Consider the following 54,363-nt stretch of genomic DNA (forward strand, 5'->3'; position numbering starts at 1 on the left):
CTCGGCCCACTGGTGCATGGCGCGACCCTGGCACTGCGGGCAGTGGCGATCGCGGCAGCCGAAGTAATGCGGCTGAGTGTGGTCGCAGGCCGTGCACTGCAAGACCGTCCCCCCCATCGCCTCGGTGCGACAGGCAAGCAGATGGCGGCACACGCGTTGGCGCTGGCGATCGAGCCCGGCCGGGTTGAGAAAGCGGCTCAGGGCCTGATGGAGGGTGGCGGACTCAGTCATGGCCCATCTCCAGGCCGGCCACCAGATCGATAGGCCCTTGACTCGCTCCCTGCTGGCCCGGCAGCCAGTGCAGGTAACGCATCGTCGACTGAATGCTGCGGTGGCCCAGCAGCCGTTGGAGCTGATGGACAGGCATGCCCTGTTCCAGGACATGCGTGGCATAGGCATGGCGCAGGCTGTGGATGCCACCGACCCGCTCGACCCCCGCCTGGCGCTTGGCCTGGGTAAAGGCCTTCTGCGGCGCGCTCGGGTGCAGCGCGCGATCCGGAAACAGGGCGCTCGGGAATAGCCAGGTCGCCGGCCGGTAGGCCCGCCAGTAATCGCGCAAGCGATCAAGCAGGGTCGCCGATAGCAGGACCATGCGATCCTTCGCCCCCTTGCCCTGGGCGACACGCAGCTGGCCACGCTGGCTATCGATATCACTGACCCGCAGATGGCAGACCTCGCTGACGCGCAGTCCGCAGCCGTAGCACAGTTCGAGCATCATGCGATGCTTGGCGTTGTGGCAGGCGGCCAGGATCCGCCGGACGTCGTCGCGGGTCAGCAGTTCTGGAATTCGCTGCGGTGTCTTCGGCACCACCGGTGAGACGTCAACCGATGGCCAGTACAACACCTGCAAGTAGAGGAACCGCACGCCGTGCAAGTAGACGCGGCAGCTGGCGGCGGACAAGCCGCGCTCCTGGACCAGATGATGGAAGAAGCGTTGCAGGTCATCGCTGCTCAAGGTGTCGGGCGGACGGTGGAAATAGCGCGCCAGGTCCGTGATCACCATCAGGTAGGTAGTATGGGTGCGTTGCGCGAAGCCACGCTGACGCATGGCCTCGATCATCGTCTGTCGCAAGGCAGTCATCGTCGTCACTCCTGTTCGTTGACCCACGTGGGTCAACGAACAGTGTGGTTCGATGAGGCGAGGGACAGGATTCGACGACAGCTACCGCGAAGCGGTTTAGTTCAACAGGTATTAGATAGCCGGCTCGTTTATTGACTTGAACGCGCCGGCGCGTTCAAGTCAATAAACGAGCGCAACAGATTGCATGTAACCTTATGAAAAACGAAGATATTAAGTATAGCTTGGCAACATAACACCGATAAACGTGCCGGCTTTATTTCCTGGGCATCGGGCTCGAGCCAGAAGCCACTGCCCCATCGCGCAGCAAGCTGCGCTCCAACGAAAACCGTCATAGACCACTCGTGGCGCGTCATTCCACAATCTCCGCCACCTTGTCCGTATCAAAGGCCAGCCGCCCGGCAATCGCCTGCATGTCATCGATCGGCCGTTCATAGCTCCAGGCCACATCGGCGATATCGGGCAGGGAGTAATAAGTGCTATCGCCCTTGAACGGGCAGTGGGTGACGGTGGAGGAAATCGAAAGCTTCGCCATATCCACATCCTCTTTCGGGATGTAATGGCGGTGTGGATAGCCTTTCTCTTGCAGCTCAATGGCATTGCGGGAATCGGCGATCAGGGTGTCGCCAGCAAGGATGCGCACCCGCCGGGTATGCGGATGCAGGGTAATGCGGGGCTCAGTGGTGTGATCGGCCATGGCAGTCCCTTGCTGGTTGGCTGATCTTTCAGCCTAGAACGAGGGACTCAGAATGTCATCGCCTGGTGACAATTTTGCTTAGGCTTTTGATCCAGGTCGGTCTTACGGGGACGTTAGCTGGGCAGCCACCGTGCCAGTTCGCTTGGCGCCGCTGATGAAACTGGCGGTGTCGCAAGGCTCGGCTGGTAGCCGCGCTTCACGGCGTGCTCACCAGCTCCATATGCAGCAGCGGGTAGGGCTTGCCCAGCCCGTCGAGCGGTGTACGGTCCCTGACGGCAAACCCCTTGTGCTGGTAGAAGCCCAGCGCCTGTGGGTTCTGTTCGTTGACGTCCACCCTGGTGGCGCCCTGGGCGGTCACCGCGTCATCCAGCAGCAAGGAGCCGATGCCTTCGCCGCGCGCCTGCGGCGCGATGAACAGCATCTCGATGTTCCCGTCGTGCACGCCGCAGAAGCCGAGGATGTCACCGCTTTCGCCCCTGACACAGGTCAGGTCTACCGCGCCGAAATACTGCTCGTAGATAAGGGGCTTCAGCTCCAGGAGATCCTGTTCGCGCAGGAAGTCATGCGTCTCCCTGACCGATGCCTCCCAGACGTCCAGCAGCTCCCGATAGTCTTGTTTCCCTACACTCTCGACGTTCATCGAACACTCCCTTGTAGCGTCATGTGCCGCCATTGATTGCCTGACCGCCCCAGCAGGCGACCGTGCGAAGTCGCATCGGCCACCGCGCTGAATAAAAGACGCCATACCGCCTGCCGGTGTCAAATGAGGAACGCACCGGTGAGCGGCGTGTGCGCCGTCAGCCCGCCGGGCCGAAGGTCTCGAAGTCGATCCGCTCGGCGCCGATGCCCTCCGCCTCCAGGCCGGCGCTCAGTTCGGCGAGAAACCCCGCCGGGCCGCACAGCAGATAGCGCGCCTCGGGCCCTGCCCCGAGGGCGACGAGATCGCCGGCCGTGATCCGCCCCTGGGCCTGATAGTCGACGCCGGCCTGGTCCTCCGCACGCGGCGCGCTGTAGTAGGTGCGACACACGATAGCGTCGGACGCGGCCACCAGTGCTTCGACCTCGGCCCGGAAGGCATGCGTTTGGCCATGCTGCGTGCCGTGCACGAACCACACGGGGCGGTCGGCGTTCTCGGCCACGAGCCGGTGCAGCATCGCGAGCATCGGCGTGATGCCCACGCCGGCGCTGACCAGCACCAGCGGTTCCCGCGACGGCGGCACCACGAACGCCCCCGCGGGCGGGCGCGCCGAGATGCGGTCGCCGACCTCGAGCCGGTCGTGCAGAAAGCGCGACGCAACGCCCTTCTCCTCGCGCTTGATGCTGAGCCGGTAGCTGTCGGCATAAGGCGAGCCCGAGAGCGAGTAGCTGCGCCCGACCCGCCCCGGCAGATCCGGGATCGCCAGCTCGACCGCCAGGTGCTGGCCGGCCGCGAAGGTCGGCAGCCTGCCGCCGTAGACATCGGCCAGGTGGAAGGAGGTGATGCGGTCGCTTTCGGCCACCTTGTCGATGACCTCGAGCCGCAGCGGCGCCTCGTCTTGCCGATGCCACCTCAGCGCCAGCGCCGCCGGGCGGTCCACGACGCGCTCCACCGTCACTTCGATCAGGCGCTGCGCGTGGGGATCGTGGCTGGCCCGTGGCGCCCAGTCGATCCTGGCGCGGCCGGTGAGCTGCAGCATGCCGCCCGTCTCGAAGTCGACGAACAGCAGCCCCACGCGCGGGTCGCGGAGCAGGTTGCCGAGGGTGTTGAAGAAGTTGTTGCCGGCGTAGTCCGGGATCTGCAGGGTGCGCTCATCGAGCACGCGGACGAAGCCGGGCTCGCCGCCGCGATGCGATGCGTCGTACCCGTGGGCCGGGCTATCGCCACCGGCAGCCGCATCCGCGTCGGCACTGACACCGGTTCCGATGAAGAAGGTGTCGGCCGAGGCGATGCGCGCGCGCTGCGACGCCTCGAGCCGGTGCGATATCCGCGCGCCGGCGGGCGATGGCTCGACCCGCCGCCATTCGCGTTCGCGGATGTATTGCGGGCAGTTGCCGAAGCTCTGGCTCACCTCGACGACGAGGGCATCGCCCGCGGGGCGCATCCTGCCGTTGGCCCGGTTGCGCCGCCGCGTGGCCAGTTCGATCCCGAGCATGCCGATCTCGGTGCCGGCGCCGATGGCCTCGGCCAGCGGATCGTGTTCGGCGAGCGCGGCGGCGATCGTCAGCGTGCGCGGGTCGGGCGAGGCGATGAAGCCGTCCTCCCCTTCCAGCATCGTCACCCACGGGCGCCCCTGTGCATCGCCGGCGGCGACGACCATGAAGGGCAAGGCGCTGAAGAACTCCCGGTGCTGCTCGGGCATGCGGTCGCGAATGAAGCTGCCGGCCGAGCGGGCGATGTGTTCCACGCCGGCGCGCCGCTGGGCCTCGAGCTCTCCCGCATGGAAAGGCGTGTCGTGACGAGACCTCGTATCGGATGTCATGTCGGCTCCCTCTCGAATGTCGTGGGCTCGGCACGCCTCGGCTCAGGCGAGTGACGGCGAGCGCGCCATGCCGATGAAGCGAGGCAGCGCCTCGATGCGCGCGAGCCAGACGCGAATGTTCGGGTAGGGCGCGAGACTCACGCCGCCCTCGGGGGCGTGGGCGATGTAGCTGTAACCCGCAATGTCGGCCAGCGTCGGCCTGTCGGCCGCCAGCCATTCGCGGCCGTCGAGGTGGGTGTCGATCATCGCCAGCAGCTCGTGCGCCTTGGCCTTGGCGGCCTCGTGATCGAGCGGCGCATCGAACACGGTGACCAGGCGTGCAGCGCAGGGGCCGGCGGCGATCTCACCGGCGGCGATGGAGAGCCAGCGCTGCACCCGCGCCTTCTCGAGCGGATCGGTGCCGATCCAGGTGGCGGGCTCGCCGTAGCGCTCGACCAGGTAGGTGATGATGGCGTTGGAGTCCGCCAGGGTGATGCCGTTGTCATCGATCGCCGGCACCTGCCCCAGCGGGCTGATCGCCAGATAGCCGGGCTCGCGGTGGGCGCCGTTGGCCATGTCGAGTTCGAGGTTCTCGTAGGGCACCTCCAGCAGCGCGAGCATCAGCTCGACACGGTGGCAATGGCCCGACTTGGGGTTGCGATAGAGCTTCACAGGGGCGTCGTTGAGGGCATTGGCGTGCATCATGACAGGGCTCCTTCCAGTGACGAGACGGGTCCCGCGGGACCTCAGCACCGAACCGCGAGCGCCCTGCCTCCGCCATGAAGGGCGGGCGCCAGCGATGCGGCGAGTGCGTGGCGCCCACTTTACTCACCGGAAATTCATGAAAGAATATGCCTAGAATGAAAGGCACTATTTTTAATACTAAAACTATCTAAACCCCGAAACGCTGCGTTTCCCCGACATCATCGAGCGCCCATGGATCGTCTACAGGCCCTGAAAGTGTTCGTCGCCGTGGCCGAGGCGGAGAGCTTTGCCCAGGGCGCCCGCGCCACCGGGCTCAGCGCGCCCTCGGCCACCCGCGCCATCAACACGCTGGAGGCCGCGCTCGGCGCGCGGCTGTTCACCCGTTCGACCCGGCGCGTACGGCTGACCGACGTCGGCCGATCGTACCTCGCGGAAGTGCGCGACATTCTCGCCCAGCTACAGGCGGCCGACGACGCCGCCTCGGGGGCCGCCAACACGCCGGTCGGGCAGCTGCGCATCACCTGCCCCCAGGAATTCGGGCGCATCTATGTCACGCCGCTGATCACCGATTTCCTGGACCGCCATCCCCAGGTGCGCGCCGAGGTGCTGATGCTCGACCGCATCGTCAATCTGGTCGAGGAAGGCTTCGATCTCGCCGTGCGCATCGGCCACCTGCCCTCCTCCGAGCTCACCGCGGTGCGCATCGGGCAGGTCCGGCGCGTGATCTGCGGCTCACCGGACTATTTCGCCGCCTGGGGGCGCCCGCAGCGGCCGAGCGATCTCGCCTCGCATCGCGTCGTCTCGCTGGCCACGGCCGCGCCGTCGCGAGAGTGGCGCTTCGGCGCGGATGGCGCCGAGACGGCCAGGGTGAATCCCCAGCTCTCGGTGAGCAGCGTGGCGGCGGCCATCGGCATCGCCAAGCGGGGCTGGGGGCTTTGCCGGGTGCTGTCCTATCAGGTCGGCCCCGACCTCGCGTCCGACGAGCTCGAGACGGTGCTGGAGGCTCACGAACCCGCCCCGCTTCCGATCCACCTCGTGCACGTGGAGGGGCGACGGGCGGCGGCCAAGGTGAGGGCCTTCATCGACTTCGCGGCGCCGCAGCTGCGTCGCATCGAGATACTGCGGTAATGGCCTGGGGGCCAGCCGTCAGCGCATAGGCAAGCGGGTCTACCATGGCGGCGGCGATATGAGCCATTAGACGAGCCCTAGAGGCGTTGCCTGCACATCCTTGAAACCTTGGCGCCAACGCCCCCGCCCGCCATGATGGTGGACATCATGGGCCAAGGGAGACGCTCGGAATGAACCAGACACCACGCACACTGGCGCCGCTGACGGAGCTCGGCGGCCGCTGCGTGCTCTTCGTGATGGCGGCGGACGCCGAATACGGCCCGCATCTGAAGGCGCGTTTCACGCCCTTCATGACCGGCGTGGGGCCGGTGGAGGCGGCGGTGGAGCTCACCGCGGCGCTGGCCGAACTGGAGGCTCGCGGGCGGCGACCGGACCTGGTGGTGTCGCTGGGCTCGGCGGGCAGCCGGACGCTGGAGCAGACCGAGGTCTATCAGGCGACGTCTGTCGCCTACCGCGACATGGACGCCTCGCCGCTCGGCTTCGAGAAGGGCGTCACCCCCTTTCTCGACCTGCCGGCCATCCTGCCCCTGCCACTGCGCATTCCCGGGATTGCCGAGGCGACGCTATCGACCGGCGCCAACATCGTCTCGGGCGCGGCCTATGCCGCCATCGCCGCCGACATGGTGGACATGGAGAGCTACGCCTGCCTGCGCGCCTGCACGCGCTTCGACATACCACTCGTCGTGCTGCGCGGGATCTCGGACGGCAAGGCGGAGCTCAACCACGTCGACGACTGGACCGAGTATCTCCACGTCATCGACGAGAAGCTGGCCGCCGCGGTGGATAGGCTGGGCGAAGCCATCGGCGAAAGCTTGTTGCCGCGCTGAGGCGCCACCTTTCCACGCTCGGGTCGCGGCATCTCGATGCCTCAGCCCCGCGGTAACACCTCAGCCAAGGCCGCCAGGCAAGCGTCGACTTCCTCCACGCTGTTGTAGTGCGCCAGGGAGATGCGAGTAACCGCCTTGAGCCCCAGCGGGCGCAGAATGTTGCCCGAGAAGACGTCGTCACTTCGTGCGTGGACGCGTATGCCGCGCGCCCCGAGCTCGGCGACGACATGCTTGGCATCGAGGTCGTCGACGGCAAACGATACCACCCCTTCGCGGTAGGGAGAGTCACCCGGACCGATGAGATGCACGCCGGGATAACCGGCCAGCCCCGGCAGGCCGTCTCCACCTTCCAGCAACCGATGCACCAGGGCGCGTTCGTGAGCGCGCATCGCCTGGCCAGCGGCAACCAGGCGGTCTCTGCGCGTAGGCGCCTCGGTGAAGCTGCTGCCAAGCCAGACGAGGTAGTCGACCATCTCGCTGACGCCCGCCAAGGCCGAGGGGTCGCGGCTACCCAGCTCCCAGGCATCCGCGGGCTTGCCGGACAACCGCTCGTGATCGATCACGCTCAGGCGATCGGACAGCCAGGCATAGCCGTTGTTGAAACGGCAATACGCCTTGTAGGGCGAGATGACGTAGGCATCGACATCGTAGTCATCGACGCTCAGGAAGCCATGCGGCGCATGCTGGATGCCGTCGACAACGATCATGCACTCAGGCGCGATTGCACGGATGGCCTGCGCGATGTCGGCAACGTCCATGCTCATGCCCGTCACCGGGCTGGTATGCAGTATGGTCGCGATGCGGGTATCCGGACGCACGCAGTCCGCATAGTGCGATGCTGTCACCCGCCCGGTCTCCGGGTCGAAGGGAACCTCGATCCAGTCGCGGCCGGTACGGCGCGCCCAGTGGGCCGTCGCATCATACGTGGCGGGATGCTCCAACGAGCTGGCCACGATGCTGCCACCCGCCTCGACGGCAAGTGCCGCCGCACGGATGACGCGGAACAGGCATTCGGTGCCCGTTTCACCGCCCAGAATGACACCACTGCTGGCGCCCATGAAGCTGGCCAGGTCGCTGCGCCCGTCCGCCACGATCTTCGACACTGCCTTGGAGGCGAGATTGTCGCGATGTTCGTTATCGGGAATGCCGGCCACCTCGGCGCTGCGCTCGACGACCGACTTGAGCGTCAACGACCCGCCGGCGTTCTCGAAGAAAACCCGCTTGCCCGTAAAGGGGCAGGCTTCGACGTGCATGAAAGCATTTCGCACCTGATTCAGCAGCGCGTCAGGGAGAAGAATCTCTTCCGCAGGGATGTTCTTTGGAATGGACATGATGGGGGCCGAAGTCGTTGTCATGGGTAATATCTCCGTCGCCCGGGCAGACGAATGCCCGGGTCGTATTGCAAGCACGATGGGAAAACGGTCAGTGAGCGGCGCTGCGCCGGCGGCGCCACTGGTTCCAGAGCGGATACGCCAATGCCAGCACCACCAGCAAACACAGCGTCAGTGACAGGGGGCGGGTAAAGAACGTGCTCAGGTCCCAGTGGGAGATCTGCATCGAGCGACGGAAGTTGACCTCGAGGATGGGCCCCAGGATCAAGGCAATCACCAGGGGCGCGGCAGGGTAACGCCAGCGCTCCATGAAAAATCCCGCCACGCCGAAGGCGACGGCTAGCCAGACATCGAAGATCTCATTACGCAGCGCGTAGGTGCCGATTATGCTGAAGACCAGAATCATCGGCCCCAGCACCGCACCTGGGACCCTGGTCACCACCACCAGATATCGGCACAGCCACAGGCCAAGCGCGGCAAACAGCAGATTGGCCAGTAACAGCGAAAGAATCAGGGTGTAAGTCGTGTCGGCGTGATCGGTGAACAGGCTAGGGCCCGGAATCATGCCGTGGATGGTCAAGCCGCCGACGAATACCGCCGTGACCGCATTGCCGGGTATACCCAACGTCAGGGTGGGTATCAGCGTGCCCCCGGTGACGGCATTGTTGGCCGACTCCGATGCCGCGACGCCTTCCAGCTCGCCCTTGCCGAAGCCGTCGGGGGCCGGGGAGTGTCGACGCGCCTCGTTATAGGAGATGAAGGAGGCGATGCTGGTGCCGGCTCCGGGGAGAATCCCCACCACCGAACCGATGACAGAAGAGCGCAGCAGGGTTCTCGAGCAGCGCCGGATATCCCGCCAGAGAGGCAGGCCGCGCCCCTTGAGCGGCTGGCCCTTCTCGGCCAGCACACCGCCCCCCTCAGGCACGCAAAGATTGAAGGCCTGGGAGACCGAGAACAGCCCTATCAGTACCGGCAGCAACGGCACGCCCTCGAACAGTTCGCCCTGGCCAAAGGTGAAGCGTTGTACACCGGTAAAGGCATCCAGGCCCACGCAGGCCATCACCAACCCTACTCCGGCCGACAGCACACCCTTGAGCGGGCGATCCGATGCCACGCCCACGATGGTGACCAGCCCGAAGATCGCCAGCACGGTATATTCCTGAGGACCAAAGGCCAACGCCACCGTCGATAAGGGCGGCGCGATGGCCATCAGCACCACGACGCTGAACAGCCCCCCGAACAGCGATGCCAGGGTCGCCATGCCCAGTGCCTCGCCGCCTCGCCCGGCCTTGGCCAACGGATAGCCGTCGAGCGCGGTGGCAATGGAAGCGTCCGTGCCCGGCGTACGCAACAGAATCGCCGTCACCGAGCCGCCATAGACTGAACTGACGTAGACGGCGCCGAGCAGGATCAGGGCGAGATCCGGCGGCATGTTGAAGGTGATGGGGATGCACAGTGCGACCCCCATCGTCGAAGAGAGCCCCGGCAACGAGCCGATCGTCATGCCGGCCAGAGTGCCGAGGAACAGCGTCAGCAAGGCCATCGGCGTCAGCACGTTGCCGAAGGCAGTCAGTAATACATCCATCGGGGAAACTCTCGAGTGAGATCGCAGGCTGTTGCTAGCCCATCAGCCGGTTCGTGGGCAGAGGCACGGACAACAGATACACGAAGACCACGTAGATCAGGGCCGAGAACGCCAAGGCAATGACCAGGGCCGCCGGCCATCGCAAGCGCCCCAGCCAGCGCAGACTGGCCAGCAGGAACAGGGGCAATGCCACGAAGGTGCCGACGGTGACCATCAGACCCAGCATCCCCAGCACACACAGGCACCAGAAGAGGAATCGCGGCCAAGGTAACGCCGCAGGCGACTCATCGGGGGCACGATCGCGCAGGCTACCGAGCGCGATCCCTGCGCAGGCCAGCAACCCCAGCGTGCCGGCGATCACGGGGAAAATCCCCGCGTCGCCTCGCATGGCCAGACCAGTGACCACCGCAGCCGCACAGAGCGCTCCCACCAGCACGGCCACGCAACGGTTGATAGTGTCGAGGGTCATGGAATTACCTCTCCGCGCTTCCAATCACTGTTCGATCCAGGGATCTTTTTCCCAGAGCGCCTTCAGCCGATCATGGCTGTCATGGATGAACTCGACGTATTCCTCCCCGTAGATGGGATTGACCGGCATGTTGAGTTTGGCCATTTCGGCACGAAACGCTGGGTTCTCGACGACCTCGCGAGTCACATCCAGGAGCGTGTCATATACCTGTTGAGGGACGTCTGCCGGAACGGCAAAGCCTCGCGACGCGGCGGCCTGGACGTCGTAACCCTGCTCCTTCCCGGTGGGAACGTCGGAAATGGCCTCGACCCGCTCATCGGACCATACCGCCAGGCCACGCACCTTGCCTTCCTGGATCTGGGCCGCCGCTTCCGACATGTTGCCCTCGAAGGCGCTGATGTGGCCGCCCAACAGCGAAGCGGTCGCCTCGGCGTTGCCGTTATAGGAGACGAAACTTAGGTCGATGCCGGCCTCTTCGGCAAAGTTGAGTGCCGCGAGATGGTCATCCCCGCCGACACCTTCGTGGGAGATCACCACCGATTCAGGATCTTCCTGCACCGCGGTGACGAGGTCGTCCAACGATTGATAGGGACTGTCGGCAGCGACCGCCAGCACCCCCGGATCGGTCACCACATTGGCCAGCGGCCGAATCTCGTCCAGGGAATAGCCGACGGTCTCCTCGCGGGTAAAGGGATATACCTCTACTACCGGTGAGTTGATCAACCCAATGGTGTATCCGTCCGGCTCGGCATTGGCAAGATGTACCCAGCCCAGCTCACCGCCGGCACCCGGCCTGTTGACCACGACCACCCGCTGCCCGAGTTCTTCTTCCGCATACTTGGCGAAAATCCGCGCCATGGTGTCGGTGCTGCCCCCGGCACCAAAGGAGACGATCATCTGAATCGGCTTGGTGGGGTAGTCAGCCGCCAGCGTTGCCGTGCTCAGGCCACTCGTCAGCAGCGTAGCCATCGCACCTAGCATCATCTTGCGCATAGAAATGGGTTGGGCCTTCATGACCTTACTCCTTGTTGCTGTTGTATTGAGTCACCAAGGCAGGCCGCTTGGAGGAATCCTCTCGCCTGGCGCTGCAAGCACTCGTCGAGTAGATAACCTTATTTCACTCTTTCAAAAAAGCGAATATATTTCATATTATAACATTCGATAAATTCATCTTTTGGCCGTGCGATGCTGACACTCAAGCAACTCGAGACGTTCGTCCAGGTGGTCGAACTCGGCACGTTCGAGCGTGCCTCCCAGCGCCTCAACGCAACGCAGTCCACCGTCTCCAAGCGCATCTCCGAACTGGAGCAGGCCACCGGACTGCCGCTGTTCGACCGCTCACGCCGCAGTGCACGACTCACCGAAGAGGGTGAACGGCTGCTGGAACTTGCCTATGCAACGCTCGACGGGGCGAAACAGATTCTGGAGCTCAATGAGAAACCCGATCGCACGCTGCATCGCGTGCGGATCGGCTTCACCGAACTGGCCGCCCTCACGTGGCTTCCTGGCTTTCTTCGGGATTACACCACTGAACGGCCCGACATTCGGTTAGACATCACCATCGACATGAGCCGTACGCTGTATCAGCAGTTCCAGGACGGTGAGCTGGATTTGGTAGTGATACCGCAGGTTCCCGAGGCCTTCGCTCAGCCGGGAGTAGAGGCCCAGCTGCTGGAAGAAGTGGAGATGGCGTTCATGGCCAGAGAAGGCCTGGTGGGAGATCCAAGCCCCATTTCTTTCAGAGCACTCGAACAATACCCCCTGATCAGTCAAGGCAAGCGATCCGGGTTCGCGCACGACATCAATCGCTGGCTATCGCATCAGGGAATGACCGCTTCCAACCTCACGGCCGATAATCTGCTGGCACTCGTTGGCCTGGTGGCAGCAGGGCGTGGCATCAGCGTTTTCCCGAAGCTTTGCGTGCAACGCTTCGCCCACGAGCAAGGACTGGAGATCCTCGAGACCTCTCCCCCTCTACCCACGATCGGCTATTACGCGCTATACCACGGGGGAGTTCGCATCTCGTTGTTCGAGGAGCTCGCCCTTCGGCTGGCCAGTGCCGCCGACTTCACCAGCCCCTTTTTCTTCTCCGAACACAGTCTATCGCGTAGCGAATCGCATTCTTCCGAGGGCATGTAGCCCTCGCCGCCGACATGGTGGACATGGAGAGCTACGCCTGCCCGCGCGCCTGCACGCTGACCTACCACTCGTCGTGCTGCGCGGGATCTCGGACGGCAAGGCGGAGCTCAGGAACGTCGACCGACGGGCAGCGGCTACCGACCCTCGCCCTCGGGCCGTGTGAGCGGCAGTGGGCCATACTCCTTGACGGTCTGGATGGCGAAGTTGCTGCGGATGTCACTGACACCCGGCAGGCGCAGCAGGGTCCCGGTCAGGAAACGCTCGTAGTCCGCCAGGTCCGCCACCACTACCTGCAGCAGGAAGTCCGACTCCCCCGACACCAGGTGGGCGGAGACCACCTCCGGCAACGCCACGACCGCCTCGCGGAAGGCGTTGGCCTCGGCCTCGTGGTGGCGCTCCACCTTGATGCCGACGAAGACGGTGAGGCCGAGGCCCACCCCGCCACGGTCCAGCTCGGCGTGATAGCCGCGGATTAGCCCCGCCGCCTCCAGCTGGCGTACCCGTCGCAGGCAAGGAGAGGGCGAAAGGTTCACCTCCTCGGCCAGCTGCACGTTGCTCAACCGGGCGTCGCGCTGCAGCGCCGCCAGGATGCGCCGGTCGATTGTATCCAGCCGATCCATTGGCATTAATCTTCATCCCTCTCTTACTCATTGGCATCTTATGCCAACTTTATCCATTTTCCGGACCGACTTCGCAAGGACCTGCCGGCGCCTCCGGGGCTAGACTGGCAGCGTTCCAGGCAGAAGTGTCACGACGGCGGGAGGCGAGGCTATGGAGCTGTGGATGTTCATCGGGGGCCTAGCGGCGGTCTACCTGCTGCCCGGGCCCGACATGCTCTTGGTGCTGCAAACCGGCAGCCAGCAGGGTCACACCCGGGCGCTGGCCACCGCGGCCGGCCTTGCCGTGGCGCGCGGCCTGCACGTGGCCCTGGCGGCCTTGGGGCTGGCCACGCTCTTCGCCACCGTGCCCTGGACCTTCGATGTGGTGCGCTATGTGGGGGGCGCCTACCTGGCCTGGATCGGCCTGCAACTGCTCCGTTCGCCCAACGCCACGGCGAACATCGACGCGGCCAAAGTGGGGATGTTCGACGACGGTCACCGCCGCGCCTGGCGCCGTGGCCTGCTGACGAACCTGCTCAATCCCAAGTCGCTGCTGTTCTGCTCGGTGCTGCTGCCCCAGTTCGTGTCTCCTGGGGAGGGGCCCGTGCTGCTGCAGTTCACCCTGCTGGGCGGTCTGCTGGTGGGCATCGGCCTGCTGTTCGATGCCGGCTACGCCACCTTGGGGGCCGCGCTGCAGCGCTGGTTCGCCGGCAGCCCCCTGCGGACGCGGCTGCAGCGTTGGACCTTCGGCTCGCTAATGATCGCCTTCGCCCTGCGCCTGGCCGCCTGAGGGGCCGGCGGCCATGTCCTGCGCCAAGACGCCAACGTTGCGTCCCGGCGGCCCTCTCCCAAAACCAGCACCAAAGAATGACTTGGACCATAGGCGGCTCGGTCGAGGCGCCAGCGACGGCTCGCCATCGGACATCAGTATCCCCAGCCAGTGAACTGAGCCCAAGAGCGACCTGACAAGGCGATCCACGTCGATGTAGAACTCCCGCACCCGTGACTCTCAAGCAACTGCAACCGAGGTGCCCCAACTGCCGCCACTCGGCAACCGCCACGTGATTATCGTGATGGCGGCCGAGGCCGAGTATAGCCCGCATCTGAAGGCGCGTTTCACACGCTTCATGACCGGCGTGGGACCGGTGGAGGCGGCGATGGAGCTCACCGCTGCGATGGCCACCCTGGCCCAGCAGGAGCGCCTGCCGAACCTGGTGGTGCCGCTGGGCTTCGAGAGGGGCATCACACCCTTTCTCGATCTGCCGGCGACCCAGCCCCTGCCGCTGCGCATTCCCGGGATTCCTGAAGCGTCGCTCTCGACCGGCGCCAACATCGCTTTGGGCGCGGCTTTTGAGGCCATCGACGCCGACGTTTCAGACACATCCAATACTCCCCGAAGGTCGATGGATCGACGCAGAAGTTCTTCTCTTGCCCGAAAGCCCTCAATCAGCAAGGAAATCCCCCACATAAACGAGGTGTTCGAATGGCACGTCACGCCCTTGTAGCGCCGCGACGGCGGTGTCGAGCGTCGCTCGTACGACGGTGTGCTGCTCGCTTCGACCGGCGTGGCAGACGACCGCGAGGGGTGTGGAGCCAGGCAGAACTCGCTTCAAGCGCTCGGTCAGTTGCTGGAACCGTGATCGCATCGCAAAAAAGACCAGCGTGGAGCCGGTCTGCGCTAGGCGCTGCAGGGTATCGGTGCCGGCATAGTCGTCGCGGGTATCATAAGCGGCTGCGAGAATGACCGACCGGCTCATGCTGCCGGTCATGACGTCGCGAGCCAAAGCCGCGTTTGCCGCATTGAAGCTCGACACCCCAGGAATGACCACCGGATTGAGGTCGCTGAACTCCTGGATGAAGCCCGCCTGCGGCCCGAAAATCATGGAGTCACCATAGTCGATGACGGCGATTCGCTTGCCTTGCTCCGCTGCGCGCCGGACGATTTGTCTGACTTCGGCCTCCATCGCGTCGGCTTTCTCGGCCGGCGTGTCCTTGCGGATCAGATCCATGAAGAGACCATGTCCGGCATCATGGAGCTCCTTGCCGCTGAGAAGATCTGCAAAGGTCTCCAGCAAACGAGAAGTCCCGAACACGACGTCGGCGCGTCGCAGAACCTCCTGAGCGTTCACGGTAATGTTTCCCGCATCGCCGATACCCGTGCTGACCAAGTGAAATCGACCGCTGAGGTAGGCCGGCAGAGATTCGCCGACGGCTTGGTCAACAAGAGGATGTGAGCTTGCATCAGTCATGATTCACTCCTTGATGAGTTGATGACATCGAAATGGATGTCGGGCGCTTCTTGCCCACGAAGAAGGCCAACATGGCAAGTCCGAACGACGCCGCTGCCAAGAGAAACGTGTGGGAGAAGGCTGCGCCAATGGCTGACGAGGAACTCAAGGCCACCCCCTTATCACCCAGCAGCGAGGCGAAAAGCAGCGGTATCAGCGATGCGCCGGTCATGAATCCCAGATTGCGCGACAGACCCATCAGCCCGGAGACCATGCCCCGTTGCGCGTCTGGAGCTGCTGCCATCGTGGCGGTGTTGTTGGCGGCCAAGAACAGTTGAAAGCCCGGCGTTGTCAGTATCAGCGCTATTACGTATCCGGGAATCCCGACTCGAAGAGGCAGCAGTGCGAAGCAGATCAATCCGCCCGTCGCAAGCACCAGACCCGCAAGCAGGATTCGGTCGGTGCCGAACCGGTCCGTGAGTTGGCCTGCGGGTATACCGGACAGTGCGGCGGCAGCAGGGCCGACCGCCATCACAATGCCCGTCATCAGTTCGCTCAGGCCCAGGCCAAACGCCAGGTAGAAGGGCCCAACCACCAGCGTTGACATCATGATGGCGCTGACAATGACATTCATGATCAGTGATGAGGCAAGGACTCGACTACCCAGCAGGGCCAAGGGCACCAGCGGATGGGGGGCTCGCATCTCGAAGCCGACAAACACCGCCAGCGCAATGGCGGCCGAGGCAAGTAGCGTCCAGACAGGAATGGCCATTCCGACCTTGCCACCCGTGGCGGACATCGCGAAGAACAGCAGCGCCAGACACAGCCAGAGGCTACCCGCCCAATCCATGCGAGCCGTCGTGGTGGCCGGTCCTTTCTCCTTGGGGATGCCCATCGCCGCAATGGCCATCATGCCAAGCGCGCACAGTAGCAACAGGACAAAGATCGAGCGCCAACCCAGAAGGTCGATCAAACCGCCACCGAGAGAAGGACCCAGCGCAGTACCAATTGCCGACATGGTGCCCAGCAAACCCATCACTACACCCATGCGCTCCTTGGCGATCAAGCCCTTGGCGAGCGACATCGGCAATGCCATCAGGACCGCAGCAGCCAGGCCTTGCCCCACCCGGCCCGCGACCAGCCAGCCCAGGTTCGGTGCTACGGCACAGGCGATCGAGGACAAGGTGAAGAGCACCAGGCCGGAAAGCAGCACACGGCGACTTCCGTACAGATCGCCCATGCGTCCGGCGGACACGATGGCCACCGTCAGCGACACCAGATAGGCGAGCACGACCCATTGCACCTGCTGTACCGATGCCGAGAAAGCGGAAGCCAGCGTTGGAAGCGCCACCGTCGTGACGCTGATGCCGAGTGAGGCCAGCAGAATGGAGCCCGCCAGTGCGGCCAAAGCGAGCTTGTTGCCGGGTGGAAGAGCAGGTTCTTTCATGTGCTTGACCCTTGATCGAGGCTTGGTTGCAAACTACTATGCAACTTCAAGTCAACTTTAAGTCAAGCATGAACCTCATCGATATCGGCATACTCTCGAAGGCCAGTGGTGTCGCCACTTCGACTCTGCGCTATTACGAGGAAATCGGCCTTATCCGGTCCGTCGCCAGAAACGGATTACGCCGACAGTACCGCGAGGACACGCTCGTGCAGCTCGCCTTGATTTCATTGGGCAAGAGTGCGGGTTTCACGCTGGAAGAGATCGGTAGCATGTTCGACAAGGATCGAAAGCCAAACCTGCCTCGACCGACGTTGAGCGAGCGCGCTGATGAACTCGATCGCCAGGCTCGAAGACTGAAGACCTTGAGCAGCATGCTTCGGCACGTTGCAGAATGCCCCGCGCCGTCCCATCTGGAGTGCTCCAGTTTTCAGAAGCTGCTGCGCGCAGCTTGCCCCACTGAGGCGGCCAGAAACGCATTGCGGCAAGCCGTCCGAGGGGATGACGCGTAATCCTCCACGTCATCGCGTAGCGATCATGTGTGCGATGTAAAAATCGATGCCTAGTCGGGAAGCCACGTGTTCAGGGTAGTCTGGATCGATCCGTCTCCCAGTGTGGTAACGGACAACCTGAAGCGGGCCAAAAACCTGACATTCGGCGCTTATGGATAATTCGCCACAAACGCCAGGATCGCACTGACCATCCTGGCATGATGGCGCTCTCTCGCTTCGGGCGAAGCACCACACAATGCTACATCGCCTCTCTCTTCCCGCAGGATCTGAGGCCCACTTTCGGTGCAGGTGGCGAAGGCATCGAAGCGATCGGCCTCTTGGATGGTGAGTCTCTCGACCTGGGGCGGCTCGGCCATCTGCCGTTCCTGGCCACCGAGTGACATCAACAGCATCGGAGCGGCTGACGCCATGCCGCCATCCGAAAACGCTGCCAGGTACTCGGGATCAATGGCGACCGCAGCCTTGACGCGGCGATCTTGCCTGGACTGCCCAAGCTCACCAGGGTCAGCCTGATCCAAGGCGATGTTGTGTGCCTTGTACCACTCGCAGTCTGGAGCCTCTATGCCATCGGCAGCGCATGCCTGGAGGTAGCGCTCCACGTCAATCTCGGCCCCGGACACGGCAAGAGCGGCCGTTCCACCCAAGGCAAAGCCCACCACGAAAATCCTGCCATGATCAACGTGCTCCGCCCAGCGTTGGTCGCCCAGCATCAGATCAATGGTGCGGTTCATGTCTCGGGGACGCTGCCATATCTCGTTCACCGCCATCGCCGCACTAGCGGGGCGTGGCGCATTGACCTCCACGGCGACAAAGCCTGCCCTTGCCAAGCCGGCGCCAAGCCATGCGCCTGAGTTTTTCGAGGACCGCAAGCCGCCGTGCGACACCACCACGAGAGGAAACTCTCCCTCCTTCACCGAGGCATTAGGCGAGGCGTAAACGCCCTCGAAAACGGCATTCCCACCAAAGATGGAGGATGGACCGTCAGCGGATGGATACCAGATGGATAGTTCGATCGGGCGTCTTTCATCGGAGGCATCAACCTGAGACGAGAAACCTACCGGTGAATCCGCAAAGGCCGGAATGACGATGGCCAAGAGCGACAAGAATAGACGCAGCCGCATGGTGTTTCCCCGTATATCGTCAACAAGAAACTGCCTACACTTCCTCGACGCTCTTCTCGCGCCCCGGCCAGATCGTGGGTATTCGGCCATGAGAATATCACGGAGGAAGACACCAGAAGCTCCGACAGGCCCAAAGCCGCCCCGCAGTCGCGAAGTGACGCGCTCTACCGGAACGGCCGACGGGACCATCTCCACCGAGGACGAGGAGTTGAACAGACCTGCCCGCGCGAGGGGCATGCCACCAACGCCTCGACGCTCTAGGCTGGGGAGGAAAGGACGTTCCGCGACACTGCATAAGGAGAGGAAAGATGCCCGCCACCCGCACGACCTCGCCCGCCCTCGAACGGGCCCATCTGGTATGGGACCTGTTCATCATCGTGCTGGTGATCGCCAATCTGGCGCTGCTGCTGTTCGACAGCCTGTTCCTGCTGCCGCCGCTGAATGCCGCCTTCGAAGCCGTGGCGCCCGGGCTGTACGGCGCCTACGAGCGGAACATCCACGCCAACTTCCTCACCATCGACCTGGCGTTCGTGGCCGTCTTCCTGCTCGACGTGCTGCTGGGCTGGGCGGTGGCCATCGCCGAGCGCCACTACCACCGCTGGTTCTTCTATCCCTTCGTGCACTGGTACGACGTGCTCGGCTGCATCCCGCTGGGCGGATTCCGGCTGCTGCGACTCCTGCGCGTCATCTCGCTGCTGCACCGCCTGCAACGCATGGGCCTGATCGACGTGCGCCGCTGGTACCTCTACGGCGTGGTCGCCAAGTACTACGACATCCTGCTGGAGGAGCTCACCGACCGCATCGCCATCCGCATGCTCGACAACGTGCAGCAGGAGATCCGCGCCGGCGACGGGCTCTCCGCCCCGGTGATCGAACGGATCGTGCAGCCACGCAAACAAGCGCTGATCCGCGAGATCAGCCAACGGCTGGAGGCCATGGCCGGCGACGCCTATGCCCACCACCGCGACGACACCCTGCGCTACGTGCGCGGGCTGGTCGGCCGCACCCTGTCGGAGAGCCCGGAGATTCGCCGCCTCGGGCGCCTGCCGCTGGGCAGCCAGGTGGCCCGGGGGCTCGAGGCCTCGTTCTCCGACCTGGCCTGCCGCCTGGTCGACGAGGCGCTGGCGGGCCTGCAGTCGTCGGAGTTCTCTTCCCTGGTGGAGCACCTGGCCGAGAGCGGCTTCGATGCCTGGCTGCGCACCGACCCGCATACCGAACAGATCACCGAACAGGTGCTGGTGGACATGCTGGAACTGCTCAAGGAGCAGATCGCGGTGAAAGGCTGGCAGCACAAGTACGACTGAGCAAATCGCCGGGCTGACTCAGGCGCCGCGGCTAACCTGCGCCAGCCGGCTGCCCCAACGGGGCCGGCGCACTCTCGAGGCGCTTGCCCATGATGCACAGGCTGAAATCGCTGCCATCCATGCGGGCGACGTCCGGCAGCCGCCCCCACTCCTGGTAGCCACTGGCGCGCAGCAGGCGCAGGCTCGGTGCGTTGTGGGCGAATACATAGCCGACGAGGGTGTATATGCCCAGGCTGGGGGCCAGCGCTTCCGCTCGCCGCAGCAGCCGCTTCCCAAGCAGCCTGCCCTGGTAGTCCGGCGCGATGTAGATGCTCAGCTCAGCCGTATGGGCATACGCCGGCCGGCCGTAGAAGTCCTCGAAGCTCATCCAGGCGACGATGTCGCCCTGGTCCTCGCCGACCAGCAGCGGGCGACGTTCCGGCTCGTGCCGGTGGAACCACTCGCTGCGGGATTCCGGGGTCACCGTCTCGGTATCCGCCGTCGAGCGTCGGCTCGGCACCGCGGCATTGTAGATCTCGACGATCCTCGGCAGGTCCTGCGCTTCCGCCAGCCTGATATCCATCATGGACGTCTCGCTCATCGTGATCCTCACGTATTCCTTGATGATAAAAAGCGCCACGCGGCAGAGGGCTCCCCGCCCGACGATCGTCCGCGTGACGATCACCATGAGTGGCGGGGAACCGGTGGCCTCGGTGGCGTCCCAAGAGCTGGCGGCGTCGTTATCGTTATGATGCTCAGAGACTCAGCCTAGCACCAACGACTGGGTTTTCTCATTCTCCGGCGCCTCGCGCCGCTGGGCCATATTGTCAGAAGGCATGGCCGAGCGAGGCAGGCACATGGGACGGGATGTTCACGACAGCCGCTTCCGACACCGCTACCTGAGCCACGATGCGCTGACGCACCAGCTCAAGGCGTGGGTGCAGGCCTATCCGGCGCTGGCCCACCTGCAGCTGCCCAAGGATCAGATCGCGGGAAGGGCTGGCAGCACCAGTACGACTGAGGCGGCCGGCGGCTCTATGGAGAACCGAGGTCTGCCCCCGATGAGTCATGCTGGATCTTGATACCATTCAACTGCTCAAGCAGTTGGGGGATGTTGTCTTGGATGATGCTCCACACTGTATCGTCGTCGATCCCCAGATAGGCATGGATCAGGCGATTCCGAGTCGCAATGATCATCCGCCAGGGAATTTGCGAATACTGGTGACGGACAGCATCTGGAATGCGGGTCGCCGCTTCGCCGATCAGCTCGAGGTTACGCAGCGTGGCATCGTAGGTGAGATCATGGGCAAGGAAGCTATCCTGATCGAGGCCTTCCGTGTAGGAGAGAACCTTCTCGGCAAAGCCGATCATGTCACCGATATAGAAGCGCCATTCGCGCTGGGGGCGAGGCTCAGACACGCAGCGCCTCACGCTCGATATAGGGCCTGAGCTCGGGGCGAAGCGCCTTGTCGGTCACCAGATCCACGGGGTGACCCAGCAGATCCTCGAGGTAAAACTGCACTCCGAAATAGCGGGCCGAGGTCGCCGGGCCATCGAAGCTCACCAGGATATCAATATCACTGTCGTCTCGAGCCTCGTCACGGGACATGGAGCCGAAGAGCGCCAATGATCTGACCCCATATTCGCTGGCCAAGGCCGTCATGTGCTCTCGAAGCAGTTGCAGGACACTGTTTCTATTCACCTTCCGTCACCTCTCCCCAGCATCAAGCCTCCAGAGTCATGATCCCCTTGGCTTTGTATCGCTCAGCCTAGCATGGGGTAGAAGCAATCCCCAGCCAGGCCTTGCCTCCCTACCGCGTCATCTCGAAGCTGCGTGTTGGGCTCGGCTCAGTATCAATAACAGCACGCACACCAACATAGCTGCGCCCAGGTTGTAGGTCATCCCTGCAACAAAGGCCGATGCGTAATGATCTGCTTGCGCGACAATGCCATCGTCAGCCGCTAGCACCGCGCCAAACAGGATGCCCACCACCGCCACCCCCAGCGCTGCGCCAACTTGCTGGACTGTCGAGATCACGCCAGATGCCATACCGGCCTGAGCCTCCTTGACGAAGCCGAGCACCAGATTCAATAGCGGCGTCATGACGAAGCCCTGACCGGCACCAACCACAATCAACACGGGAATCAACCTGGTCGGCTCCAGCGCCGCCCTCGCCATGTGCACCTGCGCCATCAGCAGCCCAATGGACAGCGCATAGACCAGCGCACCGGCGACGATGGCACGAGACCCCCAACGCGCCACCAACCGTGGTGCCGCCAGGGATGCCAAGACAAAGCCCACGCTACAAGGCGCGAAGATGCTGCCCGCCACGAAAGGATCAAGTCCTAGTCCGCTCTGAACCAACAAGGCAAAACACAGGAAAAAGGAAGTGGATGTGGAATAGACAAGTAGCACCAGCACAGCTCCCAGCGCGAAGCGGCGCTGCGCCATCAATCGCATATCCACCAGCGGCAATTCTCCCGCCATCCGCCGCCGCTCCTGTTGCCGAGAGAACAGTACCAGCATCCCCATCCCTGCACCCAGCGCCCAAAGGCTCCAGGCCGGCCAACCTTGCCCCGGCCCCTCGATTAGCGGTACCAGTAATAACGTTAGTCCAGTGCTGACCAGCGTCACACCCGTCCAGTCCAGGGTCGGGCGCTGCGGTGCGCGGGATTCGGGGATGAAACGTGCCGCTACAATGGCAAATAGGCCGATGGGCACGTTGATGAGAAAAATGCTACGCCAACCCAATCCGAACAGGTCGACATGCACCAACCAGCCGCCCAGTACCTGGCCGGCGATGGCAGCCAGGCCCAGCGTCATCCCCAGCAGACCGAAGGCGCGGGCGCTGTCGTTACCATCGAAATTGACACGGATGGAGGCATAGACCTGCGGGAACAGCAAGGCAGCCGCGAGCCCCTGCAACACCCGCGCGCCAATCAGGAAGTTCGCGCTGGGCGCCAGTCCGCATAACGCCGATGCCACCGTAAAGCCTGCCATGCCGAGAATGAACAGACGGCGGCGTCCGAACAGGTCCCCCAACCGCCCACCGGTAATCAGCAGCACTCCGAACGCCAGCTCATAGCTGGCCACGATGAAGCCAATCTGCGCAAAGCTCGCCCCCAGCCCCGCCTGCATACTGGGAATGGCCACATTGACCACGAACAGGTCGAAGATCGTGACAAAGCCCGCCAGCAATAGCACGGACAGGCCAAGCCACGGCGGGCCACTGACGGCGGTCACCGGCACAGCAGAAGGACAGGAACTTGAGGTCATCTCGCGTCTCCAGGATTTTCTAGGTGTTCGACGCGCTTATTCTCAAACCCCTGTTAAACCATTACAATTTAACTAATTATGCTATTACTAAAACCAACGCGATAACGATGCGATCTCTCAAAAGAACCCGCCACGACCTGTCCGCCTTTCTACGGGCACACCGCGAGCGGTTATCGCCCGCCGACGTGGGCCTGCCCAGCGGCGGGCGCCGTCGCACCCCGGGATTGCGCCGGGAAGAAGTCGCCGCACTCTCCGGTGTCGGCCTGACCTGGTACACCTGGCTCGAACAGGGGCGCGACATTGGCGTGTCGGCCGCGTTTCTGGACAGCTTGGCCAGGGTGCTGAAACTGGATGCCGCCGAGCGGCGCCACTTGTTCCTCTTGGCCCATGAGCGTCCGCCCGCCGAACCGGGAAAAACCTGGTGCGTGCTGCCGCCGCTAGTGCGGCGCCTGATGCACGACCTGCCGCATCCCGCCTTTGTGCTCAATTTGCGTTGGGACGTATTGGGATTCAATGCACCCGCCGACCAGCTTTTCGGCTTCGACGCGCACTTACCAGAACGACGGAATCTGCTCTGGCTACTGTTCACCGATCCCGCACTGCGCGAACGTTTGGATTCTTGGGAAGAACAGGCGCCACTGATGCTGTCGAGTTTCCGCCGTGACTTCGCCCGCGCCACACATGAAGCCGACATTCACGAGCTGGTGGATGAACTGGAAAGAGTATCGCCAGAGTTCAAGGCTTGGTGGCGCAAGCACGACGTTCACGCCCCCTGCAATGGTGTGCGCAAGCTAATCCTCAACGGCAAAGCCGAGCCGTTCGAGCACACTTCGCTGACTGTCGACGAAGACCGGCACCTGCGGCTGGTGGTCTATGCACGGCAACAGGATGGCACAGCATCCGATCGCTGAATGAAATCGATTGTCTGCCGGACACCATGAGCGTGGCACAACCTCGGCGGGCGACTTGGTAGGTGGGGCATGCAGGTGCACCTGCTCCATGCGGCATCAATCTATCAACCTTCTGCCAGGACTTAGCGCCAGAATGGACTTGAAAGCCCTTTCGCCCCATTAATCCGGACAGCCATTCTTCTCATTCTCCGGCGCCTCGCGCCGCTGGGCCATACTGTCATCAGGCATGGCCGAGCGAGGCACGGACATGGGACGGGATGTTCACGACAGCCGCTTCCGACATCGCTACCTGAGCCACGATGCGCTGACGCACCAGCTCAAGGCGTGGGTGCAGGCCTATCCGGCGCTGGCCCACCTGCAGAGCATCGGCGTGAGCCCAGAGGGACGGGAGATCTGGGTGCTCACCGTCGGCCGCGATCCGGCGCGCAAGCGCCCCGCCGTATGGGTGGACGGCAACATGCACGGCACCGAGCTGGCCGGCTCCAGCGTCGCGCTGGCGGTGGCCGAGGCGGCCCTGGCGCTGCACACCGATGCGCTGCCGCTGCCCGAGGAGCTGCCCGAGCATCTTCGCCGCTTCCTGCAGGACGTGCTGTTCTATGTCTGCCCGCGCATCTCGCCGGATGGTGCCGAGCAGGTGCTCCGCCAGGGCGGCTTCGTGCGCTCCGCCCCACGCCGCTCGCCGGAGGCCGCCGCCGCGTCCTACTGGCGCGCCCACGACCTCGACGGCGACGGGCGCTGCCGCTACCTGCGCGTGAGGGACGAGGCCGGCGACTTCGTCGCCTCGCCCGAGGCGCCCGGCCTGATGCTGCCGCGCCAAATCGGCGACCCGCCGCCCTACTGGCGGCTCTACCCCGAGGGGCTCATCGAGCACTGGGACGGCGAGACGATTCCCGAGCCCGAATGGCTGGCGGGCGTGCCGGACTTCAACCGCAATTTCCCGTGGAGCTGGCGGCCGGAGCCCGAACAGGTCGGCGCCGGCCCGTATCCCGGCTCCGAGCCCGAGGTCCGGGCGGTGATCGACTTCGCCGGGGCCCACCCGAACCTCTATGCCTGGCTGAACCTGCACACCTTCGGCGGCGTGTTCATCCGCCCGCTGATCGATGCTCCCGACAGCCGCATGGACCAGCGGGACCTGGCTCTCTACCGTCAGCTCGAGGCCTGGGGACACGCCCGGGTCGGCTACCCCACCGTCAGCGGCTTCGAGGAGTTCACCTACCAGCCGGACACTCCGCTGCACGGCGACCTCACCGAGTTCGCCTACCACCAGCGCGGCTGCCTGGCGCAGGTCTGCGAGCTGTGGGATCTGTTCCAGCGCATGAGTCGGCCGCGGCCCAAGCGCTTCGTGGAGCACTATTCGGCACTCGACCGCGAGGACATGGAATGGCTGGCCCGGTGGGACCGCGAACACAACCGCGGGCGGCTGTTCCGGCCGTGGCAGGCAGTGCGCCATCCCCAACTGGGCGAGGTGGAGGTCGGCGGCCTGGACCCGGTGAACGGCCTCTGGAACCCGCCGCCCGAGGAACTGCCCGCGATCTGCCAAAGCGTCACCGGCTACTGGCTGCAAGTGGCGGCGATGCTGCCACGGCTGGCCATCGCCGACACGCGCTGCATGCCGCTGGGCGCCGGGCACTGGGAGCTACGGGTCACGGTGGAGAACCGCGGCTACCTGCCGACTCATGGGGTCAATGCCGCCCGGGAGCGGCCATGGAACACCGGCGTCGAGGCAAGCGTCAGCGTGCAAGGCTGCCGGCTACCGCGGCCCGGGCAGGCTCGCCAGTCACTGGGCCACCTCGCCGGCTGGGGGCGCGGCCTCGGCGAGGCCTCGCAGATGCCCTGGTTCCAGCGCTCGGGCGGCAACGCCCACCAGGCCACGGCCCGCTGGATCCTCCAGGGCGAAGGCGAGGTGAAGGTGTGCCTCGGCGGCCCGCGGCTCGGCCATCTGACGCGCACCATCACGGTCCCCACGCCCCCGGAGCCGAACAAGCGCGCCGAACGAGGTAACGCCTGAGACCTCAGGCGCCGACCGCCGGCTTCTGCGCCTCGTCCTCTTCGGGGTCGGCCAGCGGCTCACCCTCTTCATTCTGGAGCTGGTGGTCGTAAGCCGCCTGCAGGCCGGTATCTTCCTCGGCTTCCTCCTCGTCGCCGTGCTCGATGTGGCCCGGGTAAAAGGGCGAGAGGATCGCCACCAGGATGCCCAGCGCGGCGAAGGTGGAGAAGGCGTCGGCGTAGCCGAAGGCGTTGACCAGCTTGCCGACGAGCGGCGAGCCGGTGGCCTGCCCGAGCGAGACCGCCATGAAGGGCAGCACCGGCCCTACCGACAGCCGGCCCGGCAGCAGGCGGATGCCGGTCATCAGGTAGAGCCCCGTCAGGCTCATGTAGGCCAGCCCGAAGACCAGCGCGGAAAACGCCGCCAGCAGCGTCTGGGCGGGGCTAGCCGCGAGCAGCGCCAGGCTAGCGGCCAGCATCATCAGCATCAGCGCATGGGTGATCGGCGGATTGTTGCGGTCGGCCAGATCGGCCACCACGGCGCCGCCGAGGCCGGCGATGCCCACCGCCAGCCACAGCCAGCCGGTGGAGGCGGACGGCAAGCCGCCGAGGGTGACCACCAGGTCCGGTGCGAAGATCCAGTAGGCAGAGGAGACGACACCCATCACGTAGGCGAACAGCGTGAGGCGAACCAGGCGCGACCAGGGAAGCTCGCGAAGCGGCGCCGGCGGCGCGGCGTTGGCGGGCACGATCCGCGACACCGAGGGCAGGAAGATCCAGGCGGCGATCACGCCGACAGCGGCGCAGATGGCGAAAGACAGATAGGCCAGCCGCCAGGCGCCGACCAGGAACAGCACCGTCGGCACCGCGACGATCACGCCGATGCTGGTGCCCGCATTCATCACCGAGCTGACGCGCCCGTGCAGCGAACGCCTGACAATCGCCTGCATGCCGGCGGTGAGTGCGGGCATCATCAGTCCGGTACAGATGCCGCAGGCGAACACCCCCGAGCCCAGCATCATCGCATCGGAGGCCTGGCCGATCAGCACCAGCCCACCGACGCCGAAGATCCCGGACAGTACTGCCGTGTAGCGGGCACCGAGATGATCGGTGATGAAAGGCGCGACCGCCGTGGCCAGCAGAAAGCTGATCAGCGGCAGCGCGCCGATGACGCCGATCACGTCCGGCGCGAGGCCCAGCTCATCGCGTATCTGCGGCACGAATAGCCCGAAGGCGAAGCGCGCCAGCCCGTAGCTGATGGCAATCAACGCTGCGCCGAATATCGCAAACCCAGTACTCGAAAGAGATTTCATGGCAGCTCCGCCAGATGAATGCCGAAGATCAGAACTGATTGCGCGGCAAGGCACCGTCGATGGTGCACTTGGCCCTGCCTGCAACGTCGCCGAATGCAGGCGGTTTTTTTAGCAGACCTCACATCTGACCTTGCCATCCACCCGGGCCTGCATGCCACCCTGAAGCGACGGCGCCTTGCGACCCCGCGACAGACTATCTTCAAGGTTCCACGTATCCACAGACGTAAAGGAGTTTCGCATGAGCGACAGGAATGCCTACGAACAGAAACTACGCGCCAAGCTGGACGAGCTGCAGGCCGAGGTGGACAAGCTGAAGGCCCGCGCCAGGGGGGCCGCCGCCGACGCGCGCATGGAGCATGAGGAGGATGTCGAACGGCTCGAGGCCAGGCGCGACGAGATGCGCCGCAAGCTCGAGGAGCTGAGACACGCCAGCGACGACGCCTGGGACGACATCCGCGCCGGCGCCGAGCGCGCCTGGAGCTCGCTGAGCGAGTCCATCGAGAAGGCGCGCTCGCGCTTCAAGTAACTCGCCGAGCGGGGACCTGACGTTCCCGATGCCACCGGTGTCGGCCACTCGAACGCTTGCTGGTCGGGCTACCCGTGGCGACCGGCTTGCGTATCGGCCTCTTCACCTCACCGATCACAGGATGATGTGCGGCACGAAGCAGCTGGTGTCCTTGGTGATGCGTCCCTTGTCCTCGCGAATGCCGATCCCGCAGGCGCGATCCCCCACGACCCAGCTTCCGATCAGGGCATGCTCCTCGCCGAATCTGGGCATGGGATGGTAAGCCTGGAGGATGTGCGGGCTGTCGGTATAGGGGCCGGCGACCGACTCCCGCTCACCGCCGGGCGTCACCAGCTCGATGTTGCTGCCTTCCCGCGAGAAGAACGGCTTTCGCACCCAGCCGCTTTGCAGCGACTGGCGAGGATCATCGTCGAAATGGGCGGGCAACAGATTGGGGTGCCCCTCGTTCCACTCCCATAGCAGCGGCAGGATGCCCTTGTTGCTCAGGATGGTCTTCCACGGTGGCTCGAACCAGTGGGTGTCCATCTTCGGCACCTGGCTGCCGAACTCGTCATCGGTCATTTCTTCCCAGGGATAGAGCTTGAAGATGGCCTGGATCGGCTTGTCCTCGTGATCGAGGAAATGCCGCTCACCCTCGCGCAGACCGATATCCTCGATGTAGACGAAGGGAGCATCCACGCCGGCCTGGATCGCGCAGTCCTGCAAATATTCGACGGTCGCGCGGTCTTCCACGTGATCCCTGATACTGGAGAAATGCATCTCGGGCGTCACCAGGCGCTGGCCGATATGGGCAAAGGCGCCGATCAGCTTCTCCTGGATCGAATTGAACTGGTCGGCCTGCCAGGGAATCAGTCCCTGCTCCATCGCCTGTTCGAGCCATACCCACTGGAAGAAGCCCGCCTCATAGATCGAGGTCGGCGTATCGTAGTTGAGTTCCAGTAGCTTGGCCTTGCACTTGCCGTCGTAGGCCAAATCCATGCGCCCATACAGCTGGGGCTGGCCGTTCCACCACGACGAGCGCACGCTTTCCCACATGAACTCGGGAATGCACAGCTTGTCGAGTAGCGCATCGGAGCGGCAGACGCGCTCTACCGCTTCCATGCACATCTCGTGCAGCTCTTCGGTAGGGGCTTCGATGTCTTCCTCGATCTGCCGCAGGGTGAACTGGTAATAGGCCTCTTCCTTCCAGTAGGCCTCACCGTCGATGGTGTGGAAATGAAACCCCAGGTCCTTGGCCAACTCTTTCCAGGCTTTGCGCTCTCGTACGGGAATTTTCAACATGGGGTTGCCTTTGTGGAGAGATGACGAAGATCGATGCGAGGAAAGCCTCGACGAACAAGCCCCGAGGAATCCCCGGGGCTTGCCAGACGCTGCGCAGTGAGTGTCGCGTCAGGAGCCGAAACCACCCCGCGCCGACGAGCGAGAGCCGAAGCCACTGCGAGAGGTCGAATACGACGAGTTTCGAACGGCTCGATTGTGCGTGCGGATCGTCGTACGCATCGAGGACTCAACGCCCTTCATGCGACTGGAGGCCGTCGATGTCGCCGCCGACCAGCTGCCTTGATTGTCACGAGTACGGTAGACCGGTTCCTGATAAACGCGGTTGACCATGTGGCCGCGGCTGGAAGAGGCGGTCATGTTGCCGATCATGTACCCCATCATGGCCGGCATGAACCAGCTGCCGCTACCGCTATTGGTATGCGGTGCGGTCTGGCAGGCGTCCTCCCCATGCTCCTCTTCGCATTGCGACTGCGTGCGATAGTGCGGCACGTTCTCCAGAGCCTGGTTGTAAGCCGCTTCACAGGCCTTGCGGGTGTAGATGCCACCTTCCACGCAGTCTTCGACGCTGCGATAGCTTTCGGTGTCGTCGAACTCCACGTTGCTCAGCGTCTCGGGGGAGCTGTCGCCACAACCTGCCAGGGTCGAAGCCGCTCCAGCGCCCATCAGCGCCAACGTGAGCCGTACGCTGCGCTTGCGCCGCGGAAGGTGCTTGTTCGCGTTGTCCATAACGTTTCCTTTCGCTCCTGTTCTCACGGTCGCTTACCAGGTCATGGCGGCTGCATTGAGCAAGCCGACCGCGACGGCGATGCTTCCGCTGAGCACGCCGTAGGCAACATGCGCCTCGCTGATGTGGGTGGACAGGCTCTCTCCCTGGATCTTCAGTACGCCCTTGGTGGCGAAGAAGGTCACGATCTGGACGACGAAGGCCACGATGCCCCACAGGATGAAGTCGACCAGGCTGACGGAGTGCGACATGGCGCTATAGAGCGGTATCGTGAAACCGAGGATGGCGCCGCCATACGCCGCCGAGGCCGCGGTATTACCCGCCTGGATCAGCTTCCATTCCTGGTGCGGGGTAGCCTTGCTATAGCAGAACATGAACAGCACCAGCATCGCGACGCCTACGATGAGGTAGCAAAGAAAGGCGGGAAGCCCGGCGAGATAGTTCATATACGACTCCTTGTATGAGATAGCATCAACGGGCTCGACATGCGCCGGCCCCAATCCATTGCAGTGAGCGGGTAAGACGCCTGAGGCATTACACCGCTCGGATATTGTTCGGGTTCAGGTCGATACCGAGGTTGGTCACCAGCTGGTAGCTACGATCCTCCTCATCAACCTCACCGCTCAGCAGCACATATTCGTAGCGCCCTTCACCTTCGAGTTGACGCTCATAGAGCATGCAGTGATGGATGACCCGACGATTGATGACGCTTTCCAGCGTGGTGACTTCCTCTTCCAGAAGCACAGGTGGCGACCAGGGCACGCCTTCCTGACCCCAAACGCGGGAATAGCTTGCCGTCTGTCCACTCTCACTTTCAAGCGGCAGAACGGCTTTACCCAGCGAGACCCCGGCATTGGAAACACCGTGTTCGTTGATGAGACGGTCGAACTCGGTATTGGCCAGATGCTGGACCTGGAAGAAATCGAACAGCTTGTACTCGATCACCTGCCCCGACGCGACCGACGCCTGTACCCAGGTATCGTTCTCCAGATAGAAACGCACCAGGGTTTCGCCTTGCCCCAGATCGACCGTACCGACGGCCGCAATATGCAGGTCCTGTCCTCCCATGCTGCTGTCGAAGAGCAGGTCACTGTAGGGAGCCAGCGCGAGCAGATCGAAGGTCACACGCCCATCCAGCCGCATGCCGGCAAAATCCTCAGGCGACATGCCCATCGGTAAGCCGCGTGCAAGCCGGGCATGCTGGTGGTCATAGGCTTCCTGCCCCTTGTGATCGGGGGCCGCGCCTTTTAACAGGGTCTTGATCTTGTCGAACATGCCGAAGGTTCCTCGGATGCGTTAGGGGGTGACGGCATCTGATGGTGCCAGCAGCCTGACCAGTTCTTGTTCGGAAAGGCGCTTGTTGCCCATGTAGAAAATCACATCTCCCTCTTGCAGCACGACGTCTCCCGGAGGGTTCAAAAGATTACCGTCATCTTCATTGCTGTCGCTGATGCCGAGCAGGGTGACATCGCACTGGCGCTTGGCTCGGGTAAACAGCTCGCCATAGGTCATGCCATTGGCCGCCGGCAAGCAAGCCTGATACTGGGTCGCACCATGCGTCACAGAGAGCAGCTCATTGACCACCCGACTGATGCCTGCATCCGTCGAGGAGCGTACCAGCATCTCGATGGCGAGTGCCTCGGTACATTCGATGCCGGGCAGCGTACGACGCAGCATGTCCGCCGTATGCGGGTCGCCGCAGTGGGCGACGATATGGCAATGGCTCGACTTGAGGGGATAGACCGAGAGAGCGATGGTGGCGACCCGCTCGTCGCTGTCATCATAGATGATGATGCGACTGGCGCCGGTGACGCCCGCTCGCTGCAGAAGATCGGCACTGGCGAAGCTCTCGCCACGGACGAACTTGATATCACCAGGCATCGGGTTACTGATGTCCTGGCAGACACAGAGCACGATGTCGTCGGGCAGCTCGGTGTCGGCACGCAGGATATTGATGATGTTGCGCGTGGTCTCGCCATGCCAGCCAATGACCAGGGTATGACCGGTCAGAGAGCGATAGTCACTTTTCCCTTCCACGAGGTGCCTCCAATAGGTACTGATGGTCATGGTTGCCTTACCGATCAGCGCGGCAAAGATGGCAATACCACCGGGAATCAGCCAGAGCGCGGCGACAAGCTGGCCGCCGGCCGTCACGGGAGAATAGTCTCCATAGCCGACAGTGGAGGCCGTTGTGATATAGAAGTACAACCACTTTATCGGACTGGATGCCACTTCTTCACCGGCGACCACCATGGCGAGCCATGAAAGCAAGAGATGGCCCAGGGTGACGAAGAGAAGGAAGCTCCAGCTCACCTGAAACATTGACGCTTTCAGCGCCTTCAGGAGACGTAGAATTACAGGCATCACATAACCTCGACGCCTACTCCATCACTGGAGCAGGCGTCTCTTCATCGAGATGATTTTTCGTTGTAGCAAATCGATCAGCTGCCGTTTTCTGTGTTCGAAGCCCGCGCCTTGAGGCGTGACATCACATCACTGGCTTGACGGTTGCTGGAACCGATTCCCGCCTTCTTGAGGCGCTCGTCGAGATCCGTACCGCTGGCTTCCTTCTCCATCTGTGACGCGGCTTCCATCTGAGCGGCGCGATGTTCCTGCTTCTTCTTGATGCGATCCAGAGAATCCATGGCATTGCTCATGGAAGCATTCTGCCCGGAGTGCTTCTCGGCAACGGCGGCTTGAGCTTTCTGAGCCGACTCGGTGGCTTTCACCACACTGATTTGCTGCTTGATCTGCCTCTGATTATTCTGCGACTTGCGAATCGTCGACTGCAGCGTCTCGATACTGCCATCGAACTGGGCGACCACCGCTTCTTCGGAGCTCTTTTCTTCCTCTAGCGAAGCAATACGTTCGGCCACTTCCTGGGCCAGTGCTTCATCTCCCTTTTCCAGGGCCGCAATGGCACTCGCCTCATACTCGCTGATGCTCTCATCGAGAGTATCGACCTTCTTTTGAGCCAGGGAGCGATCCGCCATGATCGAGGTCAGCTGGGTCTTGGCATCGTTCAGTTCTTTTTCCGCATCACGCATCTCCTGCTCCAGGATACGGATGGCTTGATGATCGATGATGGCTTCGCCGGTTTCACTGGCGGCACCGCGAAAGGCTGTAAAGATTTTACGCAACATGGCTATGCTTCCGTGCAGATTTAGTCGATGTAATCCTGGACAAGATCGGCGATATCGATGGCGGCTGATGCACAGGCATGCACCTCGGCGCTGATCGCCTCCGGTCGGGAGTCAACGTAGAGCTGCCCATACACCACATAGTGGGGTTCTCCGTTGAGGGTCATGACACCGGCAGACACCAGCGGAACCGCGATGCCCTGCTCCAGCAGAAGGCGATTCAGCGTGGCGGTATCGCTCACGGCGGCGACGGGGGCAATATCGGCCAGCACGATCCACTGATCATCGCTGCGCGTCAATGTCACGACCAAATCGCCGTAGTCTTCCAGGGTCCATACGATCGTCTGTGAATCAGACACCAACTCGGCCTCGCCCTTGGGCCACGCGGCCTCGCTTCCTTCTACCGACTGCTGCGCGTGGATATCCTCGAGCAGAGCATTTGCTGATGAGTAGCTGGTTACCAAGTCTAATCTCCTTTTATATCGTCGGCGTCCTTATGCCATGACGCCCAGCCCATCGTTTACCATTCGTCGAGCCGCGTAACGCGGCGTAGCAGGCGGTTATCCGCCCGGTTGGATAATGCCTTCATCGGCAAGTTCCACACGAAGGACGGTCATCGACTTCCGCTTCGCAACATTTATCGACATTCGGGCCGAGGATCGCCCGGGGTCATGTCGCCTTTTTGCCCTTTAGGTCGGGGCCAAGCCATCTCGGTTACCGGCTCGTTATCTCGAAGCCCGAGATTCCATCCACTCCGAAGCGCCCAGCGCGTTCAGCAACGAGACCATAGGGCGTCACATCAACCTGTTACGGAGAACTCCCTGCATGCCGAGCCGGCACACTATCTTGTCTCTGTCGGACAGCGATGAAGCAGCATATCGAGAGTATGTGTCACGGTAAATAATGCACTGGGCCATGACGGCATATTCGAACGATTTCCGTGCAGCAGGCCGATATGCCGCTTCCAGCGCCATGTTGATGAAGCAAGTCGTGCACCAGGCGTTCGGGGCCGGTTTCATGCAGGCTCCGCTGTCAGGCCTTCCACCGCCCTGCCAGTCATGATGGAATTGCCCCTTCCTTCTTCCATCACGGCTCCAGAGCCGGGAGCACCAGGCCGCCGATGAAACGCTACGAACGCTTCGCCGACGAGATCGCCGAGTTGATCCGCGATGGCGTGCTGGCCCCGGGCGAGCGGGTGCCCTCGGTGCGACAGGCCAGCCGCGAGTATGGCATCAGCCCCTCCACCGTTTTCCAGGCCTATTACCTGCTGGAGGATCGCGGGCTGATCGTGGCCAGGGCGCGCTCCGGCTATTACGTGCGCGAGCAGGCGCGGCGCGTGCTGCACGAGCCGCGGATGACGCCGCCGCGCCAGGAGACCGCCGACGTGGCGGTCAGCGAACTGGCGTTCTCGGTGCTCGACTCGCTGCAGGACCCCGAGACCGTGCCGTTCGGCTCGGCCTTTCCCAGCCCCGAGCTGTTTCCGCTGGCGCGCCTGTCTCGCAGCATGGCCAAGGGACTGCGCGGCATGGCCGGCAGCGACGTGCTCAAGGACATGACGGCGGGCGACGCCGACCTGCGCCGCCAGATCGTACTGCGCTACACGCTGAAGGGCATGCCGCTACCCTCCGAGGAACTGGTGATCACCAGCGGCGCCATGGAAGCGCTGAACCTCGGGCTGCAATCCGTGACCTCGCCCGGCGACCTGGTCGCCATCGAGTCGCCGGCCTTCTATGCCAGCCTGCAGATCCTGGAGCGCTTGAAGCTGCGAGCGGTGGAGATTCCCGTGCATCCCCGCGAGGGCATCGATCTGGACGTGCTGGCGGACAGCCTGGCCCGGCTGCCTATCAAGGCCTGCTGGTTCATGAGCCACCTGCAGAATCCGCTGGGGGCGAGTCTCGACGACGGCAGCAAGCGCGAACTGTACGCGCTGATCAAGCGCCACCGGGTGCCACTGATCGAGGACGACGCTTACGCGGAGCTGCACTTCGGCACCACGCCGCCGAAGCCGGTGAAACAGTTCGATGACGAGGGCCTGGTCATCCACTGCGGGTCGTTCTCGAAGTGCCTGGCACCGGGCTATCGGGTCGGCTGGGTGGCGGGCGGTCACTTCGCCGAGCCGATCTCGCGGCTCAAGCTGATGACCACCATCTCGCCCTCGATGCCGGCTCAGGCGGCCATCGCCGACTACCTCCAGCACGGCGGCTATGACCGCCACCTCCGCCAGCTGCGCCATGCCCTGGAGACCCAACAGAGGGAAATGCTGGACGCGGCCTCGCGCCACTTCCCGGACGAGACGCGCGCCACACACCCCGCCGGCGGCTACTTCCTGTGGTTCGAATTCCCCGAGCGGGTGGACTCGCTGCAGCTGTTTCGCCAGGCGCGGGAGCGGGGCATCAGCGTGGCGCCGGGTCCGATCTTCTCGGCGACCCAAGGCTTTCGACACTGCCTGCGCCTGAGCTACGGCCATCCCTGGACGCCGCGCAGCGAAGCGGCCATGGCGACGCTGGGCGAGCTGATCGACGCCTTCTGATATCGCCCAGGGCCTCATCCGGTCGTGCCGTGGGCGAGCAGGTCCTGAGTCAGGCATCGAGCATCATGCGCCGTCATCGCGACGGCCTCTTTCCCCGTGACTGTTCGCGAAGTCCCGCTTGCGATCACGCTTTGTCGCCCCCTGGCGCGCCAAGGCGATACGCATCAGGCGCTGAAAGGTCGGGCATTCCAGGTGGCTGGGGGCGGTGCAGGACGCCGCATGGCGCAAACCATCACGCAGGGCGCTCAATTCCTTGATATGGCGATCCAGAGAATCCGCCTTGGCGCTCAGCATGTCTCGGTCAATGCTTGGCGTGCCTTCCTGCCCCAGCATGTCGCGGATCTCGGCCAGCGAGAATCCCGCGGCCTGCCCCAGCGCGACCAGGGAAAGGCGCGGCAGCACGCGGTCATCGAAGACACGGCGCAGGCCATTTCGCCCAACGGAACGAATCAGCCCGACTTCTTCGTAATAACGCAGTTTCGAGGCGGAAACCCCGCTTTTTCGTGCAAGTTCGGAAATATCGAGCATACGAGTTGACTTCAAGTTGACTTGAAGTAGTAGGTTACGGGTCCTCTACCAAGCTTTCCAGTGAGGACACATCACATGGCGAATCTCGCGATCCATCATCGCGCCCTGCAAGCGGACGCAACACTGGTGGCAGGAGTTCATCCATGACGCAGCTGATGATCGAGGCCATCGTCATAGGGGGCGGTGCGACGATCTTCATGGATATCGTCGCCCTACTGCGCCATCGCCTGTTCGGCATCTCTTCCCTGGATTACGCGATGGTGGGGCGCTGGCTTGGCCATCTTACCGGCGGCACGCTTATCCATCGCCCTATCGGCAAGAGCGCGCGGATCCGGGGAGAATCGGCCCTCGGCTGGGCCGCGCACTACATGATCGGGATCGCATTCGCCGCGGCCTTTCTGGCCCTGGCAGGGGAACAATGGCTCGATCAAATGACACTCTTGCCGCCGCTGGTGTTTGGCATGCTGACGGTACTCTTCCCCTTTGCCGTCCTGCAGCCCTGTCTGGGGGCGGGGATGGCCGCTCGCAAGATGCCTCAGCCGAACGTCGCCAGGCGGCGTAGCCTGTTTGCACATGCCAGTTTCGGCCTGGGGCTGTGGGTTGCGGGGCTGGGATACGCGCATATGCTCCAGGCGTAGGGATCAGCGCCCCTGCTCGCCGGCCTTCAGGCGCCGTTCCAGCCGACCAATCTGCTGGATGTCGTGCAGGTAGAAGTCGAGCTTCGAGGCACCGTAGGCCAGCAGCGCCGAGGCATAGACCAGCGCCGTGAGCACAGCCAGGTCGTTGGCCCAGGCCAGCGCCGGCACGGCCACCGGATAGGCCAGGGTGAAGATACTCATCCCGCCCCAGAACAACGCCAGCAGGCTGCAGGCCATCACCAGTACCAGCACCGGCCCGCGCCGATAGTGCATCGGCGGACGGGTCTTCCAGAACGGCAGGTGGGCGATGGTCAGCTCGCCGGCCGTCTCGATCCTGCCCTTGCGGCGCAGCAGCGGCTCGGCAAAGGCCTTGCGCCTGCCGGACGCCATCGCCGCCAGCACCAGCCGCGGGTCGACGCCATTGCCGACGATACGCTGCACCGCCTGCACGAAGCCCGGCGACGGCTCGTTGCCGGCACATCCTTTGGCTTCCTCGGCCAGCGTCTTCAGGGCCTGGTTGACCTGCGCCGGGCGCTCCTCCTCGTCCTCGAAGTTGATCGCGTAGTGCACGCTGTACACCTGATGGAGCGCGAACGTCACGCCGACGAAGATCAGGAAGAACGCCACATAGATCATCATCACCCCTCAACACCCTGGATACCGGCCCGAACACTTGGCCACCAATGGGGCCCGTCGACGCGGCCCCTATCGTAGGCGAACAAGATGACAGAAGGGGCAAAAGCATAACAGGGTCAGAAGTTGGCCAAAAAAGCGTATCAGTTGGAGCGTCGAAGCCGGCCTGGGCGTGAACGCCTCCATGGTAGTGGCTCACTCCTTCCCCTGAGACTTTTGCCCCCGGGCCGAGCCGGCATGCAGGCTGCTATTGCCCCAGCTCTGCAGTGCCAGCTGCTTGATGCCCGCTATCTTCCATTCGCCTCTCACCTGGCGCAGCTGGAATTCATAGCTTCCGCAGGAGTGAAAGAAGTTCTCTTCATCGGTCGCGAGCTCTCGCGACAGCTCGAATCGCAGGATCAGGTAGTGGCAACTGGCCATGGCCGCGTGGCCATCGCCCTCCCGGGTGACCCGCAGGTTAGAGAAGCTGTGCTGCTTGGACAGGGTATCGACGGCTTCTCGGCGGCGCCTGACGAAGGCCTCGCCGGGCATCGTCGAGGGCGGTTCCCGCCCCGAGGAGGCATAGTCGACCGTCACCTCCGGCATGAGGCACTCGGTCATGGCCGGCCAGTCCCGCCGGTCGAAGCAGTGGAAGAAACGACACAGCAGGTCGTTGACCGGTACGAAGACATCGGGCTCGACGGTGTTCACGGCAGACTCCTTCACAGGGCCGGATGGGAAGACGCTACAGCGCGGCAAGGCTCATGCAGGCACCGACCAGGAGCGCACCGCCGGCCGCCAGCAGAGAGCCCTGGAAACTGTGGCTGATGGCATGGAGGGCGGTGGCGGCCAGGGGGCCGATGATCTGCCCGATGCTATAGGTGAGAGTCATGCTGGCCAGCAGGTTGCCGCGAGCGTGACGGGCGGCCTGCTGCGCGGCCGGCATGGCGATGGTCACGGTGCCCATGAAGGTACCACCGACCAGCAGGGCACTGGCCATGTAGCCCACACCGCCGGGAAGCAGGACGGGCAGCACGACGCCGAACGCCTGGAGGCCCAGGTTGCACGCCAGTGATCGCCGGGTGCCAAGCCGCAGGTGCAGGCGATGCCAGAGGAAACAGGACGGCGCGGCGCCGAGGCCGAACACGGCCCAGACATGGGCGGCGTCGACGTCGGGCAGCGCCGTCTTGACCAGCAGCGGCAGATAGGTCGCAGTGACGATGTAGCCGAAGCCTGCCAGGCCATAGATCGTCACCAGCGGCAGCGCCTTGACCGACTCGGCCCGCCGTGGCGCCGCCGATGACGAAGGCCGTTCGGGCGCCGCCCTGGTCGTCAGCCCCGGCACGGCCAGGCCGCCCAGCACGAGGCTGACGACGCCGAGCATCAGCCACAGCCCCGGGCTCGCAAGCCCCAGCCTCGCCGCCACCACGACGAGCTCGGCCGACAGGGCGACGCCGATGCCCACCCCGGCGTAAAGCAGTGGCGCTCCCTGCAGGTGCTGGCGGTGCTCGAGCAGCCACAGCGACGCGGCGACCATGGAGATGGCACTGAAGATGCCGGCGACACCGCGCACGGCGACGATGGCCCAGGTGGCGTCGATCACGGCCAGCATGGCCAGGCACGCCGCCGTGCCTCCCACCGCCCACAGGCAGAAGCGATGGGCGCTCGCCGGCCTGGCCTTGACCGCCAGCAGCGCCCCGACCAGATAGCCCGCATAATTGGCGGACGCTGCCATGCTGCCACCGCTCAGGCTCAGCACGCCTTCCTCCACCATGTGCGGATAGAGCGCGGTGTAGGCGAAACGGCCGAAGCCCATGCCGATGGCCATGACCAGCGCGGCGTCGATGGCGGAGCGCAGCCACGCGGGCGCGCGGGTCATGCGTCCCCCAGGAACTGACCCGCGAACGCCTGGAACGCGGGCGTCTCGTAGCCGCGGCGCCACAGCAAATGAGTGCTGACGGTGCCCATCGCCAGCGTGGCCAGATCGTCCGGCACGCGGCTCAACTCCAGCACGCTGCGCGGCATCAGGGTGACGCAGGAGCCTGCAGCGACGGCCGCCACCATGGAGTGGTAGGACCCCAGCTCCTGGATGCGCCACTCACTTCCGGCGACGATGCCGAGCCGCTGCTCCGCCATGGCCCGATACGTGCAGCCCGGCTTGAAGGCCGCCAGGGCGCGGGTACGCAGTTCCGCCGGCGCAGTGGCTTCGGCGTCGACGGGCGGCAACAGCAGCAGCAGCGACTCCTCCCAGACCGGCGCGCTTTGCAGCCCCATCTCGGCCAGGCCGGACTCGTCCTCCAGCTCGGCGGGCAAGGCCACGAAGGCGCAGTCCAGCCGCCCGTCGCGCACCTCATCCATCAGGAGCCCAGAGGGGCCGGTGCTGACCTCGAGCCGGGTCGCCGGATGGGCTCGGTTGAAGGCCGCCAGCGGCGACGGCAACCGGCTGGCCGCCGTGCTCTCCATGCTGCCGATGCGCAGGCTGCCGCCACCACCGCCGCCCACGGCCTGCCGGGCCTCGTCCTCCAGCGCCAGCAGGCGCTGCGCGTAAGCGAGGAAGCGCTGCCCCGCCGTCGAGAGCGTGATGCGCTTGCCGAGGCGAACGAACAGCTCCGCGTCCAGCTCCGCCTCCAGCTGCTGTATGCGCGTCGTGACGTTGGATGGCGCACGCCCGAGCCGCGCGGCGGCGCGGGTCACGCTCAGCTCGGCGGCAACGGCCTCGAAGATTTTCAGGGTTTCCAGATCCACATCATTCGCCTTTTGGAAACATTTTTTCTATTATATTCTCATTTTGAGAATCAATGAAAGCCCATCGTTTCGCAGTCGTGGAGGCCGTTCACATGGCATCGCCGAACTCTCTTACTACCCGGCTTGGCATCCAACCCATCATCCAGGCGCCAATGGCCGGCGTGGCAACGCCCGAGCTGGCCGCGGCCGTGTCGAATGCCGGAGGCCTGGGCTCCCTGGGCATCGGTGCGAGCAGCGTCGCCCAGGCCCGGAAGATGATCGAGCGAACCCAGGCGCTGACGACCCGCCCGTTCAACGTCAACGTCTTCTGTCATGCCCCCGCACGGCGTGACGCAGCTCGTGAATCGTCCTGGCTCGAGCACCTCGCGCCGCTATTCCAGGAAAGCGGCAGCGAGCCGCCGGCCGAGCTCGATGAGATCTACCGCAGCTTCGTCGAGGACGATGAGGCCTTCGAGATGCTGCTCGAGACGCGCCCCGCCGTGGTCAGCTTTCACTTTGGCTTGCCGTGCGAAGCGCGTATACGCGCCCTGCGGGAGGCCGGCATTTACACGCTGGCGACGGCCACCAGCCTGCATGAGGCGCGGTGGATCCAGGCGCGGGGCATAGACGCGATAGTGGCCCAAGGCCATGAAGCGGGCGGGCACCGAGGCTGCTTCGACCCGGAAGCGAACGATGAACGCTTGAACACTTCCGTGCTCGTCCGCCTGCTCGTCAAGGAGACGACGCTGCCGATCGTCGCGGCCGGCGGCATCATGGATGGCCATGGGGTCCAATCGACCCTGGCGCTGGGCGCATCCGCTGCCCAGTTGGGAACCGCCTTTATCCTATGTCCCGAATCGGCGGCCAACGAGGGCTATCGCGCGAACCTGAAGAGCGAGCGCGCCGGAGAGACCCGCATGACCACGGCGCTATCGGGGCGACCGGCTCGCGGCATCCTCAATCGCTTGATTCGCCATGCTGATTCAGCGACCAGCCTAACGCCCCCTGCTTACCCCGTGGCGTACGACGCGGCCAAGCGGCTCAACGCGGCGGCAGCCAGGCTCGGCCATCATGAATTCGCGGCACACTGGGCCGGACAGGGCGCGCCGCTGGCACGCGAACTGCCCGCCGGCGAACTCGTGAAACGGCTGATACAAGAATGGCGGGACGGCAATCCACACAGTCGTTCGACAAGCTGACGCCGCAGGTCACAGCCGGTGGTGGATGATCAGCGTTCTGCGCTCCAGATCCTGTACTCATCCCCACTGACAACAATGGCCTGTGCATTGCTGATGGGCCAAAGCGGCAACCGCTCTTCGTAGGTCGAGAGGATGCTCTCGACTGTCGCCTTGAACGGTGGATTCGTGTGGTGAGGCACCGGATAGATATCGATCAGCCCTAGCGAGGCAAAAGAGCCCATCCCAGGAGCAGCAGCGACATCATCCATTTCTGCCACATATTCGATATCGTGCGTCAGCACGATGGCGCCGGCAGACTCCCCGATATAGACCTTTCCCAGCGCCACCTGCTCGGCGATGAGTCGGTCGGTCCCTTTCCTCCTCAGCTCCTGAAGCAGGAAGAAGCTATTCCCTCCCGAGACATAGATATAGTCATTCGCCATCAGCTTGCTTGCTATCTCGTCATCTTCAGCCGTGGATATCTCAAGCTCGTCGACGATCATTCCGAGGTTTTCTAGTGACTCCTTGCCTGCCGCCACGTAGAAATTCACTTCCTCCGTGAGACTTGCCGTGGGAATGAAGGTCACGCGCTTTCCAGCGCACTCGCCACCCACCGATTCCACGAACAGGCTTGCCACATCCTTGAAAGAGGAAGCCAAGAACATCTTCTTCATTACCTATCCTTGTCAGAGACCCGAAGCAACCTGATTATGCCACCTGTTCGGCGACTCTCCCCATCGAACGGAAAATACCGACGCTCACTCATGCTGCAGGATGTTGAGGAGTCGGCCGAAGGGGTCGCGGACGTAGAAGCGCCGCACGCCCCAGGGCTCACTGACGGGCCCGTACTCGATGGCCACGCCCGCCTCCTCGAAGCGTGCCAGCGCCGCCTCGAGGTCATCGACCTCGATGGAGAAGTCGGGCACTGGCGTGTCCGAGCCGCCCTGCGAGGCGAAGCTGACCTGAACCCGCATTCGCTCGTCCGAGCCGTAGGTGCGAAACCAGCCGTGATCCATCAGACGTTCCAGGCCGAGAATGCCCCCGTAGAAGGCCTCCGCCTTGTCGAGCTCTTGCGTGGCCATATTGGCCATGATCCGCTTGACCTTCATCCCTCACCTCGTCTGTCGTGTCCCTATCATGTTGAGGCGACGCCCCGCGCCGTGATCGGCCTACGGGTGCGTCAACCACCTCCAGCCAGCCTAGAAGCCGGCGGCAGAGCTGTCAGGTGACCCATGATCGGGCACACCCGCCCCGCCGGCTCAGGCCAGCGGGGTTTCTAGCGTCCGATCATCGCCTGTCAGGCCGTCACGGCCGGCTCACGACTGGCTTGGAACTGCGCGTGCAGCTGGTCGATCAGCGCCTCGATGCGGCGCTCCGCGGCTTGGATGGAGGCTGCCAGGGGCTCACCGCCCTCTTCCTGGTGCTCGATGGCCACCCGGTGGATGCGGGTGATGCCGATGAATTCCAGCACCGTGGAAAGCCCCGGCTCCAGATGGTTCATGTGGGCCAGCTCGCCGCCGGGGTCGAAGCCGGCACCGCCTCGTGACGACAGGATGATGGCGTGGCGCGGCCGGTCGGCCAGCAGCGGCGTGAAGGGATCGTCTGGGCGGCTCGGGTCGTAGTCCACCGTGCGCCCCATGCGCACCACCTGGTCCACCCAGGCCTTCAGCGCCGCCGGCATGCCGAAGTTGTACAGCGGCGCGCCAATCACCACGATGTCGGCGGCCGTGAGTTCGTCGATCAGCCGGTCGCTCTCGGCGAGCACCGCGGCCATCCAGGGTTCCTGGCGCTCCGGGGGCGTGAAGGCAGACTGGATCCATCGCTGGTCGATGAAAGACGGCGGGGCACCGCCCACGTCACGCCGGGTCACGGTGGCGTCCGGTTGGCGGGCCTGCCAGCCACTGACGAAACGGTGGGTGAGGCGACGGCTGAGGGAGCCATGCTCGTCGGTACCGGCAAGGCCGGGGCGGGCGCTGGCGTCGAGATGCAGGAGATGGGGCATGTCGGGCTCCTTGTTTTATGAGATGAACTCACTCATCGTTGATGGTGAACTGAGCCTATTCCCAGTCCAGCAGTGCCACAAACGATGAATATTTGCCGATACAAATGAGTTGATCTCAGCCATGAATCCTCGCCGACTCCCTTCGCTGTCTGCCCTGCGAGCCTTCGAGGCCGCCGCCCGCCACGAGAGCGCGAAGCAGGCCGCTCAAGAGCTGTCCGTGACCGCCACGGCCATCAGCCACCACATCCGCGCCCTGGAGGATGCCCTCGAGGTGGCGCTGTTCGTGCGCAAGCCCCGGCAATTGCTGCTCACGCCCCAGGGGCGAGAGCTCTTCCAGACGCTGGAGACGGCCTTCGACAGCATCGGGGAAACCCTGGCGCGGCTGCAGGCGCCCCCCGCCCGCCAGGCCGCCACGCTCAGCACCACCCCGGCGGTGGCGGTGCGCTGGCTGCTTCCTTGGGTGTGCATGCTGCGAGAGTCGCACCCCGAGATCGACCTGCGCATCCACGCCTCCCACGAGCCGGTGGCGCTGGACGGCGTGACCGCGGACCTGGCGATTCGCTACGGCGACGGTCAGTGGCCGGGGCTGGTGGCGGAAAGGCTGTTCGACAACACCTTTATCCCGGCCTGCAGCCCGCAGTTGAGGCTGAGCGAGCCGTCCGAACTGCCCGAACACCCCTTGATCCACTTCCGCCCCCAGGGGGGCTCGGTGACGCCCCTGGACTGGGCCGGCTGGCAGAAGCGGGCCGAAGTGCCGGGGCTGGACGTGAGCGCTGGGCTGGTGTTCTCCGATGAGACCCACGCCATTTCCGCCGCCATCGGCGGCCAGGGCGTGGCGCTGATGAGCCGCCAGCTGATCGCCGATGAGCTGATGGAGGGGAGATTGGTGCAACCCTTCGGGCCGGAGCTGGAAGGCAAGCCGTTCCACCTGGCCTACTCGCAGGGCCGCCGCGATGATCCGACGATACGGGCGATCCGCGACTGGATACTGCGGGTGCCCGGCGGGCTGTGCCAATCATCCGACGACATCCGAGGGCGCTCGGAGTAGCACAGGCGGCACCGTCGAACTCACGCTTCGGCGATGCGATAACCGTCCTTGCTGCCGGACTTCACCGCGTACATGGCCATGTCGGCCTGATGGATGATGCCGGACACGCTCATGCCTGGATAAGGAAACAGGCAGACGCCGACGCTGGCGTGGAGAGAAAGATCGTCCGGCACCTCCGGAAAGGGCCTGCGCAGGGCCGCCAACAGCTTCTCCGCCAAGTGCTCGGCGTCTCGTGCGTTTTCCAGACCGATGGCCAGTACGAAGAACTCGTCGCCGCCGATGCGCGCCACGGTATCGACCTTGCGCACGCAACCTTGCAGCCGTTCGCCCACCTGAATCAGCAAGCGATCGCCCACCTCATGGCCCAGACAATCGTTGAGGGCCTTGAAGCCATCCAGATCGAGGAAGAAACCGGCGTGCCGCATGTCACCGCGGGGACTGGCGGCCACCGCCCGTTCGATCCGCTCATGGAGCAGCTCGCGGTTGGGCAGCCCAGTGAGCCGATCGTGCAGGGAGCGGTCCAGATGATACTGGCCCTGCTGCCAGAGCTCGCGCTCTCTCAAGAACAGCCGTCGGCGCTGGTGTTCCACCAGGTAGCCGGTGGTGCCGCCGATCAGGTTGGAAGAGACGATGAAGACGTCATGGCCGAGCAGGATGTGAAGCGGGTAGTCCAGCCACAGGCCGCAGACCAGGTTGTAGGAGGCCAGCAGCATCAAGTCGATGCCCAGCGCATAGGGAAACCGCACCCCGATGAAGTTATAGGTATAGAAGGTCAGCAGCATCAGGGCAGGATAATAATAGTGCGCACTGGCCACCGGCAGCTGCGCCTGGATGCCGATCAGGCCGACGCCAGCGGCCACGCAGACGCTGGACAGCAGCCATTGGGAGCCCCTGGCAAACACCGGCGTGAAACTCACCGCCAGTACCAGGGTCGGCACCATCAGGGCGGTCAGCCGCGTCATCCACACCCCGCGCGACGCCTCAGGCGGCACGTGCCACACGTCCAGCAGACCGCACAGCAGGTAGACCAGCATCCCGACGGCGATCGCCGTGCGTCCGTGCAGTTTCACCCGCTCGAGCGAGTTCAGGCGAAATGCCCGCTCCAGTTCAGGATCGCGAAAGCGCAGCGTCAGCCGCTCCAGGGAAGTGCGTTGCTGCCGATGGGCACTCATCGAGGTGGTATCCGTGGTCGTCAGGACACCATGCACGCATTCATCGCCCGGCGGTCTACCGGGGGAGGCACATCCATGGCGTCGCCAGCAGTCTCTAGATAGCCACTTTATGGCACAAAACCCGAAGCGTTGTTAGCACAAGCGCTCCATGCCCCGCTAACGAACGACTGCCAAGCGGGCACTATCGTCCGGGAATAACGAACCTCACCTTGCCCGCGGAGCCAGCCCGGCAATCTGGCGATCCTGCACCCTGGAGAGCAGCACGACCGCGCAGAACGCCCCGAGCAAGGCCAGCGCCATGTCCGATTGTGTATCCCAAACATACCCCTGCGTGCCCAGGAAGGCGTCGGCCGCTTCGCGGGACACCAGCGCCACCCACCATTCGATGAGCTCGTAGAAGGCGCTGATGGCCAGCACCACGGAAACCACGAACAGCCTGAGCCACCCTCGCCCGTTGACCACGCGTTTTCTGATGAGGATTTCCCTGGCGATCAGCGCCGGCACGAAGCCCTGAAAGAAGTGGCCAAGCTTGTCGTAGTTATTCCGTTCGAACCCTAGCCAGCCATCAAAGAAGGGCACCTCGGCGTAGGTGTAATGCCCGCCGATCATCAGCACGATGCAATGCACCAGGATCATCCAGTACACCAGGGGCGTCAGCCGAAAGGTGCGGTAGGTGCCCCACAGGACGACGGCACCGAGAAGGGCCGGAAACACCTCGAGCCACCAGGTGGCGCGATCCGCGGGATGGATGCCCGACCAGACCAGCACCACGAGGAACACGCCTGCCCAGATGTACTTGATCGCGGTCACCTCGCTAGACGACGGGACCCAGTCGACGCGGACCGCGCCCCCTGAGCGGCGGCGACGCGCCGCCGTAGACGGCGCCTGCGGCTCGGGTCACTGCATGGTGCTGCCTGTCGGCCGCATGATTCACTCTTAGCCGAGCGTCCTGCTCCCGGCAAGGCAGCGCAACAAGGAAGGCTGACCGCCTGCCTTCACTTCATCTCGAAGCCGCGCTCGATCAGGAAGTCGCGCATATGAGGGCGCAGCTTGGTATCGAACAGCGGGGTGAGGTTGCGCGACCAGTCGGATTCCTTGTTGCCGCCGCTGCGCTGGCGATAGTACTGCTGCATGGTGTCGTCGAAGGCCGCCACCTGCTTGTTGTCCGCATCGTAGCGATCCGTCTTGAGGATCGCCTCCACCGGCAGCCGCGGCTTAAGGTCCGGCGTCTGGGCCGGGTAGCCGAGGCACATGCCGAATACCGGGAAGACATGCTCGGGCAGATGCAGCAGGTCGCTGATGGCCTGAGGGTTGTTGCGAATACCGCCGATGTAGCAGATGCCCAGGCCCTCGGACTCGGCAGCCACCGCCACGTTCTGCGCCATCAGCGCGGTATCGACGCTGGCCACCAGCATCTGCTCGGTCATGCCACGCACGACGTTGGCGCCGGTGCGCTCGGAAGCCTCGGTGGGACGCTTCATGTCGGCGCAGAACACCAGGAAGTCGGAGGCGCTGGCCACATAGCCCTGGCCGCCGGCCAGCTCGGCGATCGCCTCGCGATTGGCCGGGTCGGTGACGTGAATGACGCTGTAGGCCTGGACGTGGCTGGAGGTCGCCGCGGCCTGGCCGGCGCGGACCAGCTCCAGCAGCAGCTCATGGGGAATCTTCTGCTCGGTGAACTTGCGCACTGAGCGGTGGGACTTGAGCAGTTCGATGGTCGGGTTCATGGGGCCTCGTGGAAGTCGGTACGACAATGTCGGCCCCCAAGATACTTAACCGGCTCACGATCTTCCATCACTCTGACGAGATGGCGGCCTTCGATGCGGCCGAATTCCTGCAGGCGAGTTGCGCAAGGGCCCCGGTCACCCGAGCGAGGCCCAGCACCGACCCGAAACGGCTCACCGCCTGGATCAGGCGAAACCGCCGTTGGCTCGCAGGATCTGTCCGTTGACCCAGCGACCTGACGGACCGGCCAGGAAGGCGACCACATCGGCGATGTCCTCCGGCTGCCCCAGTCGCTCCAGCGGTGTCAGGCCGGCGAGACGCTGCACCTGTTCGTCGCTCTTGCCCTCGAGGAACAGCTCTGTCTCGACGGGGCCGGGTGCCACGCCGTTGACGGTGATCTGCCGGCCGCGCAGCTCGTTGGCCAGCACCTTTACCAGGCCTTCGACTCCCGCCTTGCTGGCGATGTAAGCGCCATAGCCGGGAAAGGACTTGGCCAGCACGCTGGATGAAAGGGCAATGATGCGACCGCCCTCGCCCAGGGTCTCGGCGGCCTTGGCCATGACCAGCCAACTGCCGCGCAGGTTGGTATTCCACATGCGATCCAGCGCCGCGACGTTATCGGTAGCGATGTCGGCCATTTCCATGCTGCCGGCATTGTTGATCACCACATCGAGGCGCCCCCAGGTCTCCAGCACGCGCTCGAAGAGACGCGTGACCGACGTCGCGTCACGGATATCCGCCTGCACGGCCAATGCCTGGCCGCCTTGGTCATGGATATCGGCCACCACCTGGTTGGCCAACGCCTCGTTGCCGGCATAATTCACGACCACCCTGAAGCCATCCTCAACCAGCTTAAGGGCGATGGAGCGGCCGATGCCGCGCGAAGCCCCCGTCACGAGAGCGACTTTCCCGACTGCCTCCGCCATGTTTCATCTCCTGTCTCGGTGAACGCCGTCGAGTATCGGCATTCCATCAGGATGGATAAATCATCTAATCTGAGAACTCTATTCATCTGAGAAAAACAATCTCCATGGACCGATTCGACGCCATGACGCTGTTCGTTCGCATCGTCGAGACCGGCAGTTTCACCAAGGCAGCCAACGGGCTCGACATGCCGAGGGCGACGGCGACCCTGACCATCCAGAAGCTGGAGCAGCGGCTGGGCGTGCGGCTGCTGGAACGCACGACGCGCCAGGTACGTCCGACCTTCGAGGGCAAGGCCTTCCATGAGCGCTGCGTGCATCTGCTGGCCGAGCTGGAGGACGCCGAAGCGCTGCTGAAGCCCGTCACCCGCCAGCCATCCGGCATATTGCGCGTCGAGATGCACGGCACCCAGGCCCGCAAAATCGTGCTGCCTCACATTCAGGATTTCCATCGCCGCTATCCCGAACTGAGCCTGGTACTGACCAGCGGCGACCGCCGCGTCGACCTGATCGGTGAAGGCGTGGACTGTGCGCTGCGTTCCGGTGCCCCCGAGGACTCCAGCCTTGTTGCCCGCAAGCTGGCCGACATGCCCCAGGTGATCTGCGCCAGCCCGGCGTACCTGGAGCACCTAGGCGTGCCGGCGCATCCGGACGAGCTGCACGCCCATGGCGTGGTGCGGTTCTTTTCCGGCAGCCAGGCAACCGACAGCACCCTGGACCTGCTCGTCGACGGACAACCCCGGAGCTTCGAGGCCGGAGGCTGGATCACGGTCAACGACGGCGCGAACTACGTGGAATGCGCGCGACAGGGCTGCGGACTGATCCAGCTGCCTCGCTTCTCGGTCGCCCCGCTACTGGCCAGCGGCGAACTGGTGGAGGTGCTGGCCGAATGGCCCAAGCCCGTCCTGCCGCTGTATGCGGTCTACCCCGAGCGGCGCCAGCTATCGCCCCGGGTGCGCGTCTTCCTGGACTGGATCGTGTCGCTCTATGGCGGGCGCTTCGAGGGCCCTGCGCCGGCCACATAGGCGTGAAGATACCGCGGGTAACGCTGTGCCGCCGAAGGTCGGCGCCTCACCCCAGGTCGGCGGTGAGCGGCAGCCAGACGTGCTCATAGCCGATCGATACGGAGACTCCCACCAGCAGGGCCGACATCGCCAGGCTGAAGCCCGAGAGCACCCTGGGATTCTCGATGCGCCGCCCCAGCAAGGCCCCCATCAGCGCGTAGCTGCCGGGCGCTCCGGTCGCCAGCATGGCCAGCGCGAGCGACCACAGCAGCAGGCCGACGCCATGGATGCCGGCGGCGGGAAACTGGATCGTGACGATCGGCAGGGTCGCGATGATGGCCTTGGGGTTGCAGAGCTGCATGATCAGCCCATCGCGCAGGCTCAGCACCCGCGGCGCCTGTCGCGGTACGGCAAGCTCGATGCTCGAGCGCGCAACCTTGATGGCCAGATAAAGGATGTAGCCGCAGCCCAGGGCGGCCACCAGCGCCAGCATGTCGCCCCCGACCCAGGCCGCGCCGACCCAGCCGAACATCACGAACAGTACCAGCATGGCCAGCCCGACCCCGACAAAGAACCCCAGTGAGGTCCTGGCCTGACCATGGAGCCCGGCATTCAGGCCGAGCAGATTGACTGGCCCAGGGGTGTACATGACGCCCAGGGCATAGGCGACGATCTCCAGCATGGGGGAACCTCGATCAGTTGATGACGCTTCGCTGGTACTGGTGGGGCGTCATGCCGTAGATGCGCTTGAAGCGGCGATTGAAATGGCTGAGGTCGGCAAAGCCGAAGCGAATGGCGACGTCGCTGGGGACGGCGCCGGCCTCCAGGGCACTGCGCGCGGCGTTGATTCGGCAGTTGAGCACGTACTGGTGCGGCGTGATGCCGAACTGCTGACGAAACAGGCGCAGGAAGTGATACTTCGAGAGATGAGCGGCCTGACTGATGTCATCCAGCGATACGTCATCCGCCAGATGCGCGAGGATGTAGTCCTTGGCGCGCAGCAGCAGGGCATCCGCCCGGCGTGCCGGGCCTCCCGGCTGGCACTGCCCGGCACGCTGCACGAGCGCCGTCGCCACCCGATAGAGGGCATGCTCCTGATCGAGGCGATTGCCGACCCCACGTGTCACCAGTTGCACCAGCTCCAGGATGGCAGCACGCAGCACGGGATCCGACATCAGCGTCTCGCTGTTCCTGTATCCGCCAGCGCGCTCGTTCCCCAGCGCCGCGGCAAACAATGCCTCCAGCGACGCCGGGGAGACATAGGCCATGACGTATCCAAGCGGACTCTCGCCACCCGGGTGGCCGTCATGCACTTCCTCGGGATTGAACTGGATGACGTGGCCGGGCGGGCTGCGATGAAACTCGCCGCCGCTGAAGAAGTCCTGACGCCCGCACAGGGTGACCCCGAAGGCGTACTCTTCGTGGGCGTGCCGATCGTAGCTGAAGTCGCTCATTTGCGCATGGAGCACCGTGAGTTCGGGAATGAACCGACTCTTCACGTAGTGAAACCGGCTGGACCGTGTCGCCATGCCATCTCTCCTTGAGCACCAACCCTTCGAAGCTTAAGACGTCTCCCACGCCCCAGGCTTGGACATTATTGCGGATTCTCCCGGCCAGCCGACGCCGGCGCGATGCGCATTCCCCCCACCCATCGCTCGCTGGCGACGTGCGCCAGCCAGTCGCGGCGCCCCTCGAGCAGCTCACATCCCAGCGCCGTCAGGCTGAGGCGACGATGGGGCCATTCGCGCTGGGTCTCGGCGATCTCCAGCGCCGGCCGTGGCGCCAAGATCAGCGGTTGGAGCAGCCACCAGAACATCAGGTCTCCCAGGTAGGGCAGCGGTTCACGCTCACGCATCAGGTGAGCGAAGGCCTGGCCGACCGCCAGCGGGCCGTGGTCACGCACGATTTCCAGGGTGAGCCGCTCGGTGAGGCCGAGGCCGCTGTTCCCCGCCGGCAGTTCCTGCAAGTGGCGCGCGAGCGCCCGCCCCATCATCGGCAAGGCCGGCGTGCCGGTGGCGACCAGCGCCTCCAGTGGCCCGGCATCCTCGGCCGTGAGCGCAGCCCAGGCCCGACTGCCAAGCTCGAGCAGCGGTGCCTCGATGGGCACTCGCCGACGCCACAGCCAGGCCAGCAGGTCCGGAGCGAGCTGTCCGATGCCGATGAAGCGCTCGACGCCAGGCACGGCATCCACTGCCACCAGCTCGAGCCTGGCCCTGGACGAACGCTCACCCAAGCGATGCAGCAGGTAGGCCAGCAGCAGTTGGTCGTAGCTGTCGTGCTCGAACCACAGCACGATGCGGGCGTAGCGTTCGAGATCATCCAGCGCCGAGTAGCTCTTGCGCAGGCGCGCAAGGGCATCGCGCTCGGCCATGCCCGAGACCTCCGCCAGGTAGCGTGCCCGCCGCCGCATCAGTTGCTCGGGGGGCAGGTCGTGCAACGGTCCCATGCAGAAGGGATCGGAGAACTCCAGGAAATCGCCTTCGAAGCCGGCGCTGCGCAGGCTGCGCTCGATGTCGGAACCGCAGCGGATGTGCAGGGTCGCCAGGTCGCGATCGCCGCGCTCGGCCATCAGACGGCGCGAGGCATCCAGCGATTCGATGTGGGACTTGAGCCTGGGCCAGCTGGGAAAACCGCACTCCCTGGCGATCACGAACTGGGCATCGGCGAGTCGCAAGGGCTCGGCTCGCGGCGGAAGATGCCTCAGCAGACGCGCCAGCGCCTCAGGATCATCGGCACGAACCGACTTCAGCAGCTCCTTAGCGCGCTTGCGTTGCTGCTCAAGGTTGAAACGGCCATGAGACCTGGCATCAGGCCGGGTTTGCGTGGTCATACGAGACCCTCCGAGTGCCTGTGTCCGCCGGACAGGCCGGGAATCGTATGGAATCTTCAGCAGTAAGCGATGGGCGCAGCCCTTTCCGCGGACGGGGACGCCTGTGCGGCGTGCCACAAGCCTCGCTCGGCGATGCGGACGTGTCAACGCCGGCGTGAAAAGCGGCGGGACGACCTCTCGCTGTGATCGCCCCGGCATCGGCAGGCGGACGCTACGGGCACTATATTAGGAGGCCATGTACCGCAACGCAGGGAGGACGCGCGTGCCATGTCATTGACCTTCAAGCCTCGCCCCCGCGGCGGCCGCTGGCCGGTGGCACTGGCCTGGCTGGCCGTCGTGTTGCTGGCCGTAGCGGCGCTGCTGATGGGCGGCGTGGGGCCGGCCTATCGCCTGGAGTGGCTGTCGCTCGGCGAGTCGTTCTCGCTGCTGCGTCGCGGCGCCCTGCTGAGCCTGGGCGCGGCCGGACTCGGCGTGATGGCCTTCCTGGTGGCTGGCCTGTGTCGACGCTGGAAGCCGGCCCTGGTCGGCATGCTGGTGATCGTCGCGGTGGTAGCGCTGGTGGCACAGCCCCTGCAACTGCGCGAGCTGGCCCGCAGCGTGCCGCCGATCCACGACATCACTACCGACCTGGCCAACCCGCCGGCCTTCGAGGCGCTGGCCGAGGCACGCCGGACCGCGCCCAATGCGCTCGCCTACCCGCGCGACTTCGCCGAGGCCCAGCGAGCCGGCTATCCGGACCTGAGGCCGCTCGATATCGCTCACCCACTCCCCGAGGTGCACGCCGCCGCCGAGGCTCTGGCCCGGGAACGCGGCTGGGAGAACGCGGCGGCCTCGGAGCAGCGGCTGGAAGCGGTGGCCACCACCCGCTGGTTCGGTTTCAAGGACGATATCGTGATTCGCCTGACGCCAACCGACGCAGGCACGAGGGTGGACATGCGTTCGGCCTCGCGCATTGGCAAGAGCGACCTTGGCACCAATGCGTCGCGTATCCAGAACTTCCTCGAAGCACTGACCGCTCGCCTTTCCTCCTGACGCCGCCGGACGACAACGATTCGTCATCAAATAGTGAACACGCTACCATCGTGGACCGGCTCACGCCGGGCTCATCGCCACTCACAGGGAGCATCCTTCATGGCGGCCACCTACCGCGCCCCGGGTCAGATCATCACCTCGCTGCTGGATACCGACTGGTACAAGCTCACCATGATGCAGGGGGTACACCACAAGTATCCCAATGCCAGCGTGGCCTGGGAGTTCCGCTGCCGCGACGCCGAAGACCTCGCTCCCTACCTCGACGAGATCCGCGCCCAGATCGACAGCCTCGCGGCGCTGTCGCTCAGCGAGACGGAGTCGGCCTACCTGGGCGACTTCGCCTACCTGTCGCCGGATTTCATCCGCTTCCTGGAGCTGTATCGCTTCCGCCCGGAGTACGTTGACCTGTACATGGAAGGCAGCGAGCTGTGCATCATCATCGACGGCCCCTGGACGCACAGCATCCTGTTCGAGATCGTGATCTTGGCTATCATCAGCGAAGTGCGTAACCACACGCTGAACCCCGAGGCGAGCGTCGACCAGGCCGTGGCGCGGCTGCGCGAGAAGATGGCCCGGCTGCGCCGCGACTATACGCCGGCCCAGCTGGCGGACTTCCGGCTGGCCGACTTCGGCACCCGGCGGCGGCTCTCCCAGCCGGTGCAGGAAGCCATCGTCGAGGTGCTGGCCGAGGAATTTCCCGGCCAGTTCGTCGGCACCAGCAACGTCGATATCGCGCGGCGCCATGGCTTGGCCCCCATGGGCACCATGGCCCACGAGTGGGTGATGGCCCACCAACAGCTCGGCAGCCGCCTGGTGGACAGTCAGCGCGCTGCCCTCGAGGCCTGGGTCCAGGAGTATCGCGGCCACCTCGGCGTCGCGCTGACCGACACCATCACCCTGGATGCCTTTCTGGCCGACTTCGACCTGTACTTCGCCAAGCTGTTCGACGGCCTGCGCCACGATAGCGGCGATCCCATGGTGTTCGCCGAGAAGTGCATCCACCATTACGAGACGCTGGGCATCGACCCGCGGGGCAAGACCCTGATCTTCAGCGATGCGCTGACCTTCGATTCGGCGATGGCGATCAAGACCACGCTGAACGGCCGCATCCGCACCAGCTTCGGGATCGGCACCAGCCTGACCTGCGACTTGCCCGGGGTACGACCGATGAACATCGTGATCAAGATGGTGGCCTGCAACGGCCAGCCGGTGGCCAAGATCTCCGATGCTCCAGGCAAGGCGACGACCCGCGACCCGGAATACGTGAACTATCTGAAGAGCGTGTTCGGGGTGCCGCCCGCTGCCTGAGGGCGGCTCCGGCGCCGGGAAATGGGCGAGACGCGAACCCTGGACCGAATGCGAATCGCACGCAAAGATAGTCTCAACCAGCTGAAAATAAAAGAAAAATTGACCAATCACCGGACGCACACTAGGATGCCTGCCAGACATTCTCGCCAGGGAAGGACACCATGCAAGGCAACCCGCAGATCATCGACGCCCTGAACGGCCTGCTCGCCGCCGAACTCGCCGCCATGGACCAGTACTTCGTGCACGCCGAGATGTACGCCGACATGGGGCTGAGCAAGCTCCACGAGCGCATCGACCACGAGTTCTACGACGAGAAGGGCCACGCCCAGAAGCTGATCGAGCGGATCCTGATGCTCGAGGGCAAGCC

Annotated in this window: 59 protein-coding genes (1 of these 59 only partly in view); 18 read left to right on the top strand and 41 right to left on the bottom strand. The window is 64.3% G+C overall.

The annotated features are described in order from the left end of the window. From ACGTN6_RS11315 to ACGTN6_RS11340, 6 genes are all read right to left on the bottom strand, one after another. Window positions 1–231, bottom strand: a 231-nt coding sequence (locus tag ACGTN6_RS11315; RefSeq protein WP_394591633.1) for a transposase zinc-binding domain-containing protein, incomplete at its 3' end; no start/stop codon positions are given. Next, entirely contained in the window at window positions 224–1,081 is an 858-nt protein-coding gene (locus ACGTN6_RS11320; protein ID WP_394591634.1) for a tyrosine-type recombinase/integrase, read from the bottom strand. The genes ACGTN6_RS11315 and ACGTN6_RS11320, both read right to left, overlap by 8 nt. A 349-nt stretch (window positions 1,082–1,430) precedes the next feature. After that, window positions 1,431–1,775: a DUF427 domain-containing protein gene (locus ACGTN6_RS11325; protein WP_394591635.1), complete on the bottom strand. Its 345-nt coding sequence runs from the start codon at window positions 1,773–1,775 to the stop codon at window positions 1,431–1,433. A 196-nt stretch (window positions 1,776–1,971) separates the two neighbouring features. Next, entirely contained in the window at window positions 1,972–2,415 is a 444-nt protein-coding gene (locus tag ACGTN6_RS11330) for a GNAT family N-acetyltransferase (protein ID WP_394591637.1), read from the bottom strand. Between the two features lie 157 nt (window positions 2,416–2,572). Then, the gene (locus ACGTN6_RS11335) at window positions 2,573–4,234 is read right to left on the bottom strand and encodes a pyridoxamine 5'-phosphate oxidase family protein (protein WP_394591639.1); all 1,662 of its coding nucleotides are present in this window, start codon (window positions 4,232–4,234) and stop codon (window positions 2,573–2,575) included. A gap of 42 nt (window positions 4,235–4,276) precedes the next feature. Continuing rightward, complete coding sequence (locus ACGTN6_RS11340) at window positions 4,277–4,918, bottom strand: glutathione S-transferase family protein (RefSeq protein ID WP_394591641.1); 642 nt, start codon at window positions 4,916–4,918, stop codon at window positions 4,277–4,279. 231 nt (window positions 4,919–5,149) lie between these two features. On the opposite strand from ACGTN6_RS11340, the gene ACGTN6_RS11345 reads away from it, so the two are divergent. After that, window positions 5,150–6,046 (top strand): LysR family transcriptional regulator, encoded by an 897-nt coding sequence (locus ACGTN6_RS11345; RefSeq protein ID WP_394591643.1) that lies wholly within the window; start codon window positions 5,150–5,152, stop codon window positions 6,044–6,046. A gap of 170 nt (window positions 6,047–6,216) precedes the next feature. Next, window positions 6,217–6,873, top strand: coding sequence for a 5'-methylthioadenosine/S-adenosylhomocysteine nucleosidase (locus ACGTN6_RS11350; protein WP_394591645.1), 657 nt, complete (start codon window positions 6,217–6,219; stop codon window positions 6,871–6,873). A 41-nt stretch (window positions 6,874–6,914) separates the two neighbouring features. On the opposite strand, the gene ACGTN6_RS11355 is transcribed toward ACGTN6_RS11350, so the two are convergent. The 4 genes from ACGTN6_RS11355 to ACGTN6_RS11370 all read right to left on the bottom strand — a co-directional run bounded on the left by ACGTN6_RS11355 (window position 6,915) and on the right by ACGTN6_RS11370 (window position 11,272). Then, the gene (locus tag ACGTN6_RS11355; RefSeq protein ID WP_394591646.1) at window positions 6,915–8,126 is read right to left on the bottom strand and encodes an aminotransferase class V-fold PLP-dependent enzyme; all 1,212 of its coding nucleotides are present in this window, start codon (window positions 8,124–8,126) and stop codon (window positions 6,915–6,917) included. 169 nt (window positions 8,127–8,295) lie between these two features. Continuing rightward, window positions 8,296–9,789, bottom strand: a complete 1,494-nt coding sequence (locus tag ACGTN6_RS11360) for a tripartite tricarboxylate transporter permease (RefSeq protein ID WP_394591647.1) — start codon at window positions 9,787–9,789, stop codon at window positions 8,296–8,298. Between the two features lie 34 nt (window positions 9,790–9,823). Further along, window positions 9,824–10,258 carry a tripartite tricarboxylate transporter TctB family protein gene (locus tag ACGTN6_RS11365; protein WP_394591648.1) on the bottom strand — a complete coding sequence of 145 codons (435 nt, stop codon included), beginning with the start codon at window positions 10,256–10,258 and terminating at the stop codon, window positions 9,824–9,826. A gap of 24 nt (window positions 10,259–10,282) precedes the next feature. Beyond that, window positions 10,283–11,272, bottom strand: coding sequence for a Bug family tripartite tricarboxylate transporter substrate binding protein (locus ACGTN6_RS11370; protein WP_394591649.1), 990 nt, complete (start codon window positions 11,270–11,272; stop codon window positions 10,283–10,285). A gap of 171 nt (window positions 11,273–11,443) precedes the next feature. Between ACGTN6_RS11370 and ACGTN6_RS11375 the strand changes: the two genes are divergently transcribed. Further along, on the top strand, window positions 11,444–12,397 hold the full coding sequence (locus tag ACGTN6_RS11375; protein WP_394591650.1) for a LysR family transcriptional regulator: 954 nt from the start codon (window positions 11,444–11,446) through the stop codon (window positions 12,395–12,397). Window positions 12,398–12,531: 134 nt separating this feature from the next. Here the strand turns inward: ACGTN6_RS11375 and ACGTN6_RS11380 are convergent, their stop codons facing one another. After that, the gene (locus tag ACGTN6_RS11380; RefSeq protein ID WP_394591651.1) at window positions 12,532–13,023 is read right to left on the bottom strand and encodes an Lrp/AsnC family transcriptional regulator; all 492 of its coding nucleotides are present in this window, start codon (window positions 13,021–13,023) and stop codon (window positions 12,532–12,534) included. 157 nt (window positions 13,024–13,180) lie between these two features. Here ACGTN6_RS11380 and ACGTN6_RS11385 point away from each other — a divergent pair, with 157 nt between their 5' ends. Further along, complete coding sequence (locus tag ACGTN6_RS11385; protein WP_394591652.1) at window positions 13,181–13,786, top strand: LysE family translocator; 606 nt, start codon at window positions 13,181–13,183, stop codon at window positions 13,784–13,786. Between the two features lie 271 nt (window positions 13,787–14,057). Then, the gene (locus ACGTN6_RS11390) at window positions 14,058–14,501 is read left to right on the top strand and encodes a nucleoside phosphorylase-I family protein (RefSeq protein ID WP_394591653.1); all 444 of its coding nucleotides are present in this window, start codon (window positions 14,058–14,060) and stop codon (window positions 14,499–14,501) included. Here the strand turns inward: ACGTN6_RS11390 and ACGTN6_RS11395 are convergent. Both ACGTN6_RS11395 and ACGTN6_RS11400 read right to left on the bottom strand, forming a co-directional pair. Then, on the bottom strand, window positions 14,439–15,245 hold the full coding sequence (locus tag ACGTN6_RS11395; RefSeq protein WP_394591654.1) for an SAM-dependent methyltransferase: 807 nt from the start codon (window positions 15,243–15,245) through the stop codon (window positions 14,439–14,441). The genes ACGTN6_RS11390 and ACGTN6_RS11395 overlap by 63 nt on opposite strands. Continuing rightward, the gene (locus tag ACGTN6_RS11400) at window positions 15,238–16,671 is read right to left on the bottom strand and encodes an MFS transporter (protein ID WP_394591655.1); all 1,434 of its coding nucleotides are present in this window, start codon (window positions 16,669–16,671) and stop codon (window positions 15,238–15,240) included. The genes ACGTN6_RS11395 and ACGTN6_RS11400 overlap by 8 nt, the downstream gene beginning before the upstream one ends. A 68-nt stretch (window positions 16,672–16,739) precedes the next feature. Between ACGTN6_RS11400 and ACGTN6_RS11405 the strand changes: the two genes are divergently transcribed. Beyond that, a complete protein-coding gene (locus tag ACGTN6_RS11405) occupies window positions 16,740–17,180 on the top strand; it encodes a helix-turn-helix domain-containing protein (RefSeq protein WP_394591656.1) in 441 nt (146 codons plus the stop codon). Between the two features lie 149 nt (window positions 17,181–17,329). Here ACGTN6_RS11405 and ACGTN6_RS11410 read toward each other — a convergent pair whose 3' ends face one another. Then, complete coding sequence (locus tag ACGTN6_RS11410) at window positions 17,330–18,301, bottom strand: alpha/beta hydrolase family protein (RefSeq protein ID WP_394591657.1); 972 nt, start codon at window positions 18,299–18,301, stop codon at window positions 17,330–17,332. Window positions 18,302–18,609: 308 nt separating this feature from the next. Here ACGTN6_RS11410 and ACGTN6_RS11415 point away from each other — a divergent pair, with 308 nt between their 5' ends. Next, entirely contained in the window at window positions 18,610–19,605 is a 996-nt protein-coding gene (locus tag ACGTN6_RS11415; protein WP_394591658.1) for an ion transporter, read from the top strand. Between the two features lie 31 nt (window positions 19,606–19,636). On the opposite strand, the gene ACGTN6_RS11420 is transcribed toward ACGTN6_RS11415, so the two are convergent. The 4 genes from ACGTN6_RS11420 to ACGTN6_RS11435 form a co-directional block, all read right to left on the bottom strand. After that, complete coding sequence (locus ACGTN6_RS11420) at window positions 19,637–20,170, bottom strand: GNAT family N-acetyltransferase (RefSeq protein ID WP_394591659.1); 534 nt, start codon at window positions 20,168–20,170, stop codon at window positions 19,637–19,639. A gap of 449 nt (window positions 20,171–20,619) precedes the next feature. After that, on the bottom strand, window positions 20,620–21,003 hold the full coding sequence (locus tag ACGTN6_RS11425) for a HepT-like ribonuclease domain-containing protein (protein ID WP_394591660.1): 384 nt from the start codon (window positions 21,001–21,003) through the stop codon (window positions 20,620–20,622). Continuing rightward, entirely contained in the window at window positions 20,996–21,247 is a 252-nt protein-coding gene (locus tag ACGTN6_RS11430) for a nucleotidyltransferase family protein (RefSeq protein ID WP_394591661.1), read from the bottom strand. Before ACGTN6_RS11430 ends, ACGTN6_RS11425 begins: the two co-directional genes overlap by 8 nt. 156 nt (window positions 21,248–21,403) lie before the next feature. Further along, window positions 21,404–22,861 carry an MFS transporter gene (locus ACGTN6_RS11435; RefSeq protein ID WP_394591662.1) on the bottom strand — a complete coding sequence of 486 codons (1,458 nt, stop codon included), beginning with the start codon at window positions 22,859–22,861 and terminating at the stop codon, window positions 21,404–21,406. 23 nt (window positions 22,862–22,884) lie between these two features. Between ACGTN6_RS11435 and ACGTN6_RS11440 the strand changes: the two genes are divergently transcribed. Together ACGTN6_RS11440 and ACGTN6_RS11445 are read left to right on the top strand one after the other, a co-directional pair. Further along, window positions 22,885–23,772 (top strand): helix-turn-helix transcriptional regulator, encoded by an 888-nt coding sequence (locus ACGTN6_RS11440; protein WP_444875043.1) that lies wholly within the window; start codon window positions 22,885–22,887, stop codon window positions 23,770–23,772. Window positions 23,773–24,019: 247 nt separating this feature from the next. Beyond that, window positions 24,020–25,780 carry a M14 family metallopeptidase gene (locus ACGTN6_RS11445; RefSeq protein WP_394591663.1) on the top strand — a complete coding sequence of 587 codons (1,761 nt, stop codon included), beginning with the start codon at window positions 24,020–24,022 and terminating at the stop codon, window positions 25,778–25,780. A 4-nt stretch (window positions 25,781–25,784) separates the two neighbouring features. Here ACGTN6_RS11445 and ACGTN6_RS11450 read toward each other — a convergent pair whose 3' ends face one another. Next, window positions 25,785–27,071, bottom strand: a complete 1,287-nt coding sequence (locus tag ACGTN6_RS11450) for an MFS transporter (RefSeq protein WP_394591664.1) — start codon at window positions 27,069–27,071, stop codon at window positions 25,785–25,787. A gap of 238 nt (window positions 27,072–27,309) precedes the next feature. On the opposite strand from ACGTN6_RS11450, the gene ACGTN6_RS11455 reads away from it, so the two are divergent. Then, complete coding sequence (locus tag ACGTN6_RS11455; protein ID WP_394591665.1) at window positions 27,310–27,597, top strand: sll1863 family stress response protein; 288 nt, start codon at window positions 27,310–27,312, stop codon at window positions 27,595–27,597. Window positions 27,598–27,711: 114 nt separating this feature from the next. Here ACGTN6_RS11455 and ACGTN6_RS11460 read toward each other — a convergent pair whose 3' ends face one another. The 7 genes from ACGTN6_RS11460 to ACGTN6_RS11490 all read right to left on the bottom strand — a co-directional run bounded on the left by ACGTN6_RS11460 (window position 27,712) and on the right by ACGTN6_RS11490 (window position 33,206). Then, window positions 27,712–28,878, bottom strand: coding sequence for a glutathionylspermidine synthase family protein (locus tag ACGTN6_RS11460; protein ID WP_394591666.1), 1,167 nt, complete (start codon window positions 28,876–28,878; stop codon window positions 27,712–27,714). A 108-nt stretch (window positions 28,879–28,986) separates the two neighbouring features. Then, window positions 28,987–29,604: a DUF1190 domain-containing protein gene (locus ACGTN6_RS11465; RefSeq protein ID WP_394591667.1), complete on the bottom strand. Its 618-nt coding sequence runs from the start codon at window positions 29,602–29,604 to the stop codon at window positions 28,987–28,989. 33 nt (window positions 29,605–29,637) lie between these two features. After that, complete coding sequence (locus ACGTN6_RS11470; protein WP_394591668.1) at window positions 29,638–30,048, bottom strand: DUF350 domain-containing protein; 411 nt, start codon at window positions 30,046–30,048, stop codon at window positions 29,638–29,640. An 88-nt stretch (window positions 30,049–30,136) separates the two neighbouring features. Continuing rightward, window positions 30,137–30,877: a DUF2491 family protein gene (locus ACGTN6_RS11475; RefSeq protein ID WP_394591669.1), complete on the bottom strand. Its 741-nt coding sequence runs from the start codon at window positions 30,875–30,877 to the stop codon at window positions 30,137–30,139. Window positions 30,878–30,898: 21 nt separating this feature from the next. Further along, a complete protein-coding gene (locus tag ACGTN6_RS11480) occupies window positions 30,899–31,966 on the bottom strand; it encodes an ion channel (protein WP_394591670.1) in 1,068 nt (355 codons plus the stop codon). A gap of 77 nt (window positions 31,967–32,043) precedes the next feature. Then, complete coding sequence (locus ACGTN6_RS11485; RefSeq protein ID WP_394591671.1) at window positions 32,044–32,745, bottom strand: PspA/IM30 family protein; 702 nt, start codon at window positions 32,743–32,745, stop codon at window positions 32,044–32,046. A 20-nt stretch (window positions 32,746–32,765) separates the two neighbouring features. Next, a complete protein-coding gene (locus tag ACGTN6_RS11490) occupies window positions 32,766–33,206 on the bottom strand; it encodes a DUF2170 family protein (protein ID WP_394591672.1) in 441 nt (146 codons plus the stop codon). Between the two features lie 656 nt (window positions 33,207–33,862). On the opposite strand from ACGTN6_RS11490, the gene mapR reads away from it, so the two are divergent. Then, complete coding sequence (gene mapR, locus ACGTN6_RS11495; RefSeq protein ID WP_394591673.1) at window positions 33,863–35,272, top strand: GntR family transcriptional regulator MpaR; 1,410 nt, start codon at window positions 33,863–33,865, stop codon at window positions 35,270–35,272. A 63-nt stretch (window positions 35,273–35,335) separates the two neighbouring features. Here mapR and ACGTN6_RS11500 read toward each other — a convergent pair whose 3' ends face one another. Next, a complete protein-coding gene (locus ACGTN6_RS11500) occupies window positions 35,336–35,800 on the bottom strand; it encodes a helix-turn-helix domain-containing protein (protein ID WP_394591674.1) in 465 nt (154 codons plus the stop codon). 143 nt (window positions 35,801–35,943) lie between these two features. On the opposite strand from ACGTN6_RS11500, the gene ACGTN6_RS11505 reads away from it, so the two are divergent. Then, a complete protein-coding gene (locus tag ACGTN6_RS11505) occupies window positions 35,944–36,438 on the top strand; it encodes a DUF2938 domain-containing protein (RefSeq protein WP_394591675.1) in 495 nt (164 codons plus the stop codon). Window positions 36,439–36,441: 3 nt separating this feature from the next. Here ACGTN6_RS11505 and ACGTN6_RS11510 read toward each other — a convergent pair whose 3' ends face one another. From ACGTN6_RS11510 to ACGTN6_RS11525, 4 genes are all read right to left on the bottom strand, one after another. After that, window positions 36,442–37,077 carry a hypothetical protein gene (locus ACGTN6_RS11510; RefSeq protein WP_394591821.1) on the bottom strand — a complete coding sequence of 212 codons (636 nt, stop codon included), beginning with the start codon at window positions 37,075–37,077 and terminating at the stop codon, window positions 36,442–36,444. A 189-nt stretch (window positions 37,078–37,266) separates the two neighbouring features. Next, entirely contained in the window at window positions 37,267–37,761 is a 495-nt protein-coding gene (locus ACGTN6_RS11515; protein WP_394591676.1) for a nuclear transport factor 2 family protein, read from the bottom strand. Window positions 37,762–37,795: 34 nt separating this feature from the next. Then, window positions 37,796–38,929 (bottom strand): YbfB/YjiJ family MFS transporter, encoded by a 1,134-nt coding sequence (locus ACGTN6_RS11520; protein ID WP_394591677.1) that lies wholly within the window; start codon window positions 38,927–38,929, stop codon window positions 37,796–37,798. After that, window positions 38,926–39,795 (bottom strand): LysR substrate-binding domain-containing protein, encoded by an 870-nt coding sequence (locus tag ACGTN6_RS11525; protein ID WP_394591678.1) that lies wholly within the window; start codon window positions 39,793–39,795, stop codon window positions 38,926–38,928. Before ACGTN6_RS11525 ends, ACGTN6_RS11520 begins: the two co-directional genes overlap by 4 nt. Window positions 39,796–39,887: 92 nt before the next feature. Between ACGTN6_RS11525 and ACGTN6_RS11530 the strand changes: the two genes are divergently transcribed. Continuing rightward, window positions 39,888–40,973 (top strand): NAD(P)H-dependent flavin oxidoreductase, encoded by a 1,086-nt coding sequence (locus ACGTN6_RS11530; RefSeq protein ID WP_394591679.1) that lies wholly within the window; start codon window positions 39,888–39,890, stop codon window positions 40,971–40,973. 29 nt (window positions 40,974–41,002) lie between these two features. Here the strand turns inward: ACGTN6_RS11530 and ACGTN6_RS11535 are convergent, their stop codons facing one another. From ACGTN6_RS11535 to ACGTN6_RS11545, 3 genes are all read right to left on the bottom strand, one after another. Next, window positions 41,003–41,626 carry a Type 1 glutamine amidotransferase-like domain-containing protein gene (locus tag ACGTN6_RS11535; protein WP_394591680.1) on the bottom strand — a complete coding sequence of 208 codons (624 nt, stop codon included), beginning with the start codon at window positions 41,624–41,626 and terminating at the stop codon, window positions 41,003–41,005. Window positions 41,627–41,710: 84 nt separating this feature from the next. Then, window positions 41,711–42,061 carry a VOC family protein gene (locus ACGTN6_RS11540; RefSeq protein WP_394591681.1) on the bottom strand — a complete coding sequence of 117 codons (351 nt, stop codon included), beginning with the start codon at window positions 42,059–42,061 and terminating at the stop codon, window positions 41,711–41,713. A gap of 188 nt (window positions 42,062–42,249) precedes the next feature. Further along, window positions 42,250–42,954 carry an FMN-dependent NADH-azoreductase gene (locus ACGTN6_RS11545; protein WP_394591682.1) on the bottom strand — a complete coding sequence of 235 codons (705 nt, stop codon included), beginning with the start codon at window positions 42,952–42,954 and terminating at the stop codon, window positions 42,250–42,252. Window positions 42,955–43,075: 121 nt separating this feature from the next. Here ACGTN6_RS11545 and ACGTN6_RS11550 point away from each other — a divergent pair, with 121 nt between their 5' ends. Continuing rightward, complete coding sequence (locus ACGTN6_RS11550; protein ID WP_394591683.1) at window positions 43,076–44,002, top strand: LysR substrate-binding domain-containing protein; 927 nt, start codon at window positions 43,076–43,078, stop codon at window positions 44,000–44,002. Between the two features lie 20 nt (window positions 44,003–44,022). On the opposite strand, the gene ACGTN6_RS11555 is transcribed toward ACGTN6_RS11550, so the two are convergent. The 4 genes from ACGTN6_RS11555 to ACGTN6_RS11570 all read right to left on the bottom strand — a co-directional run bounded on the left by ACGTN6_RS11555 (window position 44,023) and on the right by ACGTN6_RS11570 (window position 47,825). Next, window positions 44,023–45,174 carry a diguanylate cyclase domain-containing protein gene (locus ACGTN6_RS11555; RefSeq protein ID WP_394591684.1) on the bottom strand — a complete coding sequence of 384 codons (1,152 nt, stop codon included), beginning with the start codon at window positions 45,172–45,174 and terminating at the stop codon, window positions 44,023–44,025. A gap of 204 nt (window positions 45,175–45,378) precedes the next feature. Then, window positions 45,379–45,984 carry a DUF2238 domain-containing protein gene (locus ACGTN6_RS11560; protein WP_394591685.1) on the bottom strand — a complete coding sequence of 202 codons (606 nt, stop codon included), beginning with the start codon at window positions 45,982–45,984 and terminating at the stop codon, window positions 45,379–45,381. A 185-nt stretch (window positions 45,985–46,169) separates the two neighbouring features. Next, window positions 46,170–46,901, bottom strand: coding sequence for an oxygen-insensitive NADPH nitroreductase (gene nfsA, locus ACGTN6_RS11565; RefSeq protein WP_394591686.1), 732 nt, complete (start codon window positions 46,899–46,901; stop codon window positions 46,170–46,172). 183 nt (window positions 46,902–47,084) lie between these two features. After that, window positions 47,085–47,825, bottom strand: coding sequence for an SDR family oxidoreductase (locus ACGTN6_RS11570; RefSeq protein WP_394591687.1), 741 nt, complete (start codon window positions 47,823–47,825; stop codon window positions 47,085–47,087). 104 nt (window positions 47,826–47,929) lie between these two features. On the opposite strand from ACGTN6_RS11570, the gene ACGTN6_RS11575 reads away from it, so the two are divergent. Beyond that, on the top strand, window positions 47,930–48,847 hold the full coding sequence (locus ACGTN6_RS11575) for a LysR family transcriptional regulator (protein WP_394591688.1): 918 nt from the start codon (window positions 47,930–47,932) through the stop codon (window positions 48,845–48,847). A 46-nt stretch (window positions 48,848–48,893) separates the two neighbouring features. On the opposite strand, the gene ACGTN6_RS11580 is transcribed toward ACGTN6_RS11575, so the two are convergent. The 3 genes from ACGTN6_RS11580 to ACGTN6_RS11590 form a co-directional block, all read right to left on the bottom strand. Beyond that, window positions 48,894–49,508, bottom strand: coding sequence for a LysE family translocator (locus ACGTN6_RS11580; RefSeq protein WP_394591689.1), 615 nt, complete (start codon window positions 49,506–49,508; stop codon window positions 48,894–48,896). A gap of 13 nt (window positions 49,509–49,521) precedes the next feature. Continuing rightward, the gene (locus ACGTN6_RS11585; RefSeq protein WP_394591690.1) at window positions 49,522–50,355 is read right to left on the bottom strand and encodes an AraC family transcriptional regulator; all 834 of its coding nucleotides are present in this window, start codon (window positions 50,353–50,355) and stop codon (window positions 49,522–49,524) included. Window positions 50,356–50,420: 65 nt separating this feature from the next. Continuing rightward, window positions 50,421–51,656, bottom strand: coding sequence for a DUF1835 domain-containing protein (locus ACGTN6_RS11590; RefSeq protein WP_394591691.1), 1,236 nt, complete (start codon window positions 51,654–51,656; stop codon window positions 50,421–50,423). A 267-nt stretch (window positions 51,657–51,923) separates the two neighbouring features. Between ACGTN6_RS11590 and ACGTN6_RS11595 the strand changes: the two genes are divergently transcribed. From ACGTN6_RS11595 to bfr, 3 genes are all read left to right on the top strand, one after another. Further along, window positions 51,924–52,688, top strand: a complete 765-nt coding sequence (locus tag ACGTN6_RS11595) for a DUF1499 domain-containing protein (RefSeq protein ID WP_394591692.1) — start codon at window positions 51,924–51,926, stop codon at window positions 52,686–52,688. Window positions 52,689–52,787: 99 nt separating this feature from the next. Further along, window positions 52,788–53,996: a nicotinate phosphoribosyltransferase gene (gene pncB, locus ACGTN6_RS11600; RefSeq protein WP_394591693.1), complete on the top strand. Its 1,209-nt coding sequence runs from the start codon at window positions 52,788–52,790 to the stop codon at window positions 53,994–53,996. Window positions 53,997–54,157: 161 nt separating this feature from the next. Next, on the top strand, window positions 54,158–54,363 hold the start of the coding sequence (bfr, locus tag ACGTN6_RS11605) for a bacterioferritin (RefSeq protein WP_394591694.1). Its footprint extends 262 nt past the window's final position; 206 of the gene's 468 nt are visible here — the first part of the coding sequence; its start codon is at window positions 54,158–54,160; its stop codon lies off the right edge, out of view.

It is taken from the genome of Halomonas sp. B23F22_20, from assembly GCF_043496985.1.
Lineage (GTDB): Bacteria > Pseudomonadota > Gammaproteobacteria > Pseudomonadales > Halomonadaceae > Halomonas.

Bases quoted from the DNA above. Each gene is read 5' to 3' on its own strand.
- ACGTN6_RS11320 (WP_394591634.1), bottom strand. From the start codon at position 1,081: ATGACTGCCTTGCGACAGACGATGATCGAGGCCATGCGTCAGCGTGGC.
- ACGTN6_RS11325 (WP_394591635.1), bottom strand. From the start codon at position 1,775: ATGGCCGATCACACCACTGAGCCCCGCATTACCCTGCATCCGCATACC.
- ACGTN6_RS11330 (WP_394591637.1), bottom strand. From the start codon at position 2,415: ATGAACGTCGAGAGTGTAGGGAAACAAGACTATCGGGAGCTGCTGGAC.
- ACGTN6_RS11335 (WP_394591639.1), bottom strand. From the start codon at position 4,234: ATGACATCCGATACGAGGTCTCGTCACGACACGCCTTTCCATGCGGGA.
- ACGTN6_RS11340 (WP_394591641.1), bottom strand. From the start codon at position 4,918: ATGATGCACGCCAATGCCCTCAACGACGCCCCTGTGAAGCTCTATCGC.
- ACGTN6_RS11345 (WP_394591643.1), top strand. From the start codon at position 5,150: ATGGATCGTCTACAGGCCCTGAAAGTGTTCGTCGCCGTGGCCGAGGCG.
- ACGTN6_RS11350 (WP_394591645.1), top strand. From the start codon at position 6,217: ATGAACCAGACACCACGCACACTGGCGCCGCTGACGGAGCTCGGCGGC.
- ACGTN6_RS11355 (WP_394591646.1), bottom strand. From the start codon at position 8,126: ATGCACGTCGAAGCCTGCCCCTTTACGGGCAAGCGGGTTTTCTTCGAG.
- ACGTN6_RS11360 (WP_394591647.1), bottom strand. From the start codon at position 9,789: ATGGATGTATTACTGACTGCCTTCGGCAACGTGCTGACGCCGATGGCC.
- ACGTN6_RS11365 (WP_394591648.1), bottom strand. From the start codon at position 10,258: ATGACCCTCGACACTATCAACCGTTGCGTGGCCGTGCTGGTGGGAGCG.
- ACGTN6_RS11370 (WP_394591649.1), bottom strand. From the start codon at position 11,272: ATGAAGGCCCAACCCATTTCTATGCGCAAGATGATGCTAGGTGCGATG.
- ACGTN6_RS11375 (WP_394591650.1), top strand. From the start codon at position 11,444: ATGCTGACACTCAAGCAACTCGAGACGTTCGTCCAGGTGGTCGAACTC.
- ACGTN6_RS11380 (WP_394591651.1), bottom strand. From the start codon at position 13,023: ATGCCAATGGATCGGCTGGATACAATCGACCGGCGCATCCTGGCGGCG.
- ACGTN6_RS11385 (WP_394591652.1), top strand. From the start codon at position 13,181: ATGTTCATCGGGGGCCTAGCGGCGGTCTACCTGCTGCCCGGGCCCGAC.
- ACGTN6_RS11395 (WP_394591654.1), bottom strand. From the start codon at position 15,245: ATGACTGATGCAAGCTCACATCCTCTTGTTGACCAAGCCGTCGGCGAA.
- ACGTN6_RS11400 (WP_394591655.1), bottom strand. From the start codon at position 16,671: ATGAAAGAACCTGCTCTTCCACCCGGCAACAAGCTCGCTTTGGCCGCA.
- ACGTN6_RS11405 (WP_394591656.1), top strand. From the start codon at position 16,740: ATGAACCTCATCGATATCGGCATACTCTCGAAGGCCAGTGGTGTCGCC.
- ACGTN6_RS11410 (WP_394591657.1), bottom strand. From the start codon at position 18,301: ATGCGGCTGCGTCTATTCTTGTCGCTCTTGGCCATCGTCATTCCGGCC.
- ACGTN6_RS11415 (WP_394591658.1), top strand. From the start codon at position 18,610: ATGCCCGCCACCCGCACGACCTCGCCCGCCCTCGAACGGGCCCATCTG.
- ACGTN6_RS11420 (WP_394591659.1), bottom strand. From the start codon at position 20,170: ATGATGGATATCAGGCTGGCGGAAGCGCAGGACCTGCCGAGGATCGTC.
- ACGTN6_RS11430 (WP_394591661.1), bottom strand. From the start codon at position 21,247: ATGACGGCCTTGGCCAGCGAATATGGGGTCAGATCATTGGCGCTCTTC.
- ACGTN6_RS11435 (WP_394591662.1), bottom strand. From the start codon at position 22,861: ATGACCTCAAGTTCCTGTCCTTCTGCTGTGCCGGTGACCGCCGTCAGT.
- ACGTN6_RS11445 (WP_394591663.1), top strand. From the start codon at position 24,020: ATGGGACGGGATGTTCACGACAGCCGCTTCCGACATCGCTACCTGAGC.
- ACGTN6_RS11450 (WP_394591664.1), bottom strand. From the start codon at position 27,071: ATGAAATCTCTTTCGAGTACTGGGTTTGCGATATTCGGCGCAGCGTTG.
- ACGTN6_RS11455 (WP_394591665.1), top strand. From the start codon at position 27,310: ATGAGCGACAGGAATGCCTACGAACAGAAACTACGCGCCAAGCTGGAC.
- ACGTN6_RS11460 (WP_394591666.1), bottom strand. From the start codon at position 28,878: ATGTTGAAAATTCCCGTACGAGAGCGCAAAGCCTGGAAAGAGTTGGCC.
- ACGTN6_RS11465 (WP_394591667.1), bottom strand. From the start codon at position 29,604: ATGGACAACGCGAACAAGCACCTTCCGCGGCGCAAGCGCAGCGTACGG.
- ACGTN6_RS11470 (WP_394591668.1), bottom strand. From the start codon at position 30,048: ATGAACTATCTCGCCGGGCTTCCCGCCTTTCTTTGCTACCTCATCGTA.
- ACGTN6_RS11475 (WP_394591669.1), bottom strand. From the start codon at position 30,877: ATGTTCGACAAGATCAAGACCCTGTTAAAAGGCGCGGCCCCCGATCAC.
- ACGTN6_RS11480 (WP_394591670.1), bottom strand. From the start codon at position 31,966: ATGCCTGTAATTCTACGTCTCCTGAAGGCGCTGAAAGCGTCAATGTTT.
- ACGTN6_RS11485 (WP_394591671.1), bottom strand. From the start codon at position 32,745: ATGTTGCGTAAAATCTTTACAGCCTTTCGCGGTGCCGCCAGTGAAACC.
- mapR (WP_394591673.1), top strand. From the start codon at position 33,863: ATGAAACGCTACGAACGCTTCGCCGACGAGATCGCCGAGTTGATCCGC.
- ACGTN6_RS11500 (WP_394591674.1), bottom strand. From the start codon at position 35,800: ATGCTCGATATTTCCGAACTTGCACGAAAAAGCGGGGTTTCCGCCTCG.
- ACGTN6_RS11505 (WP_394591675.1), top strand. From the start codon at position 35,944: ATGACGCAGCTGATGATCGAGGCCATCGTCATAGGGGGCGGTGCGACG.
- ACGTN6_RS11510 (WP_394591821.1), bottom strand. From the start codon at position 37,077: ATGATGATCTATGTGGCGTTCTTCCTGATCTTCGTCGGCGTGACGTTC.
- ACGTN6_RS11520 (WP_394591677.1), bottom strand. From the start codon at position 38,929: ATGACCCGCGCGCCCGCGTGGCTGCGCTCCGCCATCGACGCCGCGCTG.
- ACGTN6_RS11530 (WP_394591679.1), top strand. From the start codon at position 39,888: ATGGCATCGCCGAACTCTCTTACTACCCGGCTTGGCATCCAACCCATC.
- ACGTN6_RS11535 (WP_394591680.1), bottom strand. From the start codon at position 41,626: ATGAAGAAGATGTTCTTGGCTTCCTCTTTCAAGGATGTGGCAAGCCTG.
- ACGTN6_RS11540 (WP_394591681.1), bottom strand. From the start codon at position 42,061: ATGAAGGTCAAGCGGATCATGGCCAATATGGCCACGCAAGAGCTCGAC.
- ACGTN6_RS11545 (WP_394591682.1), bottom strand. From the start codon at position 42,954: ATGCCCCATCTCCTGCATCTCGACGCCAGCGCCCGCCCCGGCCTTGCC.
- ACGTN6_RS11550 (WP_394591683.1), top strand. From the start codon at position 43,076: ATGAATCCTCGCCGACTCCCTTCGCTGTCTGCCCTGCGAGCCTTCGAG.
- ACGTN6_RS11555 (WP_394591684.1), bottom strand. From the start codon at position 45,174: ATGAGTGCCCATCGGCAGCAACGCACTTCCCTGGAGCGGCTGACGCTG.
- nfsA (WP_394591686.1), bottom strand. From the start codon at position 46,901: ATGAACCCGACCATCGAACTGCTCAAGTCCCACCGCTCAGTGCGCAAG.
- ACGTN6_RS11570 (WP_394591687.1), bottom strand. From the start codon at position 47,825: ATGGCGGAGGCAGTCGGGAAAGTCGCTCTCGTGACGGGGGCTTCGCGC.
- ACGTN6_RS11575 (WP_394591688.1), top strand. From the start codon at position 47,930: ATGGACCGATTCGACGCCATGACGCTGTTCGTTCGCATCGTCGAGACC.
- ACGTN6_RS11580 (WP_394591689.1), bottom strand. From the start codon at position 49,508: ATGCTGGAGATCGTCGCCTATGCCCTGGGCGTCATGTACACCCCTGGG.
- ACGTN6_RS11585 (WP_394591690.1), bottom strand. From the start codon at position 50,355: ATGGCGACACGGTCCAGCCGGTTTCACTACGTGAAGAGTCGGTTCATT.
- ACGTN6_RS11590 (WP_394591691.1), bottom strand. From the start codon at position 51,656: ATGACCACGCAAACCCGGCCTGATGCCAGGTCTCATGGCCGTTTCAAC.
- ACGTN6_RS11595 (WP_394591692.1), top strand. From the start codon at position 51,924: ATGTCATTGACCTTCAAGCCTCGCCCCCGCGGCGGCCGCTGGCCGGTG.
- pncB (WP_394591693.1), top strand. From the start codon at position 52,788: ATGGCGGCCACCTACCGCGCCCCGGGTCAGATCATCACCTCGCTGCTG.